Here is a 57,671-nt window from a genome sequence, read left to right on the forward strand (position 1 = left end):
GTATGGTTAAATGCGTGTCCTCAAGATTAAAGCCACGTCCTTTAAAACAAGAAAACAGCGTTTCAATCTGCCAACGCTTGGCATAAGTTGCCATCGCATCATCATCGTCAAAATCATTGGTCGCCACAATCACATAATCGTTGTCGCTATCAAGCTTGGCGGATACCTTAACAGAGCAGTCATCAACCATTAAAGTTCGGTCATGATGATACGTTTGCTGTTGGCTTAGGTTGTGAAACAGGGTGTGTATTTGTACGCTTTCACCGTTGCTGTTAAAAACTTTGCTGTCTTTTTTAATGCGTATAGCAAATTTTAAATGCTCTGTGGTAAACCAGTTAAACCACGCTTTGCCGACAAACTCTCTATCAGCGAGTATTTTTACGATTTTGTCTTTGCCAAAGTTGTGAATGAATTTTTCAATCAATTCGGTTCGCTCTAAGGTACTTGAGTTGCCCCGTTTATCTAGCATTGTCCAGTATAGGGGAATGGCAATGCCGTGATGTACGGCGGCTAGCATAAAGATGTTGATGTTGCTTTTGCCCAATTTCCAGTTTGTTCTATCAATGGTAAGGGTAACTTTATCTAGCCCAAATAGGTTGTAAATAAGGCTGGCTATTTGGTGTTCGTCAAGTTCGGTGTCTGCTAAAAACCGTTGTATGCGTCGGTAGTTGCTGTCGGTTTGTGTTGTATTGGGAAAGTGCCTTGCTATCTTTTTTAGGTTGCTACTTTGGGCGGTTATCAAACCTATTATCATTTGGCTGATGCAGTTGATTTTTGCCTTGTGTAGCTTTAGGTTTTGGGCTAATATAGTTTCTAGTCTGATAAGATTTGGCATGGTTTAATTCGTCGAAAAAATTACTATTATGCCTTGTTTTATCAGACTTTTTTATTTTTTTGTCGTGTGCAGAGAGTAGATATTCTCAGCATCAATAGGCAACAAATATCCATTTTTAGAATGCAAGCGTTCATGATTGTACCAGTGTACCCAATCAAGGGTAGCTCACTGTAGTGGGCAGTGACAATAAACTGACCTGATACCAAAGCTGCAACGATTTTTGTTTATTGGGCAAACAATTGCTTATCGTTACAGCCCAGTAACACGGTATTGGCTATAATATACCAACATTTTTCAATATACCAACATTTTTCAAAAATCATATCGAACGGTAATAGGATCAAGGTATGAATGCACAACCCCAAACCACACAGCTAGACTTCACCAAACCCATCAAATCACGCGCCGCGGTGGCATTTGCCTCAGGCGAACCATTACAGATCGTTGAGATTGATGTTGAGCCGCCCAAAGCAGGTGAGGTAATGATTAAAATCACCCACACAGGCGTATGCCATACCGATGCCTTCACCCTAAGCGGTGACGACCCCGAGGGCGTATTTCCTGCCGTATTGGGGCATGAAGGCGCGGGCGTGGTTGTGGCAGTCGGTGAGGGCGTAACTTCAGTGGCTGTCGGTGATCACGTGATTCCACTGTATACGGCAGAATGTGGCGAGTGTTTATTTTGTCGCAGCGACAAAACCAACCTATGCGTTGCCGTACGCGCGACCCAAGGCAAAGGCGTAATGCCTGATGGCACCACACGCTTTAGTTACCAAGGCAAGCCAATTTATCACTACATGGGCTGTTCAACATTTAGTGAATACACTGTCGTAGCAGATGTATCAGTTGCCAAAATCAATCCAAAAGCCAATCATGAAGAAGTGTGTCTGCTTGGCTGTGGCGTGACCACAGGCATCGGCGCGGTACACAATACTGCCAAAGTGCAAGCAGGTGACAGTGTGGCGGTGTTTGGGCTGGGTGGTATCGGGCTTGCGGTGGTGCAAGGCGCCAAACAAGCAGGGGCAGGGCGAATTATCGTCATTGATACCAATCCTGAAAAATTTGCCTTAGCAGAGCATTTTGGCGCGACGGATTTTGTAAACCCGAATGACTTTGACAAGCCGATTCAACAAGTCATTATCGACATGACGGGCTGGGGTGTAGACCACAGTTTTGAGTGTATTGGCAACGTCAATGTCATGCGCTCGGCACTTGAGTGTGCGCATCGTGGCTGGGGACAAAGCGTTATCATCGGTGTGGCAGGCGCAGGACAAGAGATCAGCACACGCCCGTTTCAGTTGGTTACGGGGCGTAAATGGATGGGTACAGCGTTTGGTGGGGTTAAAGGACGCTCGCAGCTACCAGGGATGGTTGAGCAAGCGATGGCAGGCGATATCGAGATCGCGCCGTTTATCACCCACACCATGCCGCTTGAGGATATCAATACCGCGTTTGATTTGATGCATAAAGGTGAATCCATCCGCTCAGTGGTGCATTTTTAAGCTCTTAGCAAGGCATAACAAGGTATAAAAATGCAAAAAATCGAACAGCACAAATTACACGGTGGTGAGTTGCAAGTGTGGCAACATGATAGCGCGTGTACGCACACCGCAATGAAGTTTGCCGTGTATCTGCCGCCTGCTGCACTTGCGCAGCAGCCATGCCCCGTGTTGTACTGGCTATCAGGGCTGACCTGCAATGAGCAAAACTTTATCCAAAAATCAGGTTTTGCTCAGTTTGCCAGTCGGCATAATTTGATCGTCGTTGTACCCGATACCAGCCCGCGCGGACACGACAGCGACGGCGACGCGGTTGCTGATGACGCAGCGTATGACTTGGGGCAAGGTGCAGGGTTTTATATCAATGCTACCCAAGCACCGTGGGCAAAGCATTTTGCCATGTATGATTATGTGGTTGATGAGTTGCCCAAATTGGTTGAACACCACTTTGCCACCAATGACAAGCGCAGTATCTTTGGACACAGCATGGGCGGACATGGCGCGTTGATGATCGCGCTACGCAATGCCGAGCGTTATCAAAGCGTATCGGCATTTGCACCGATTGTCGCGCCCAGCCAAGTGCCATGGGGGCAAAAGGCATTTGGCGCGTATCTTGGCGATGATACGGCCACGTGGCAGCAATATGACACACTTACGCTTATGCAACAGCACACAGGCAAGCAGCTGCCCATGCTGATTGATCAAGGCGGTGCCGATGAATTTGTGGCTGAGCAATTAAAGCCGCAATTGCTTGAGCAAACGGCAAAAGCTATTGATTATCCACTCACGTTGCGCCTACAAGATGGCTATGACCACAGTTATTACTTTATTGCAAGTTTTATCGGTGAGCACATCGATTTTCACGCCAAGTTTTTGCGCTAGTGGGGTATAAATTTTTAAGATTTGGGCGCGTCGCGTTCGGCTTGGCGCGCCCAATACGTTGCCAATAGCGGACCTGTGATGTTATGCCAAAAGCTAAAAATCGCACTAGGTACCGCGGCAACGGGATTGGTTTTAAAATGTACCGCCGCCAAGGTCGCGCCTAGACCAGAGTTTTGCATACCTGTCTCTAGTGCAATCGCTTTGCAGTCAAAATGCGACATGCCAAGCAATCGCCCAGCAGCATAACCCAACAAAAAGCCAAATGCGTTGTGCAAAACAACCACGGCAAAGATCAGCAAGCCAGTTTGGGCGATTTTCTCTTGACTCACACCCACCACCGCGCCCACGATGGCGACAATCGCCACCACGGACAATAGCGGCGTGATGGTGACAATTTTTTTGACTTGTCTGCCAAGCATTGCCTGTACAACCACACCCAGCACAATTGGCACCAGCACCACCAATAGCACGGATTGAAACATGCTTGACGCATCGATATGAATCCACTCACTGGCTAATAAATAAAAAATCGCAGGCGTGAGCACAGGTGCCAAAAACGTTGAGGCCAAACTACACGCCACCGACAATGCCGTATTGCCGCGCGCCAAATACGTCATGACATTGGATGCCGTACCACTTGGACAGCAGCCGACCAACAAAACACCAACCGCAATCTCTGGTGGCAGACGCAAGATTTTGCATAGCGCGTATGCCACACCAGGCATAATGATATAATGCGCAATTACGCCAATACCCACCGCAGCAGGACGCTTGGCAACCTCGCGAAAATCATCGACCGATAGCGTAATACCCATGCCAAACATAATGATGCCGAGGAGCCAAGTGATCCACGGCGCAATCCACACAAACGCAGGTGGATAAAAAAACGCCGTCACCGCCGCGGCAAGCACCCAAAACGCAAATGTTTTTTGCAAAAATGTGCTGAGTTTGTTTAACGCGCCCATATGCCCCTAACTTAACTTGTCAAACTTAGCCAACGTGCCATCCAATGCTACGCTGTCCAACGTCACTGCTTAATCCAACGAATCACGCGCTGCTCTTGTTCCCACTCATCGACCTGTGTTTCAGACACACAGCGTCCTGCCACACTGACGTTTGCCGCCTGCATCTGGCGCAGACTTAACGCGCGGTCGCCTGTGATCAGATGGTGCCAATCAGGCAGTGGCAAGCCGCGATACAGCCGCTTATAAGCACACGTGGCAGGCAGCCAATCCATCGTTGGCAAAATGTTTAAATCCAGCGCGATACAATCGGGCACATAACGATGCCGCGTTGGGTAGTGCCGACACGCGCCCGTTTGGCAATCAAGCAACTGACACGCCACATCGGTGTACTCAACCTCACCCGTATCATCATCTTGCAACTTGATCAAACAGCACGCGCCGCAGCCGTCGCACAGTGCTTCCCATTCTGCCGCGTTGAGCTCGGCTAAACTAAAGCGTTGCCAAAACTGTGGGCGCACAGCAGGGCTAGGGTCATTACTGGCAGGCGCGATGGGTGGGACAAGCAAATTGGTCGGCATGGGCAAATGGTTTTTCTTAAAATTTGGCAATCAAGCCTATCAAACGGGTGGGCAAACAAAACACTACACTATTATAGCGGAAAATACGGCAAAATTTTTATCATCCGTTGCCGTAAAACCACCGACTTTAGGCGGTGGATATAAGGCGACTGCGTAGCCATGCTTACACACGCTAGTCATTTGACATACAATTAGACCAACTATAAAATATAAAAAATTCAATTATACTTAAACCTATGAAAACCCTCAAGCTACGCATAAAAGACAAACACACAGACCAACTAAACCGCCTAAGCGGTTTGGTCAATTTTGTGTGGAACTATGTTAATGACTTGAGTTTTAAATACCGACAACGTACTGGCAAATTTTTTAGTGCCTATGACCTAAACGAATACACCAAAGGTAGCGGTCAACTACTTGGCTTGCATTCTCAAACCATACAAGCCATTAATGAAACCCACGCCAAATCGCGACGCCAATTCAAAAAGGCTAAACTTAACTGGCGAACCAACAACCCAAAGGCAAAGCGTAAAAGCCTAGGTTGGATTCCATTTAAGCAATCCGCAATCAAGTTACTGGCTACCCATCAGACGGGTAAAAAAGGCTTAAAATCAACCTTACAGCTTAGTTTAGCCAAAGGGCAAAAGCTCATCATCGACCTATGGGACAGCTATAACCTATCGCTATATAGTATTAATACTTGTGAAATCGTCCAAGACAGCCGTAACCGTTGGTATGCGTGTATCACCGTCAAAGAATACCCAAAACAGCAATGTGGTACAGGTAGTGTCGGTATTGACTTAGGCTTAAAAGACAGTGCCACCGCCTCAAATGGCGATAAACTACAAATTAAACAAACACAGGCATGGGCTAAAAAATTGAGTATCGCCCAACGAGCCAAAAACAAACAACGTGTCAAAGCGATTCATGCCAAAATCAAAAACACACGCCAAGACCTTATCCACAAATTCACCACAGGGCTAGTTAAAAACAATGCCCTAATCGTGATCGGTGATGTAAAAACCACCCAATTCAGCCGTAAAAAAGGCAAACTAGCCAAAAGCGTATATGACGCAGGTTGGTTTGAACTCAAACGCCAACTGACCTACAAATGCAAGCATGCAGGTTGCCGTTTTGAAATCGTCAATGAGAAATACACTACCCAAACTTGCTCGTGTTGCGGTCAAATCGACAGCAACAGTCCGAAAGGTAGAGCAGGTTTGCGAATAAGAGAATGGACTTGTGCTAAGTGTGGCACACGGCATGATAGAGATATTAACGCCAGTAAGAACATTCTTGCGGTCGGGCTTGACCGTCTTGTAGAAGGAATCCCCTCACTTTAGGAAGGGGAGGAAGTCAAAAGGTAGTAACTATTGCTGACGGACTGGGCAGTATGACAAATGCGTGACAAAGCAGTCACCAAACAGCTGACCATCGACAAGCGATTTAACATTGAAAATTTTTAACAACATTGATAAGGTTATATCATGGATATCCAAATTCTACAACTTGAAACCACCTCACCCGACGGTACAGAGCTTAAAAGCTATGTTTGTTTGCCCAAAGATGCCAGCGCAGATAAGCCTGCGCCTGCGATTTTGGTCGCGCCAGAGTGGTGGGGCGTGGTTGAGTTTGTCCAAAAAGTTACCGAGCGTCTAGCACGTGCAGGCTTTGCTGCAGTAGCGATGGACGTTTATGGTGAGGGCAAACTGACCACCGATGCCAGCCAAGCCAACGAATGGATGGAGCAAATGCTAGCCAATCAAGACCAATTAATGGCACGCTGTCAAGCGATCTTAAAAGATTTTTGTGATGTGCAAGGTGTTGATAGCAAACGTCTAGGCGGTATTGGGTTTTGCTTTGGCGGTAAAATCGTGCTTGATATGGCGCGTGAAGGGCTACCACTACAGGCCGTGGCGACTTTCCACGGTAACCTTACGCCCAAACAACCTGCCGAAAAAGGCAAATTTGCTGCCAAAGTATTGGTCGCGCATGGCGAAGCCGATACCATGACAACCATGGATGATGTGGCCAAATTTAAAACCGAAATGGATCAAGCCAATGTAGAATACACGGTTGATGTGTATGAAGGCGCAAAACACGGCTTTAGTAATCCTGCAGCAGACGAGCGTGCCGCTCAAAATGATGTCGATTTAGGCTATGATGAAGCTGCGGCAAACGCCAGCTGGGATGCGATGATTGCCTTTATGCAAAATAACTTGGCAAATGCACAATAATCTGCTTTAAATATTTTAAAATAAAAACCGTATGCTTACTGGCATACGGTTTTTTTTTGGGCTAAAAGGTTTGCATGGCTAAAGGAGAGTAAAACGCGTCGGTAAGGCTTAATGATACACACAAGGCGGCAAAACGATGGAGGATGGGGATAGGCACGCATGGTTGGGTATTAGCAAGCTAAAAGTTGATTTTAAAAAATTTAAACCGTTAAAATAACATTAGTTTAACGGTTATATAAATTTTAGCAAGATTTTGATGACTGAAATTTGCGCCAAATTTGGTCATTGATCGCCAAACACCCATGCTTGAAGTGTGACGGAGTTGCCCTTACTAAAACGGTTTTAGCCAAACATTTTGCCGCTTTATGCCAGATAATCTCAAGTCAAATCATCGTATGCCAAATCAACAACCGCAATCTGCGCATCATGACATGACCCAAGATCATGCCGCGTGTGCAAGCTTTGCACCGCGTGTATTGGCATGGTTTGCCGAGCACGGACGGCATGATTTGCCTTGGCAACAGCACCACAAACAGTCGCCAGATCCGTACCCTGTGTGGCTGTCTGAGGTCATGTTGCAACAAACACAGGTGGCGACCGTCAAGCCGTATTTTGCACGGTTTATGGCAAGCTTTGCCACCGTGCAGGCATTGGCGGCGGCAGATTGGGCAGATGTGGCAGCGCATTGGGCAGGGCTCGGCTATTATGCGCGCGCGCGTAATTTACACAAAGGTGCGCAGCAGCTTGCAGCGATCATTGCTGAAACGGGCGATTTTCCCCAAACGGTCGATGAGTGGCAGCAAATCGCAGGCGTGGGACAATCGACGGCAGGCGCGGTGGTGGCAATGGGCGTACGCGGCTATGGCGTGATTTGTGATGGCAATGTCAAACGCGTGCTGACACGCTGGGCAGGCATTGATGGCGATATCACCAAGTCTGCCACCAACCGCATTTTGTGGCAGCTTGCCGAGCGTCTGACCCCAAGCACGGATAGCGGATTGTACGCGCAAGCAATGATGGACTTGGGCGCGACCTTGTGCACCAAAGCCAAGCCTGCGTGTCTGCTGTGTCCTGTAAATGCCGATTGTGTGGCACGCGCCGAGGGCAACCCAACCGCGTACCCTGTCAAAGCAAAAGCCGCCGCGCGTCCACGTCAGTTATCGCTTGCTTTGTTATTAACCGATGCAAATGGGCGTGTGTTGTGGCTAACGCGCCCTGATAGCGGTATTTGGGGCGGGCTGGTTTGCTTGCCGTTGCTGTTTTACCAAAAACTGTTTAATCAAAAACCGCTTGAGCAAACACCAGCCGCCACGCCAAACACCACACAATCTGCCCAAAGCTGGCAAGATAATAGCTTGTTCGCCCATCAATACAACGCAGCCGAACAAATCATCGTTGATGTGCTGGCACACATGGGCAAACCACTGGCAGACATCATGACCGCCAGCCAAATTGCCGACCTAACCGAACAAATCAAAGCCCCACAAGGCAGTGTCAGTCATGGTTTGACGCATATGGAGTGGTGGTTTAAACCGTATCAAATCATGCTTGATGATGACCAAGTCAATGCGCTGAATCACGCTTTGGGCGGGCAGGGCGTGACTTTTGGTTGGCACACGCTTGCTGAGGCGCAGACGTTGGCATTGCCCAAAGCCATGCACAAAGTATTGGCACAAATGCCAACTGATGGGGGCAATTAAGCCTGCAACGCCTGCCAAATCGTGGTGGGTTGTAAATCATCCACCACGTGCACACAAGCATCGCTGTGGGTACGTATGTGCTCACCAATCCGCGCTTGTAGGACTACATAACTAAAAACGTTTGGCGACACAGTGGGGGCAATTTTTTGCAGCAGCTCAAGCCAATTTTGCCACGCAGCAAGGCTAGATATCAGCACCCAAATCGGCGTTGGTGGGCGTTGCAGCAAAAATTTGGCATAAAACTGGCTAAAATAGGCAAAAGTGGCAGCAGGTAACTGGCGTTGGTAGCTGTTAATCAATGACACGGCGACGCCACGCGCGCGCAACGCATCAATCAATACCTCGCGCCCACCAGCACCGCGCCAGACTTGCACGCGGTCACCCGACTTGAATCCTTGCACCAATGACAGCTGGAGCATACCGATATTGTTTTGTTGCTCGGGTAATGGGGGGTAGTAGGTATTGGGTGTGGTGCCAAATTGCGCTTGCCAACGTTGGGTGAGATAATCGGCGGTTTTTTGTCCCACGCAAACAAACGGCGGTAGGGCATGTGGTGTGGTTTGTTTGGGCGATAAAGCCTGCACCGCCTGCAAGGTAAAATTCACCGCTGCCTCACTGACCACCACCACCGCTTGGTAGGCTGGCAGGGATTGGGGCGCGAAAAGCTCAACCAGTGCCTGCTGTTCGGTGATGCTCAACGGCGTTGCCACCAAGGCTAGCAACGGCAGTTCGACCACTGTTGCGCCGTGTCCACGCAAAAACTGGGTTAGTTTGGCAGCGCGTTCGGCAGGGCGGGTATTGATGACAATCACGCCGACACCTTGTGCTTAGGTTGAATAAATCTCGGCTAAAATCTTGTCCGCACCCTGGTCAAGCAGCTGACGGGCAACATCCACACCAACGGCTTCGGCAAGGCGTTCGGCATTCGGGTTTTCCGGCGTTAAAGCCAACGTCTCGTGGCGTTCGGCTTTGAGCAGTACGCGTCCATCAACGCTGCCCACGCGCCCTTGTAGCCATAGCCGCCCGATATCAACTTGTGCAAACCCTGCAATCGGCACTTGGCAGCCGCCTTGCAACTCGCGATTCATCGCGCGTTCTGCCAACACGCAGATTTTACTGGCAAGATGGTTTAAAGGTGCTAACGCAGCTAAGATCGCGTGATCATCGCTGCGGCATTCAATCGCCAATGCGCCTTGCCCGACGGCAGGCAGGCAAACATCCGTAGGCAGCTCATGGCGCACGCGCTCACCAAGTCCTAATCGGATCAAGCCACTGGTTGCCAAAATAATCGCATCGTATTCATCGGCATCGAGTTTACCAAGGCGTGTGCCGACGTTGCCGCGTAGGCTGATGATATCCAAATCGGGGCGGTGCTGCTGAATCTGGCATTGTCGACGCAGGCTAGAGGTGCCTAAGCGCGCACCCCGTGGCAAGTCATCTAGGCTGGCAAAATGATTGGACACAAACGCATCGGTTGGGCGTTCACGCTCACAAAACGCGCCAAGCATTAAACCTTCAGGCAAATCCATCGGTACGTCTTTAAGCGAATGTACGGCGATGTCAGCACGCTTGTCATACAACGCTTGCTCAAGTTCTTTGACAAACAAGCCCTTGCCGCCAATTTTTGCCAAAGGCGTATCAAGGATTTTGTCGCCCTTGGTCACCATGGGAATTAGCTCAATGTGGCAGTTTGGATACAAGGCTTGTAAGCAGGCCTGAATGTGCTTGGCTTGCCACATTGCCAACGGGCTTTGGCGCGTGGCAATGCGGATGTGGTCAATCGGGGCAGTGGTTTGGGTCATTACAGATTCTGGATTTTTTCACGCAAAACGGGCAGATGGCGGCGGCTAACGGCAAGTTTTTCATCAATACCTTTAAACCGTACGCGGTAATGGTCTTGATCGACCACTTCTAGCATTGCTAAATAGTCAAGATTGATCAGTGCGTTACGATGAATGCGGAAAAACATATCGCCGAATTCTTTTTCTAAGTCTTTGAGCGTTTCATCGATGAGCACGGTGCCAGTTTTATGGCGTACTTGCACATATTTTTGTTCGGCATAAAAATAGTAAATATCGCTTAATGCAATCAGCTCAATGCCGCGATGGGTGCGCGCGGCAATGTGCTGGCGGCTTGGCTGCGCCACGCGATCCTCAAGGCGGCGCATTTCGCTAAGCTGCGCGGTATTGAGAACGGCAGCGCGTGCCATGGCTTCGCTAAGCTCTTCGCGGTTGGCAGGTTTGAGTAAGTAGCCAATGGCATGGGCTTTAAACGCGGCAATCGCGTAGTGGTCATACGCGGTGACAAAGATGATCGCGGGCGGATTGTCAAGCTCGCTAAGCTCTTTGGCACAGCGAATACCGTCCATTTTTGGCATACGGATATCAAGCAAAATCACATCGGGGTGGGTAGCTTTGACCTGCTCGATACCTTCAAGCCCCGTCACGCCTTCACCGACGACCTCATGTCCTTCTGCTTGTATGATACGTTTGAGGCGTTCGCGCGCCAACGGTTCATCGTCACAAATAACCACTCGCATGGTTCTCTCCCGCCTTATTGTTTAGGTTGCTTGACTGCCATATAAACAATGAAATTCAATCAATAATTTACTTGTTATTGTCAGTTAATAAAACTTATTTTGCAAATATAAATGATGATAGCGACAATTTGACGACGATATGCCGCTCAATGCATGGATTGTGCCACATTGCCCGTCATGTCGCAAGTGGTAGGCACATTCTACCTTGAGGCACTGATTCACATCAACGTGTCAATTCACATCAACGTGCCAACGTCTTTAAGTGGATAGTGCAAATCGATCAGCATTTGTGTACTATCAAGCTGATAGTCAATCGACGCTTGTTCACCAAAATAACGCTGCAAGGTGCGCGTTTGCTCGCTGAAGTTTAAATACCGCTGGGCATGGTTTTGGATAGTATCATAATTTATTGGCTGAATCACACAGCTTAGCTCAATATCCACCCAGTCATTTTGCCATTTGATCGCCACCCAAATTGTCACTGTGTCATCCAGCATTTCCACGACAAAATTGATCATCTTTTCAAGTAACATCTGCAATATCAACGACGGAATCACCATGTCGTACAAGGTGTCTTCATCAGGCATTAGCCAATGCACGATTAATTTTTCACCAAAACGGTATTGCTCGATGTTCAGATAATGCTGACAAATCTCAATTTCATCAATCAACGCCACCTCGCGCACCTCATCAAAACTCATGCGATACAGCGATGAGATACTACGGATCAACGCCTCAGCGGCTGTGCGGTCAGTTTCGATCAAATACTGCATGGTATTGAGCATATTAAAGAAAAAATGCGGCGAAATACGCGCTTTGAGCTGCTCATTTTGCTCAATCAAACGCTGCTCAAGCTGCTGCTGATGGCGACAGTTTTTGGTGTACTGGTAGTTAAAATGGTAAAAAAACAGCATCGCCACGGCCGGGGCAATCAATAAATCGATAAACGTTCGGCTCAGCCATACGACAACATCGGTATCGGTGCCCAAAATCAACCATTGCAAACCCGCCGCGACCAAATCCGCCAACGGTACTGCCACCATCACAGTAACCATGACACACCAAAACATCTGTGGGCGCGTTTTTTGTGCCAGTCGTGGCGCAATAGAGCTTAAATAGCCAACGCTAAACAGCACAATCAGCCCCGTGGTTGAGATCGCACGAAATAGCTGCACACCCAGTTGCTGCCAATCATCGATAAAATGCAGCAATGTCGCGGTTTCATAAAAGCTAAAGAAGATGACCACGCCCAGCCAAAAAAATCGCCCACTGTGACTATTTAGGGTTGGAAAAAACAAGCGATTGTCGGCACGAATATCCGATAGTGGTAGAGTGTGGTCAGGCTTTGCTATACTAGCCCGTGGCTTGCTCAAATATTGTCGCCAGTTGGCTGCTTTGGTGGCTGACCCCATCGTGACGTATCCTTTATAAGCGCATAGGCGTATAAACTATAAGCGTGTAAACGCGGCGCAAGATGATTAGCGGCTTATTTTTATTTTTGGTTTGGCTGATCTTGATTAACTGAGTCTTAATGGATCTGTTTTGATTGATTTAGGTTTTGGCTAAACCCTTGACAATTTAGGATTGTAGCAATGATGCACCCATCACACCCTCAACATTCTACCACAACGTCTGACACTCATACCACCCAGCCCGATCAAGCAGACGCACAAACTGCCAGCATGTGGGGCGGACGTTTTAGCGAAGCCACCGACCAATTTGTCGCTGAGTTCACCGCTTCGGTGAATTTTGATAAACGCTTGGCACAGCATGATATCGACGGTTCAATTGCCCATGCCACCATGCTTGGGCATTGTGGAATTTTGAGTGAGCAGGACGTTCGCCAAATTGTCGATGGGCTCAACCAAATTCGCCAAGAAATTGCCGATGGCAATTTTATGTGGCAGGTCGCGCTAGAAGACGTACACATGAACGTTGAGTCACGCCTCACTGCGCTGATTGGCGATGTTGGTAAAAAACTGCACACAGGGCGCAGCCGCAATGACCAAGTGGCGACCGATATTCGCCTGTATTTGCGCGCGCAAACAGATGTGATTTTGGGTTTACTCAAACGCTTGCAAACTGGTTTGCTGGATTTGGCAGCGGCACACACCGACACCATCATGCCGGGTTTTACCCACCTGCAAACCGCGCAGCCTGTCAGCTTTGGGCATCATGTCATGGCATGGTTTGAAATGCTGATGCGTGATAGCGAGCGTTTGATCGATGGGCGCAAACGCATCAACCAGCTACCGCTTGGCAGTGCGGCATTGGCAGGTACAACCTACCCGATTGACCGCGCGTATACCGCTAAGCTGCTGGGCTTTGACGGGGTATGTCAAAACTCACTAGACGCGGTATCTGACCGTGATTTTGCCATTGAATTTGCCAATACAGCAAGCCTTTTGATGATGCATTTATCACGCATGAGTGAAGAAATCATCCTGTGGATGTCGGCGCAATTTGGCTTTGTGCAAGTGCCTGACCGTTTTTGCACAGGTTCATCCATCATGCCGCAAAAGAAAAACCCCGACGTGCCCGAACTGGTACGCGGTAAGGCGGCGCGCGTGTTTGGCGATATGGTCACGCTTTTGACCTTGATGAAAAATCAACCGCTGGCGTACAACAAAGACAACCAAGAGGACAAAGAACCACTGTTTGACATCGTCGATACGCTGACAGGTTCGTTACTGGCATTTGCCGATATGCTGCCAAACTTGGTGCCCAATGCCGACGCGATGCGGCATGCTACCATGAAAGGCTATGCCACCGCGACAGATTTGGCGGATTATTTGGTGCGTAAAGGCTTGCCATTTCGTGATGCCCATGAAGTCGTTGGCAAAGCCGTTGCTCTAGGCGTGGCGCGTGGCGTGGATTTGAGCGAATTGTCGTTGGCAGATTTGCAAGGCTTTAGTGACTTAATCGGTGATGATGTCTTTGACTACTTAACGCTTGAAGGCTCGCTCAATGCACGCGACCATATCGGCGGCACCGCGCCCAAGCAAGTGCAAGCCGCGATTGCGCGTGGACGTGAGCGCGTGGCGGCGTTGCCCGTCTAGCTTTTCATTCAGCGCGAATGCTTAGCAAGCCTTAAGCCAAACCGATGTGTTTTTAGACATACTTCAGCGGACAATTTTTGTAACACAATCGGCAAGTGGTTGCACTGTAAGCGCCCATGGATGTCATCAAACTGTCATCCATGGGTTTTAGGATAACAAATAAAAACCATATAAAAAGTACCATCAGAACACCAAAGCCAGTGACTGTGGCTTAAATTAACGAATTTTGGTAGTATAAGTGGCGATTTTTCATACATTTTTACCGTCGTAAAGGTCATACATGCAAACGTACAATCCTGCTGACCACATGGTCATGTGTCGCAAATACAAGCAAAACTTACCTAAGTTGCCTAATCCACCATTTCCCAACGCGCTTGGGCAAGAAATTCAAAACACCGTCTCTGCTAAGGCGTGGAATGAGTGGCTTGAGCACCAAACCATGTTGATCAATGAAAATCACTTAAGCCTTATCGATCCTGCGGCAAAGCAGTTTTTGCATGAGCAGCGTGAGAAGTTTTTGGACAATGCCGACTACGAACGTCCAAAAGGCTGGACAGCCAAATAATGTAGCTGCCTTGACTTCCTCCCCTGCCTAAAGTGAGGGGATTCCTTCTACAAGACGGTCAAGCCCGACCGCAAACCTAGGATAGTGGCAACCGCCCGTACGACACACCGTACATCTTAGGTTCTTATTTTAAGCTAATCTTACCGTTAGGATTGTCATAGACACAAATTAACTTAAGCGTGTGTTTGGAGACGTCTTACCAGTTAAGTTACTGCGTACTCGCAATTTAGTCTTAACTTAACTGCGGACTGTAAGACATTAAATATAATGAGATGAGTGTAGCAAAACTTATCGCATTTAACAATTGCCTTATATCTACCGCCCTAAGTCGGTGGTTTTACGGCAACGGAGGATAAAAAAATCCCGATGATATAAATCGGGATTTTTTTTACAACAGTATAAAGTACGCTGATTAGGCTTGGTTATCGCCGTTGTCTTGCACTGATTGGTCTTGCGCTTGCTCATTGTGGATTTGCGCCTCTTGTGTGGCTGCAGTTTCCACCATAGCATCAAGCAAAGTATCACCAGCAACCGTACCTTGCGCTTGCAACTGATCTTGTGACGCTGCATCAAGCGCGACCAACTCGTCACGGCGTAGCGACAATTTTTCGCGGATACGGGCAGATTTACCAGAACGCTCACGTAGGTAGTACAGTTTGGCGCGGCGCACATCACCACGGCGTTTCACTTCGATGCTGGCAATCAATGGTGAATGGGTTTGAAACACACGCTCAACACCCACACCGCTTGAGATTTTGCGCACAGTGAACGCTGAGTTTAGGCCACGGTTGCGCTTGGCGATTACCACGCCTTCAAATGCCTGCAAACGCTCACGGTCACCTTCACGTACTTTAACCTGTACGACGACCGTGTCACCAGGACCAAAGCTTGGTACGTCAGTTTTTAGTTGGCTTTGCTCAACGGCTTGCACCAAAGGATGTTTGTTGCTCACGAGATGGTCTCCCTCAATGTGGGCTAGAGGCTTTATTCATACATGTATATGAACGTGCGCATATGCCCTGTTTGTTGTTGGTTTTCATCCAGTCATATCTTAAACAACTTAGATGAAAATTTACTCAAAATGCTATCCACACCTGCAACAAGTTTTTGTGTTGATAGCGCATTAAACTGGTTAAATATTGCCCTGATCAAATACGCGGTTTGATAAAAGCATGGTTATGTCAATTTGCGTCATCGGCAGAATGCTCGATAGCAAGATTTGCCGCCTTAAGCCAACGCGCTTGTTGTTTGGTTGGGCGAAAATCACGCCACAAATCAGGTCGCCGCGCTTGGGTACGCCGCGCTTGCTCAACAAAACGCCATTCGGCAATCTTGGCATGATGCCCTGACAGCAGCACCTCAGGCACACCTTGCCCAGCAAATTTTAATGGCTTGGTGTATTGCGGATAATCCAATAAGCCATCAACGAACGAATCTTGTACGGCAGATTGATCATCACCCATCACCGCAGGCAAACGCCGAATCAAGCTATCCATCAATACCATTGCAGGCAGCTCACCGCCTGTTAGTACATAATCACCAATCGAGCATTCGATATCAACGTACGTATCCATCAAGCGTTCATCAATACCTTCATAACGCCCACACAGCAAGATAAAGCCATCACGTTGGCTAAGATCTTGCACAAGTGGTTCATCAAGCGTTTTGCCTTGCGGTGTTAGATACACCACAGGGCAGTTTAGCCCACGTGCTGCTGCTTGTTGTTTGGCATGGTCAAGCGCACGTGACAACGGCTCTGCCATCATCACCATGCCAGGACCACCACCAAATGGACGCTCATCGATACGCCGATAATTGTCATGGGCAAAATCACGCGGATTGATCAGCGTAACCTCAGCTTGTCCACGTTTGATAGCGCGCGCGGTGATGCCAAACTCAGTCAAAGCACAAAACATGTCAGGCAAAATCGTGATAACGGCAAACCACATCGTTAGCCCCTTATATTTTGCCCTTATGGTCGTGCAATTTTTAACCCAAGCCTAGCAAGACAAATCAATAGTCTTGCGCCCAGTCCACTGTCACCGTCTTAGCCGCCAAATCCACCGTCAATACGGTTTGTTTGTGCCACGGTATCAGGCGTTCTTCACTATCCACGCTATCGGGCGTGGGTTTGACGACCATGACATCATGCGCGCCTGTTTCAAACAAATCTTTGATTTGTCCGAGTTTTACGCCGTCAGGTTGGCTGATGACAGTAAGCCCGATTAAATCCGCCCAGTAGTGTTCATCTTCACCCAACGGCGCAAGGTCAGTTCTTGCCGCCCACAGTGTTACACCGTAGTACGTTTCTGCCATATTGCGATCGGGGATTTCATGAAGCTGCACCACATAGCCTTTGCCTTGCGCGTGCCAGTTTTTGACGGTTAGGGTACGTTGCCCAAGGGCAGTACGAATCACCCAAGGCTGCATGGCAAAAATTGCCTCGCGGTCTTCGGTATCGCTAAAAACCCACAACCAACCTTGCACCCCATACGGCTTTTTTAGCGTGCCAATTTTGATCAATCCTTGCTCAGCAAAGGACTCGTCGAATGACTTGGCGACGTCAGCGTGATGGCTGGTGGTTGGCATAGTAATGCACCTTGCACACAGGCAACTTGGCGAATAACCAATTAAGCGGTGGTGGCTTCAGTTTGTGCGGCTTGTTCTTTGGTGTAGCGTTTGAACAGGCTAGCAACGCGGTCAGAAGGCTGTGCACCTTTGTTTACCCAAGCTTGATAAGCTTCGGTATTGATACGTACAGGTACTTCTTTACCTTGTGCGATAGGGTTGAAAAAACCGATGTTTTCGATATAGCGACCGTCGCGTGGGTTGCGTGAATCGGTGACAACGATTTGATAAAATGGGCGTTTTTTAGCACCGCCCCGTGCCAAACGGATAACTACCATAGGATTCTCACAGGTTAGTAATTAGAGCCTAAAAGCGTTTGCGCTTGCCATTGGATACTTTAGGTAAGCTTGTTTACCAAGTTGTGTTGCCATCAATTTGTTTTTACACAAATTTTTGGGCAATAAAAATAGCAGGCACATGAAAAGGGCAGTATTTTAGCACGGTTTTTGGGTTTGTGCTAGATAGGTGAGCGCATTGTGGCTAAATATTTTTGTAGATTTTAGCTATCAATGCATCAAATCCATAACAGTCATACAAGTGCCACCAATCGCGCGGTATTTTTCCATCGTTGGCATACAACACCCCGCCAAATTTATGCTACACTAAACGATAATTTTTAGTACGCTACGGATAAACCCACAGGTAGCACCGCGTTTATGGGTAAGCGCGACTTGCACAAATCCGCTTGCCACACGCAAAGGTTATATTATGGTACAAGATACACATTCTGCGCCAACCGCGCGCAGTGCGATCCAAGAGGCCTTACAAGGCTCAATGGTCGCGCTGGTCACCCCCATGCATCCCGATGGTGAAATCGATTGGCAAGCCTTATCCAATCTCATTGACTGGCAAATTGAGGCTGGCACACGCGTGTTGGTTGCCGTTGGCACCACAGGTGAATCTGCCACATTGTCGATGCAAGAACACGCCGATGTCATTGAGTTTGTTGTCAAGCAAGCGGCAGGGCGGATTCATGTCATGGCAGGCACAGGCGCAAATAACACGCTTGAGGCAATTGAGCTGACCCAACACGCCAAAAAAGCAGGCGCAGGCTCAGCGTTGTTGGTTGCACCTTACTATAACAAACCAACCCAGGAAGGCTTGTATCAGCATTACAAAAAAATTGCTGAAACCGTGGACATACCGCAAGTATTGTATAATGTGCCAGGGCGCACAGTGGTTGATATCAGTAACGACACCGTATTGCGTTTGGCTGATGTGGATAACATCGTGGCGATCAAAGACGCAACAGGCGACATTGCACGCGGTGCGCAGCTGATTGGTGCGCTACAAGGGCGGCTTAACGTGCTATCGGGTGATGATAACACCGCTATTGAATTGATGCGTCAAGGTGCGGTAGGTAATATTTCGGTGACGGCAAATGTGGCACCGCAAACCATGGCACAGATTTTTGCAGCGGCATTGGCAGGTGACTTTGAGCAAGCGCAAAGTTTGAATGACAAAATCGCGCATTTGCACCAAGATTTGTTTGTGGAGTCAAGCCCAATTCCTGTCAAATATGCTTTGCACAAAATGGGTAGAATCGAAAAAGGTATTCGCTTGCCTTTGACATGGTTGGCTGCCACTTACCAAGCGCAGATTGATGCGACATTAGCCAAAGCAGGGATTGTATGATGGCACTAAATCACATGAGTTATGCGCGTGCCGTTTTGGCAAGCGCGTTGATGATAGGCGTAAGTTTGGGCGTAACGGGGTGTAATACCTTTAAGCAACGTGTTGGCGATCACTCGCTTGACTACACACAAACCCGCCGTTTGGCACCCATTGAGCTGCCTGCAGACGCGCAAACCCTACCATTTACGCCGCTGTATCAAGTCCCCGAGGTAGGCACCAACACGCTTAAGCTTGCCAACGCCACAGGTACGCGTTTTGATCTGCCTGCGCCCATTAGCAGTGTACGGCCACAGGCGACCAGCACACAAACTGCCAATAGCCGCTAATACGTGAATCAATCACCTAACAACTTGAGAACCACTATGCAAAAACAACAGCAACTGTATAAAGGTAAAGCCAAAACCGTGTATGCCACCGATGATGCCGACTATGTCATCATGCATTTTCGTGATGATGCGTCGGCGTTTAACGGGCAGCGCATTGAACAGCTTGAGCGCAAAGGACGCGTCAATAACCGCTTTAACGCATTTATCATGCAAAAACTTGCTGAAGCAGGCGTTGAGACGCATTTTGAGCGCGAATTGGCACACGATGAAGTGCTGGTCAAACGCCTTGACATGATTCCTGTTGAGTGCGTGATTCGCAACTATGCCGCAGGCGGTATTGTCAAACGCTTGGGGCTAGAGGAAGGACAAACGCTGACTCCACCGACCTTTGAGCTGTTCTATAAAGACGATGGTTTGGGTGATCCATTGGTTAATGAATCATTGGCAATTAGCCTAGGTTGGGCGACGCAGGCGCAGCTTGATGAAATGAAAGCCTTGACTTACCGCGTCAATGATATACTCAGCAAACTGTTTGATGATGCAGGCTTGATGTTGGTGGATTTTAAACTTGAATTTGGTGAATTTCATGGGCGTATGGTGTTGGGTGATGAGTTTTCACCCGATGGCTGCCGTATTTGGGATAAGCAAACCAAGAAAAAACTTGACAAAGACCGCTTCCGCCAAAGCTTGGGCGATGTGGTTGAAGGCTATGAAGAAGTCGCCAAGCGTTTGGGTATTGCGTTGGATTAGGTAATGACGTGTAGCCTGAGGTAAGGCAGATAAAAAGCAGGGTAATGCCTGCTTTTTTACCATCAGTGCTTCTTTACCATCAATGTTCGGCGGCTTTTTTAGAAAAGCTGTTAGGACAAACTATATAGACAAGCAATATAGACAAGCAATTTTTAAGACAAGTGATTTTTACGACAAGCCGATGAATCCCAAACTTGCCACCCTCCAGCCATATCCGTTTACCAAAATGGCGACCTTGTTACAGGACATTACGCCAAACCCTAATTACAAGCCGATCAAATTAGGCATTGGCGAGCCACAACACGCGCCGCCTGAATTTGTTTTGCAGGTGCTGGCGGACAACTTGGGCAAGGTGCAAAACTATCCCAGCACGCTTGGGCTTGCCGAATTGCGCGCGGCAATCGCCGATTGGGTGCAGCGGCGATTTGGCGCGGTGGTGGATAGCGATCATGAGGTGCTGCCCGTCATGGGTACGCGCGAGGCGTTGTTTAGCTTTGTCCAAGCCACGTTTGACCCTGACGACCGCGCGCGTCCGTATGTCGTCATGCCCAATCCGTTTTATCAAATCTATGAAGGCGCGGCAAAATTGGCAGGTGCAACACCGTATTTTGTCAATTGTACAGCGGATAACAGCTTTGTCGGTGACTATGACGCGGTGCCGCCCGAGGTGTGGCAACAAACCCAACTGGTGTTTGTCTGTAGCCCCAACAACCCAACAGGCGCGGTGATGTCTGCCGAGCAATGGCAGCGGCTGTTGGCATTGTCTGAGCAGTACGGCTTTATCCTCGCCAGTGATGAATGCTATAGCGAACTGTATTTTGACACACCACCTGTTGGACTGTTGCAGGTGTGTGCTGCGACGGGACGCACGGATTTTGCGCGCTGTGTGGTGTTTCATTCGCTATCTAAGCGCTCAAATCTACCAGGGCTGCGCTCAGGGTTTGTGGCAGGTGATGCGCGTTTACTTGCGCCATACACGCAATATCGCACTTATCAAGGTTGCGCCATGCCGCTACACCACCAAATCGCATCGATTGCGGCATGGCAAGATGAGACCCATGTTGAGGCAAACCGCGCGCTGTATCGACAAAAGTTTGCTTTATGGTTGGATATATTGGGCGATAAATTACCACTGCGCCGCCCCGATGCAGGGTTTTACTTTTGGTTGCCTGTGCGTGATGATGAGCAGTTTGTCAAGGTGTTGTATGAACAGCTGAATATTCACGCATTGGCAGGGCGTTATTTGTCGCGCGATACGCCAAACGGCAATGCAGGTATGAACCATGTGCGCATGGCATTGGTTGCCGATGTTGCGCAAAGTGAGCAGGCAATTGCGCGGCTTTTAACGTTGGATTTGGCGGCGTTGGTATAGGTTTTAACGAAAGATCAATGATCGTTGGCTAAAAAATGCACAAATCAACATTGCAAGTAATTAGCCTTATGATTTATCATGCTGGATTTCAAGCGCCAACGGGCGATTGACTTCCAACGTGGTAATCGGAAACGGAATCGAAATTTTTGCGTCATCGAGGGCGCGTTTGACCAGTATCATCACCTCGTTAATCGAAGCCACCCGATTGGCCTGTGTACCATCTTCAATAAACCACAGTACCGTGAGCACCACGCTACTATCCGCTAGGGCTTTGGTGATAACCAACGGCTTGGCAAGATGCGACACGGTCGAGGCGTTTTGTACTGCCTTTAATATCACTTGCTGGGCATGTTCGATATCATTTTCATAGCCAATGCCCACATCAAAATCTAAGCGCCGCTGCGAATAAGCGGTATTCACCATCATCGGTGTGGTATAAAGCTGAGAATTGGGAATTACCACCCGTCTGCCATCATAAGTGCGGATGGTGGTTGCGCGGATTTGAATGTCTTCGACGGTGCCTTCAAAATTGCCAGAAATAATTTGATCGCCGATACGAAACGGCTCAGACAACAGCAGCAAGATCCCCGATAACAGGTTTTGGAAAATATCTTTAAACGCAAAACCAATTGCTACCGAGCCAATGCCTAAGCCGCCAATCAATTTGGCAGGGGTAAAGCTTGGTACGGCAATAATCATTGCCACCATAAAGCCCAAAAACAAAATTAAGGCACTGCCGATACGACGAAACACGGTTACAAGATTTTGGTGGCGTTTACGTCTGCCCAAAATCTTGGTAACGGCTTTTTTAAAGATGATAGAAAATAGCCAAAACAGCACAAACATCACAAACGCAACCACCAAATAAGGAACACGGGCGGTTAGGTCTTTGACCATCTGCTGCGCTGAGGCAGTCATGATCTGGTATTCGCTGACCTTTTGTGTGACCTTGTCGCTGACGTTGTTGTTAATCGTATCAACGACGCTTGCGGCATCAACCGATTGCGCGATGCCATACAGCGTGGGGGGATGGGCGGTGATCAGTTCATAAAAAAATAAAGTCATCATGGTGATTTACCGTTGGTGGTTTTGATAACTGGCTTTAAGGGCGCATCGTACGCACTGTCACTTAGCCTTAAGGATTACCACTGGCACTGTCAGGTGCGTCGCGATTGCGCTCGATGGTTTTTTGGTGCAAAGGAAACTTGCCCAACGTCGCGCCCGCTTGTCGATCGGCAAAATAAAATCGCAGCGTTTCGATGACATTTTGAAACGCCAAATCATCCCAAGGAATGTCCTGCTCAGCAAACAACGCGCATTCTAAGCTTTCTTCTCCCACGCCAAACTGCCCGTTTTTTAGCGTCCCCAAAAACATGACGTGAATTTGCCCGATGCTTGGGATGTCATACAAGCAATATAGCTGCAGGTTTTCGCCTTGTGCTTCGGCTTCTTCCATACATTCACGGTTGCCGCCGTCGCGCATGGTTTCGCCTAATTCCATAAAGCCTGCAGGCAATGTCCAAAAGCCGCGCCGTGGCTCAATGGCACGGCGGCATAGCAATATTTTGTTATCATGCACCAATACACAGCCGTTGATCACTTTGGGGTTGTCGTAATGGATGTAGCCGCACGCAGGGCAAACCAGTCGTGGGCGTGTATCACCAGCAGGGATGACACGATCAGCGGCGTGACCGCATTGCATACAATAAGCCATTGGGTATTCCTTAATAGGCATGAATGGACATCAGTGGCAGGCGATGGCAGGCATGTGATATGCGTGAACCGAGGCGTGCATGGGTTTTTGGCTGTGCGATGTGTGTTGCACGGGTAAAATATGGTAGCATTGATTGCATATTTTACAAAATATCCTATGCAGCATTTTGCATCACTACTTTTTGTATCATCACTGTTTGTATCATCACTGTATTTTGTTGAAACTTGGTTGAATCACTGCCTTGCCAAACGTTTACCAAAAGCCCTTGTCGGCGTCATTTCAAAGCGCCTTACTCAATCAGCTTGCCAATCGTTTGGCTGCGTTGCCGCATGACCCCACACCGCAGCCATATGCCGTGCTGATCGTGCTGACTGACGCGCCACGTCCGCAGATACTCTACAGCGTGCGCGCGGCGCATTTGCGTGAGCATGCAGGCGAGGTCGCGTTTGCAGGTGGGCGGCGTGAAGACGAGGATGTCAGCAATGCCGCCACTGCGCTGCGTGAGGCGCATGAAGAAGTCGGAATCTTGCCTACTGCGGTGCAGGTACTCGGTGAGTTGCCGCTGGCATTTGGCAAAAGTGGGCGTGCCGTTAAGCCGATTGTTGGCGTTATTGCACCCAATACGGTTTTGACGCTGCAAGCCGATGAAATCGCGCGGATATTTTGGGCGGATTTACTGACGCTGATCAGCCAGCCTACGGTGCCGTATGCCTACCCATACGGCAAGCAAGTGTACATATCGCCAAGTTTTAGCATCGCGGGCGAGACGGTATGGGGCTTGACCGCGCGTATCACAGCAAGTTTGCTTAAAGTCGGCTTTGACCGCGATGTCAGATGGTACCAGCGTTTAGAACCACGCCGCTAGGCGATAGACACAATCTTTGCCAAATCAAGCGCTTAATTTAGCAATATGTGAACGCTATAGGCAAAAATTTTTGTCAGCAGCCGTTGGTTTTTGGCGTGACTTTTGCTAGTCTAAATACAGTTTGCACATCGATCACGCACCCAAGCGCGCTGCCAAACGGAAGCGGTCAGTGTCGCCTTAGGCAGGTTATCTTGCTATGCGCTGCCAAGTTAAAAAAGACGCTGTTGCAAAAACACGGTTAAGGAAAAATCTGTTAAGGAAAAACGCTATGTCCACTACCATGCTACACAATCCATCTGCCAGCACAACGCTAGAAAACCAAAATACCAATACCTACCCAAACCTGTTTGAGCCGCTAGATTTGGGCTTTACCACGCTTAAAAATCGTGTCGTCATGGGCTCGATGCATACAGGGCTTGAAGACCGCTTTTTTAATTATGGCAAGCTTGCTGTATACTTTGCCGAACGCGCCAAGGGCGGCGTTGCCATGATGGTGACGGGCGGTATCGCGCCCAACCGTGAGGGCTGGCTAACCCCACTGGGCGGTACGCTCAATAATCACGCCGATGTTGTCAATCACCGCCGTGTGACATACGCCGTGCACAAACACGACAGTAAGATTTTGCTGCAAATTTTGCACAGTGGGCGTTACGGCTATCAGCCGTTGGTGGTGTCATCGAGCGCGATTCAATCGCCGATTTCACCATTTAAACCACGGGCAATGAGCGACAAGCGCATTTTAGACACCATCACCGACTACGCGCGCTGCGCCAAACTTGCCAAACTGGCAGGCTATGATGGTGTGGAAATTATGGGCTCTGAGGGCTATTTAATTAACCAGTTTTTAAGCCGTCATGTCAATCAGCGCACCGATCGCTGGGGGGGTAGCCTAGAAAACCGCATGCGTTTTGCGGTGGAAATTGTGCGCGCGGTGCGGTTGATTTGTGGCGAAGACTTTATCATCAGTTTTCGTTTATCCATGCTAGATTTGGTGCCCGACGGCAACACGATGGCAGAGGTCATCACCATTGCCAAAGCCTTGCAAGACGCAGGCGTGACCATCATCAACACGGGTATCGGCTGGCATGAAGCGCGCGTGCCGACCATCGTAACTTCTGTGCCGCGGGCGGCGTTTGCCAATGTTGTTGCTGAGGTCAAAGCGGCACTTGACATTCCTGTGATGGTGTCCAACCGTATCAACATGCCCGACACCGCTGAGACATTGTTGGCAGATGGCGTGGCGGATTTGGTGCAAATGGCGCGTCCGTTTTTGGCAGATCCCAATTGGGTGACAAAGGCTCAACATGGCGAGACGCATTTGATTAATACCTGTATCGCGTGCAACCAAGCCTGTCTTGATCACACCTTTGCCAACAAACGCTCGACGTGTCTGGTCAATCCGCGCGCGTGCTATGAAACCGAACTTGTCTATCGCCCAACCAAATCGCCCAAGCGCATCGCTGTGGTGGGTGCAGGTATGGCAGGGCTGTCGGCGGCAACGGTGGCAGCGCAGCGCGGTCACCACGTCACGCTGTTTGAAGCCAGCGATAGGATTGGCGGACAGTTTAATTACGCCAAAGTCATTCCAGGTAAAGAAGAATTTTTTGAAACCATCCGCTATTTTGGCAACTTGGTGCAAGCGTTGGGGGTGGATTTGCGCCTCAATCACACCGTGACCAAAGAAGAACTGGCGGCAGGGGATTATCATGATATCGTCATTGCCACAGGGGTCGTACCGCGTAAACTGACCCTTGAAGGCGCAGAATTGCCGCATGTCATCAGCTATGCTGAGCTGCTATCAGGCAAAAAACAGGCAGGTGCAAGGGTTGCAGTGATTGGCGCAGGTGGAATTGGCTTTGATGTCAGCGAATACTTGACCTCAACCCATGTCAAGCCGTTTCACCGCAATGCCGATGGGCAACTGATCGCCGAGCCGCATCCACAAAGCATTGAATCTTGGAAAAACGAATGGGGTGTAGACACAGCAGCGGACTACACCAGTGCAGGCGGCTTGGTTGAGCCAGTCAAAATCCAACCTGCGCGCCACGTATATCTCATGCAGCGCAAAACGGGTCGGCTAGGCGCAGGGCTGAACAAAACCACAGGCTGGGTACACCGTGCGCATATCGGCAAACACGGCGTGCAGCAGCTAGCTGGTGTGCGCTACGATGAAATCACCACCGAAGGCATTTGGATTACCGATGCAGAAGGCAACAGCCAGTTGCTTGAAGTCGATAGCATCGTGGTGTGTGCAGGGCAAGAATCGGTCAATGACCTCATGCCAACAGTCGGCGAAACGCCAAGTGCACAGTATCATCTGATTGGTGGGGCAAAACTGGCAGGCGAACTTGATGCCAAACGTGCCATTCGTGAAGGGGCAGAGCTGGCGAGCATGCTATAAAATGCCATAAATATTTTATTGGCGGCTGTCACTGGCTAAATAAAACGTCGTTGCTTGCTCTAGATATAACATCTGCTCAAACGCATCGCTTAGCGTGGCGGCAGGTGTGTCTAGCTGCGTCAATTGTTCCAACGTGTCATACAAACGGCTGGTCATGGCAAAGTTACTGTTGAGTAAATAGCCAATCACGCCATCATCTAATCCTGTCACCTCGATATCCAGTGAGGTTTTAAAACGCAGCTCGCCATCGCTCAAATCCAATTCCAAATTACCAATCACCAAGTCATAATTGAGTTGCGTTAGGCTGACCACAAGACTTGCACGGTGGCTATCAGGCACCCGAAATGGCAAAATGCTATAAACCACCAGCAGTTGCTGGGTCTCAAAATAACGCACCATGCAGCCCCACGTATGCGTTTCATCCGAAATTTGCATGGTAAAATGGTGCACGGGTGCAGGCGGCTCATCATCGGGCATGTTGGCTGCTGTTGTGGGCGCGTGATACGTAAATTTGTAGTCTAGCTGCTCAAGTGCATGCTCGATATCACGCGCAGTAATCGGCGCGCCTTTGGGGCGAACGCTGTAGCGGATATAAGTAGCAGACGAGCGACTGTCTGGTTCACGGTGTGCATCGTCCGCTGGTGTATGACCGGCCGACGTGTCCTCGGTGGCGGTATGATCGCTCAAGGCATTGGCTTGATCATCGGATGCTAAGCGGTCAGGCTGCTCACTGCTTTTGCTACTCAAGGCTTGTTTGAGGCGTTGAAACAGGCTAAGGGATTTTTTTTGCGACATACCACACAACGTTTGGTTAAAAAATTGCTTAAGAATTGGTGCTAAGACTGACTATTTTAGCAAGCTTCGGTATAATGCGGACAAGTTTTTTTTAGCAAAAACGTGTATGCCCAGCTTTCGCCCTGCCTTTTTGCCTTTGACTGGAATTGAGCCTGTCTTTGACGGGCATTTTTGTGACATGCCGATGAATTTGTCCCCCTTTGATGCTACTTTGCCACACGACGCGCAGCTTACCTGCCGTGGGCTTGATGTCATACGCGGTGAGGTGGTACTGTGTTCCGATGTCGATCTGACGCTAAACGCAGGTGATATTTGCCATCTAACGGGTGAAAATGGTACAGGCAAAACCACGTTGCTGCACCAGTTGGCAGGGCTGTTGCCCATTGAGCAGGGCGAAGTGTTGTGGCAAGGACAACCGATGTTGCCGCCGCAGCCTGTGTATATCGGGCATCAAGTCGGTATCGACAGCCAGCTGACAGTGGCGCAAAATTTGCGGTTTTTGTTGGCGTTGTATGACGTGACACCTAAGGCGGATGCCTTGGCAGAGGCGTTGGCATGGGCTGGTTTAGCAGGGTTTGATGACGTGGCGTGTTATCAGCTATCGGCAGGGCAGACGCGGCGCGTGGGACTGGCGCGGTTGTGGTTTGCCCACGTGTGTCCGCTGTGGCTGCTTGATGAGCCACTGACAGCACTAGACGGCGCGATGATACAACGGCTTGAGGCGCGAATGACGCAATACGCGGCGCATGGTGGCACGGTGTTGGTCACCAGTCATCAGACATTACAGGTTGCTAACAAGCGATTGGATTTAACCGCATTTATGGTTTAGGTGTTAAGCGGTCTGATTTTGGGTAAAAAGGCAAATCAATGAGCGTGGGCTTTGGCACGTTGTGGCGACGTGAATGGCAGTTAAAACAACAACATACGGTGCAATGGCTGTATCCGTTGGTACTGTTTTTGCTGATTGTGACGCTATTTCCGCTGGCATTGGGCACAGAGGTCAATCTACTGCGCCAGCTTGCTGTGCCTGCGGTGTGGATTGCCGCGCTGTTGGCATTGCTATTGGGTACTGATGGGCTGTTTCGTGCTGAGCGTGATAACGGCGTGTTGGCGCAGTTGATGGTAGCGCGCACGCCGTTGCCCTTGTGGGTGTTGGCGCGACTTGCCGTGCATTGGCTGACCAGCGCAGGGCTGGTGACGGTGCTGGCGATGTTGGCGATGCCGCTGTTTGGTCTGCCTGCCAAGAGTACATGGGCGTTGATGGCGTCGATTGTTGCAGGCAGTCCGCTGTTGCTGTGCCTGTCGGCGATTGCCAGCAGCTTGACGTTATCGCTAAAAAGTGGGGCGGTGCTTGTGCCGCTGATCGCGTTGCCAATGCAGTTGCCTGTATTGATTTTTGCCACAGGCGCGGTGGAGCGTGTCGGCATGGGCATGGATGGTTTACCAATTTTGGCATTGTTGTTGGCAGGTAGCATCGTGGCGGTACTGGTCACGCCGTGGGTAATTGGCTATACTTTAAAATTGTCGTGGTTGAGCTGATAAGACAGATGAAAACCTTGCCAAAATCGCCTAAAATAAGCCGCTGATTTAACACATATTTACGCGCCCAAAAATCGTTGGGTCGGCTGATATGATACCCACTGATGTTGCACGCTTAGGCACCTAAATGGCAGACCACACCCCAAACGCCGCCCAAACTTCCGCGCCCAACGCCTCGCTATGGGCGCGCGCTTGGCAAGGCTTTTTAAAAACCGTTGGCACCAAAGAATTCTATCGCATTTTTGCGCCGTGGGTACGCTACCTTGCCGCACTGGCAGCCCTGCTTTTGACGGTGGGCAGCGTGTGGGGATTGGCGTTTGCGCCGCCCGACTACCTACAGGGCAACAGTTACCGTATTATTTTTATCCACGTGCCAGCCGCCAGCCTTGCGCTGTCGATTTATATGGCGATGGCGGTGTTGGGTGTGATTTTTTTGGTGTGGAAAATTAAAACCGCCAATTTGGTCGCGCAAGCGCTCGCACCTGTGGGATTTGTGCTGTGTGTGCTTAGCTTGATAACAGGTTCGATTTGGGCAAAGCCGACGTGGGGCACGTTTTGGGTGTGGGACGCGCGGCTGACCAGTATGCTGATTTTGGCATTTTTGTACGCAGGCGTGATGGCACTGTTTGCCGCGTTTGAGCATTCCGCCAGCCGTGGCAAAGCCGCTGCCGTGTTGTCAGTCGTCGGTGCGGTCAATCTACCCATCATCAAATATTCGGTAAACTGGTGGAACACGCTGCACCAAGGCGCAACCTTCACTTTAACCGCGCGCCCAAAAATGCCGCCCGAGATGTATCTACCACTGCTGCTGATGCTATTGGGCAGCTATTGTTTGGTGGCGGCGTTGGCGATTTATCGCACCAACAGCCTGATTTTGCAGCGCGAACGCGGCAAAGCGTGGGTGGTGGCGGCGTGTCAATCGCAAGCAAAATCGCGCTAGTATGCAGTATCAACCATAATGGCACAAGGTGCACCATGAGCCCATATTTTGACAACCTCAATGATTTTATCGCCATGGGCGGCCACGGGCGTTATGTCTGGGCAAGCTATGGCTTGACGCTGCTTGCCATCATCGGCTTGATGGTACAAAGCCGCGCCCAACGCCGTCGCATCCAGCGCGACATCCTAAACCAACATGCGCGCCAGACCTCACGTCGGCAAAAACGCCATGCCACACAGCCAACCGCCAATTCACCACAAGACCCTTCCCAAAAGTAGCGCAAACATGATCCGTTGTGCCGCTTTTTTGTCTTTTTTTTTGCCGTTACTTTGTTGATTGACGTGCATCAATTTGCTGCTAAAAACATGGTATAATCAACACATTAGCCGCACTTACGCGTTCCTACAAGCGGCTACAAGTGGTTTAAAGTTTGTAAGGCTCAAGTGAGATAGCTATGGCAACAGCAAGTGCAAATCCCCTTAGCATGAATCCCGTGCGGCAAAAAAAATTGCTATGGGTGTTGGCGACGTTGGCAGGGGCGGTGATCGCTGTGGTGTTGGTGCTGTATGCCATCGGACAGCAGACCGACTACTACTATGATCCAACCGCCATCAGCGCAGGTAAAGCACCGCAAGATACGCGTATTCGCGCAGGTGGCATGGTGGTGCGTGGTAGCGTGCAGCGCGACACTACCGACCCTTTGCAGGTCAATTTTAAAATCACCGATTTTAAATCCACCGTGCCCGTGACATATCACGGCATTTTGCCCGATCTATTTGCCGAAGGCTCGGGCGTGGTCGCCACAGGTGAGCTCAATGGCAACACCTTTCAGGCCAAAGAAGTATTAGCCAAGCATGACGAAAACTATATGCCGCCTGAAGTTGCCAAGTCATTAAAAACCGAACACCAAGCACGTGGTGTGGACACGCAGCGTGCCGAGTTTGATCCTCAAACCATGAAGCAATAGCACAACTTATGCAATGCTGCACGATGGGTGTGCAGCGTTTACCAACCTAACAACTAAAACTTACATAAAAAAAAGGAGCCGTCTATCAACGTCTCCTTTTTTGTTTGTTGTGCTTATGGGTTTAGACCATAAGCCAGATGCTGCTAAGCAGCTTTTACGTGATCAACGTAAAAAAACTGGCTTATTATTGTTGGCTGGCATCAGGAATTGTGTTAGCGTTTGATGCATCTGGAATAGCAGTTGCATTGCTGTCTGCAGGCGCTGCCGTGGTATCAACTGGCGCAGCATTGGCATCAGCAGGTTCTACCGCATTGTCAGCTGGCATAGCAGTGGTATCAACAGGCGCAGTAGCAGTTGCGGTGTTGTCCATTGGCATTGCGCCAGCGTCCGCAGTTGCAGAGGCGTCAGCAGTTTCTACCACAACAGTAGAAGCAACGATGTTTGCGTCAGCAACATTTGAAGCAGGTACTTCAACAACTGCTGGTTCAGCAGTGGTGGTAGAAGCAGCGTCAGTAGCAGGTGCTTCTGGTTGTTTGTTACACGCGGTTAGGGCTAAAGCAGCGGCAACCACGCTAGATACAGCGATAAGTTTGGTATTCATGAGGTATACTCCATAGGAAAATAACCCCGTGCGTTAAACCATCTAACCGCTGGGCGATAGGACACACGGGCGTACAACGTTCCACATTTTAGCCGAAAATAATAGCAAACAAAATAGCTTTTTATCCAAAATTGTAACAATTTGACAAACTGTAGCAAATTGCATTTACACTTGCACCTAGATAGGTGAGTTTTGACAAAATTGGTAATGAAAACGACCAAATCGCTTAAATTTTAAAAAAAGATATCTTATTTGCGCTCGCTAAAAAATGACCTATTTTAACCCAATATGCAAGGTTTGAATAGGATTTTTACAAAAAAGTTTGGGCTATGTTAAATTTTTAGCGTTTTTTTAGTGTTGGCGTTGATAGTGAATGAAACGAAATGCCAAACCGCTTTGGTCATCGTGTTGCCATTCACTGGTTGTTTGGGCGACAAAATCCGCAGGAATGGTAGGGTAAAATGCCGTACCGTCGGGTATGTCAGTGTCCACTTCGGTGATCTCTAGGCGATCGGTGATTGGCATAGTTTCGCCAAATACGCGCTCACCGCCAATCAGCCACAGTGTCGTTACCTCACGTGCGCGCGCGTGCTCGGCGGCTTGTGTGAGTGCGTCATCTAGATTGTGACAAACAATGACATCCGCGTCCGTCATACGCGCTGCCCAATCTGTGTCACGGGTGATGACGATGTTGGCGCGGTTAGGTAGCGGTCTGCCCATGGATTCAAAGGTTTTGCGCCCCATGATGACCACACCGCGTTGGGTCAGGCGTTTAAAGTGTTGTAAATCCGCTGAAATGTACCACGGGAGCTGATTGTCTTTGCCAATCACGTGATTACGGCTAATGGCAGCGATTTGGGCGACTTCAAAGTGATGATAGCTCATGTTTGACCTGTGTGTTTTGCATTATTTTGACGAAACGGTGCTGTTATACCGCGACATCGGCTTTGATTGTTGGATGGCATCGGTAGTTTTCGATGGTGATATCGGCAAAATCAAACGCAAAAATGTCATCAACGGCAGGATTGAGGCGCAGTGTTGGCAGTGAGTAAGGGGTACGCGATAACTGCTCATGCACCTGTGCCAAATGATTTTGATAAATATGGCAGTCGCCGCCTGTCCAAATAAATTCGCCAACCTGTAACCCACAAACTTGTGCGACCATATGAGTCAAAAGCGCGTAACTGGCAATGTTAAATGGCACGCCCAAAAACAAATCCGCCGAGCGTTGGTATAACTGACACGACAGCCGCCCATCGGCAACAAAAAACTGGAACAAGGTGTGGCACGGTGGCAAGGCAACCTCGCCTGCTTCTTTGGGGTTCCAGCCCGATACAATCAAACGCCGAGAGTTGGGGTTGGTTTTGATTTCATCGATCAGCCAGCGAATTTGGTCAAAACCGTCTTGGTTGTAGCTGCCATCGTCGTTTTGACTTGCGCCAAAGTTGCGCCACTGGTGCCCATAAACCGCGCCCAGTTCGCCCTCAGGCTTACCAAAACGTGCGGTTTGCTCGGCGGTTGCCCATTCGTTCCAGATGCGCACGCCATGGTCTTGCAAATATTTAACATGCGTATCACCACGCAAAAACCACAACAGCTCATAAATCACGCTTTTGGTATGGATTTTTTTGGTGGTTAAAAGTGGAAAACCATCGGTCAAATCAAAACGCATGTGCGCGCCAAAATAGCTTAGCGTACCCGTGCCCGTGCGGTCACCCTTAGGTGTACCGTGCGCCAAAACCCAACGCAACAGATCTAAATACGCGGCTTCATTTTTACTGGTAATCATGTGCGTGTCTCTTGTGTGTGTGCCCCATGTGTATGTGCTAACGGATGGCTGGTAGGCAGCCCGTCATAAATCGGGCGGCGGTACGCTTGCCACAGTAGCAACACGCCAAAAATCACCATCGGTAGGCTGTACAACTGCCCCTTGCTCATCCAACCAAAAAATAACGCATAACCGACATCAGGCTGGCGGAAAAACTCGGTACAAAACCGTGCCACGCCATAGCCCAGCAAAAATACCCCCGACACCGCCATACGTGGGCGCGGTTTGGCAGCAAACCACCACAGCAAAATAAATAACAGCACGCCCTCGGTAAACGCTTGATACAACTGTGACGGATGGCGCGGTAGCAGCCAATAGCCATTGACGTTTTCGGCAATGCGTTGCCACGCAGGGTGCAGCGACAACTGCTCATAGTCAGCATTTGCCGCCTGCGGAAACAACATCAGCCAACTATAGCCACCTTCTGAGACGCGCCCCCACAGCTCACCGTTGATAAAATTGCCAATGCGTCCAAATAATAGTCCCGTTGGCACACACGGCGCGATAAAATCCAACACATTAAAAATCGGCTTTTTGTACTTGCGCGCAAACAATAACATCGCCAGCAACACACCGACAAAACCGCCGTGAAACGACATACCACCTTGCTGAATTTTGAACAAATACAACGGGTTAGCTAAAAATTCGCTAAACTGATATAGCAGCACATAGCCAATGCGTCCGCCCAAAATTACACCCATCGCCCCATAAAATACCAAATCTGCCACCATATCAGGTGTCCAGTCTGCGCGCCGCTTGGTGCGATACCACGCCAGACCATAGGCAAACGCAAACGCTAACAGGTACATTAGCCCATACCAGTGCGCCTGCACAAAACCTAAGTCCAGCGCGACGGGGTTGGGTTGGGGGTGAATTAAGGTCAGCACAATCATGGCACGTCCAGCAACAAGGCAGTTAAGCGGATAAAAAACGGCGGATGCTACGGCAAAAAATTTGCCAAAAATGGCGTTATCATAGCATTTTTGCCAGCGTTTTTAGCATCATGGCGGCAAAAATTTCGCACAGCCGACCTACAGGCGCACCGCCACGCCTTGCTGCGCCAAAAATTGCTTGGCTTGACCAATTGTGTATTCGCCAAAGTGAAAAATGCTTGCTGCCAGCACCGCATCCGCGCCGCCTTCGGTGATACCATCCGCCAAATGCTGCAAATTGCCCACACCGCCTGAGGCAATCACAGGCACACTGACCGTCTCGGTAATACGCCGCATCAAGGCCAAATCATAGCCGCGTTTAGTGCCGTCTGCGTCCATGGAGGTGATCAACAATTCGCCTGCGCCCAAATCTGCCATGCGCACTGCCCAATCCACCGCGTCAATACCTGTCGGCTTACGCCCCCCATGGGTAAAAATCTCCCAACGCCCATCAGCGACTTGTTTGGCATCAATCGCCACCACGATGCATTGGTTGCCAAACCGTGCTGCCGCCTCCCCGACAAATTCGGGATGAAAAATCGCCGCTGAGTTGATTGCCACCTTATCCGCGCCTGCATTGAGCAGTTGGCGGATATCCTCAATTTTACGCACCCCACCGCCCACCGTCAGCGGTACAAACACCGTTGACGCCATGCGCTCAACCATGTGATACGTCGTATCGCGCCCATGATGGGTAGCGGTGATATCCAAAAAGGTGATCTCATCTGCGCCTTGTTCATTGTAACGCTGTGCCACCTCGACAGGATCACCTGCGTCTTTAATATCGACAAATTGCACGCCCTTGACCACGCGACCGTTATCGACATCAAGGCAGGGGATAATACGTTTGGCAAGCATGCTAAGTCCTTTTTTAAATGAGTGAATTTAAGTGCGTTAATCAAGTGCGACACGGGCAAGGGTTGTGCTATGATGGCAATCTACACCACTTACCCAAAAATTTGGCGATTAAGTTGGTTATCATAGCTTGACTATGGCTAAATTACTAGGGCGTGTCCCGATTTGGATAATGTGGCTAAAAATTGACGCAATCGCCAGCAAAATAAAGCAAATTGTGCAGACAATATGGCAATATTAGCAAACTATTTAGCGCAATTTTGCCAGATTGAGGCATTTTTCGACCCTTAAAATACTTTGTCCTAAATTATTGTTCTAAATTAAAGGCACGCCCTAGACAACGACCAGCTGCTATCTAAGTGAATTTGGAAAACCCATGTCCGTTTACACCCAACTTACCGAACAACAATTCAATGATTTTTGCCAAGCGTTTGGCGTGGCGTTTGCCCGTGCTATACCAATTACCCAAGGTATTAAAAACAGCAACTGGTTTATTGAAACACAAACCGACGCGACAGGCACGCCATCGTGGGTATTGACGTTGTTTGAAGAGCGAAAACCACACGAAATCCAAAAAATGGCGATTATCCTAGACCGCCTAAAAACCGATTTGCCCGTCGCTGCGCCCAAACGTGCCACCAACGGCGAATTTTTGCTGTATTTTGACAACAAAGCCATCACGCTTGCCCCTAAATTAGCAGGCAGCCATCCTACGACGATTGACCGCGATATGTGTCGGCAGATGGGCGAGGCGTTGGCGGTGCTGCACGCGCGGCTGCAAGACTTGACCCCTGCAGCAAATTATGGCGTGGAGCTGTACCCGTGGCATCTGGTGCGTGACCGCGAAACCCAGTTTATGCCCAAAGATGAAGCCACCCTCATGCACGATATTTGGCAAGCGTATGACAATTTACCACATGATGCGTTGCCAACAGGGCTGTGTCATCTAGATATGTTTGCCGATAACACGCTATGGCAGGCAAAAGACGGCAAGCAAGTCTTAAGCGGTTTGCTAGATTTTACCGAAGTGAGCGTGGAGGCGTTTGTCATGGATATCGCCATCACCATCAATGACTTTTGCACGGCATGGGGCAATGCCGAAACAGGCGAGCGCGTGGCATTTGACCGCGACAAAATGCAGGCGTTTTTGGCGGGCTACCAAGCCGTGCGCCCATTGAATAATGCTGAGCAACACGCCTTGCCTGTGATGTTGGCAAAAGCGGCGGTGATTTTTTGGCTATTGCGCTTGAATGTGATTTATTACAATCGCCAACAGGGGCGCACAGGTGAGCATATCATGGTCAAAAATCCTGATTTGATGAAGCGGTTGGCAGCGTATCATTGGGCGAATGTTTGACTTCCTCCCCTCCCTAAAGTGAGGGGATTCCTTCTGCAAGACGGTGAAGCCCCACCGCAAACCTAAGACAATGGCAACCGCCCGTACGACACACCGTACATCTTAGGTTCTTATTTTAAGCTAATCCTACCGTTAGGATTGTCATAGACACGAATTAGCTTAAGTGTGTGTTTGGAAACGTCTTACCAGTTAAGTTACTGCGTACTCGCAATTTAGTCTTAACTTAACTGTGGAATGTAAGACATTGAATATAGTGAGATGAGTATAGCAAAACTCATCGCATTTAACAATTGCCTTATATCCACCGCCTGAAGTCGGTGGTTTTACGGCAACGAATGATAAATAGTTGTTTATAACGTATTGTAAAGTAACGTGATTAGGTATTCCCATGTGTCAGCTACTCGGCATGAATTGTAATACCCCCACCGACATTGGCTTTAGCTTTGCAGGCTTTCGGCGGCGCGGTGGGCTGACCGATCACCACGCGGATGGCTTTGGCATCGCATTTTTTGAGCCCAGTTCTGTGGAGGGGGCTGCGGCTGGCAGCCATATGGGTAAGGCAGGCTTGCGGTTATTTTATGACGACAAACCGAGCCACTGCTCACCGATTGCCGACTTGATCAACCATCACCCCATCAAGGCGATGAACGTCATCGCGCATATTCGCAAAGCCACCCAAGGCAAACTGTGTCTTGCCAATACCCATCCGTTTGTGCGTGAAGTGTGGGGCGAGCAATGGGCGTTTGCCCACAATGGACAATTACAAAGCGAATTTATCGCCCGATTGCCAAACGTGAGCACACAATATCAGCCCGTGGGCAGCACCGATTCGGAGCAAGCGTTTTGCTATTTGCTCAATCGCCTCAAACAAGCCTTTGATGCCCCGCCCAATGACGCGACGTTGTTTGCGTTTTTGACCCAAATTTGTCGTGAATTGGCAGGACAAGGCTTGTTTAATTGCTTATTGTCTAACGGTCGCTGGCAGTTGGCATACGCTGGCAGTTTGTTGTTTTACTTGACCCGTCAAGCACCATTTGGGCAGGCAACGCTTGCTGATGATGACTTGTCGATTGACTTTAGCGAGGTCACCACCGACAACGACAAAGTCACCGTATTGGTCACCATTCCTTTGACCAGTAACGAAATCTGGCAACAGCTGGCAGTCGATGAATGCGTGGTTTTTGAGCAAGGCAGCAAGGTATTTGCCGACCGTCCCGACGCACCGCGCTATTTGAGCATTGATGAAGGCATTGCTATCGCTCGCCGCGTTGGCGCAAGTGTGTAAGGTTAATTTTTTAGGATAAAAAAGTTAGGTTAAACCATGCTCAAAGTCGCCTTTTCGCCGATTTTTGTCTATCATGTGCCCGAACGCCACCGCTTTCCTATGCAAAAATATCCACTGATGGTTGAACGACTGTTGGCAGAAGGTACGCTCAGTGAAGCCAATTTATTTGCCCCAACGCCTGCAACTGATGATGAGATTTTGACCACCCACACCGCCGCATACTGGCACGCGCTGCAAACACAAACCCTTGATCGCAAAGCGGCACGCGCGATTGGTTTTGAGATGACCCCGCAACTGGTCGAGCGCGCGCGTTATATTAGCCATGCCAGTTACGAGTGCGCGCTGTACGCCCAGCAATACGGCGTGGCGATGAACGTGGCAGGTGGCACACACCATGCGTTTGCTGATCATGGTGAAGGCTTTTGTGTGCTCAATGATTTTGCGATCACCAGTAACTTGCTACTCAAGCGTGGGCAGGCGCGGCAGATTTTAATTGTGGATTTGGATGTCCATCAAGGCAACGGCACGGCGAGCATTTTTGCTAATGAGCCGCGCGTGTTTACCTTTAGTATGCACGGGGCAAAAAACTACCCGTTTCGCAAGCAGGTATCGGATTTGGATATCGAGCTTGCCAACGACACAGGCGATGATGAATATTTGACGATTTTGGGCGACACCCTACCCAGACTAATCAACGAGGTTAAACCCGATATGCTGTTGTATCAAGCCGCTGTTGATGTGTTGGCGACTGACAAACTGGGCAAATTGGCATTGACGCAAACAGGCTGTTTGGCGCGTGATGAAATCGTGTTCAACCATGCCAAGCAGCACGGCATCCCCGTGGCGGTGAGTATGGGCGGTGGCTATTCGGCAGACGTGGATGACGTGGTCGAGGCGCACTGCAACACATTTCGCTTAGCGCAGCGCTTGTATTTTTCTTAAGCCAACTATTTTTGCAATTGACTTCCTCCCCTCCCTAAAGTGAGGGGATTCCTTCTGCAAGACGGTGAAGCCCCACCGCAAACCTAAGACAATGGCAACCGCCCGTACGACACACCGTACATCTTAGGTTCTTATTTCAAGCTAATCCTACCGTTAGGATTGTCTTAGACACGAATTAGCTTAAGTGTGTGTTTGGAAACGTCTTACCAGTTAAGTTACTGCGTACTCGCAATTTAGTCTTAACTTAACTGTGGAATGTAAGACATTGAATATAGTGAGATGAGTATAGCAAATCTTATAGAGTTAAGCAATTGCCTTATATCCACCGCCTAAAGGCGGTGGTTTTACGGCAACGAATGATAAAAATTGGGTAGTGGTTTGGGCTATATTATTTCCCAAGCATTAGACCAAAGGACTAGCGTTTTTTGGACTGATGCTAAGCTTGGTTTTCATCAGACTATCCTTTTTAACGAAAATTCAACCGCTTAGCGATTTGCCCACCAGTCATAACACGCTAAGCCCAACGCCGTGCAAATCAGCGAACCGCCCACATGCACGGCAATGCCCGTCAGAGCCGCCATAAGCCGCGTACGCTGCAACAAATCTAACATCTCAAGCGAAAACGTGGAAAATGTCGTCAATGCGCCACAAAATCCTGTCACCAATAGCAATTTGATATTCGGGCTAAGTGTGCTGTTGGCAAGCCATGCGGTGGCTAAGCCGATGATAAACGCGCCTAATAAGTTTGCTGTCAGCGTACCAAGTGGCAGGCTGACGAACAGCGGATTGAGCCATTGACCAATGCCCCAACGCAGCCACGCGCCAAGCACTGCACCAACAGCAATAGCAAGTAGCGAATACGGCAATTAGCCCTCTGCCAAAACGTTTTGTAAGCCTTGTTGAAAGTGTTGCACCGTGCGATCGATATCGGTCAGCTTATCAAGCCCAAACAACCCAACGCGGAAGGTCTTAAAGCTGTCAGGTTCACCGATTTTTAGCGGTACACCACTGGCGATTTGTAGCCCATGTTTGGCAAATGCCGCGCCGCTTTTGATGTCGTCACGGTCGGTATACACCACCACCACACCCGGTGCTTGGTAGCCTTCTGCCGCCACACTAGCAAAGCCGTGACGGCTGAGCAAATTGCGGATCTTTTGCCCCAGTTGCCATTGTGCGTCGTTGAGCGTAGCAAGTCCCACAGTTTTGGCTTCGGCGATGGTATCGCGGAACTGGCGTAGCCCATCGGTCGGCATGGTGGCAAAGTAGGCATGTCCGCCGTTTTCATAGGCGCGCATGATATTTAGCCATTGTTTTAAATCCAACCCAAAACTGGTTGATTCACTGGCATCCACGCGTGCTACCGCCGTTTGGTTCATCATCACAAGCCCCGCGCATGGCGTGCTTGCCCAGCCCTTTTGCGGGGCAGAAATCAGCACATCAATGCCAAGCGTCTGCATATCAAGCCACACGCAACCTGAGGCAATACAATCAATCACCAACAAGCCACCAACGCTGTGTACCGCGTCACTCAACGCTTTGATGTAGTCATCGGGCAAGATAATGCCTGCCGCCGTCTCGACATGCGGCGCAAAGACCACCGCAGGTTTGTGTTCATAAATCGCCGCCACCGCCGTGTCAATATCAACAGGCGCGTAGGCTTGATTGGGTGTGTGGTCATCGGCGGCATGGGCAGTCAAGACACGCGCATGGGGCGTGATGCGTGCTTTATCGATGATTTGCGTCCAGCGATAGCTAAACCAACCGTTGCGGATAATCAACACGTCTTTGTCGGTCGCCAACTGCCGCGCCACCGCTTCCATCGCGTATGTGCCTGTCCCTGGGATGATTGCCACTGCATCAGCGTGATACACGGCTTTAAGATCGGCAGACAAATCACGCATGACTTGTTGAAACTGCTGTGACATGTGGTTCAATGCGCGGTCGGTATACACCACCGAAAACTCAAGCAAGCCATCAGGGTCAATGTGGGGGTTTAAGTCGGGGCGTAGGGCAGGCATGGTAAGTCCTTTTTTTGTGTTATTAAAAAAATTTTGTGTCATTAAAACACGTTCAAAAATTGCGTATGGTTACAACCAATCAAATGCTCAGCCAGTTTAGCAAAAATCGTATTTTGATGGCAAAACGTTTTTTAGCCGCCAAAGTTCAGTCTTTAAACCCATCATCAACCTAAAAAGCTGGCAGCAAATTTGCCTGTAAAATCCGCCAACTCATCGGGTCAGTCACCGTTTGCCAAAACAGCGCAAACGGCGGCGCAAACACCACCAGCACCGCCAATAGCGCGTACAGTCCAACATACCAACGCGCGCGCTTGCGCTCAAACACCTTAAATGCCGTGCCAAACGATTTTTTTAAGCGTAGCCCAAACACATTCACACTATACAGCTCATCAAGCAGCAGATGAATCAACGCGCCACACCACAAAAACGCGCCCAAAAACCAACTCACCACCACGCCGTTTTTTAAGCCAAAAAAACTAACATACACCAGCCCCAACGCCAGCACCGCCATATACGGCAGTGAATGCACCATCCCGCGGTGCATCGTCAAGCGTGAAAACGTCGCCAACACGCCATAGCGCATGATGGCATACACCAACAGCCCCAGCGCGCACAGCGATAACAAAGACAGCCTTGGCGACCAATAAATCACCAACCCAAACGCCACCAAAATTGACAGCAGGCTAAACCCGACCCGCGCAGGCAGCGAATGGTCAAGGTCAATATCAGGCAGCAGTCCGCCCACCGTACCCGTGACCGCGCACAACACAAACTCCGTGCCGCTGACCATGCCTGCTTTATAAATCACCAAGCTTGCCGCCGCGCTTGCCACACATGCCACCGTGAAATGGGTATGAAAATTTGCCATCGTCTGATCCTTATATTTGCTTGGCATTATAAAGGTTATCGGCAAATCACCGCAAAGCGATTGGCGCGATATATAGCCAAAGACGGTGCAAAATTTTTTGCCCAAACGCACCTGACGGCTTGCTTTTGTCACGTTACGGTAACATGGTTACGCTAATCTTACGCCGCGTGGCTGGTGTTTGGCGCAATGGTGGAGCAAAAACCATGCCATTTACCAATAAGCCAACTTTTGTTTATAAAAAATATTTGCCAAAACAGGAAAAACCATGAACCTAAACGTAACAATCAATCGTCCGAACACCTTGCGACGTGCCGTACGCCATGCCTTGCACATCGGTATGCCAAGCCTACTACTTGCCGTCGGGCTGACCGCGTGTAACGATGACGACAACGAAACCAAAATCGTTGCCGTGCAACCTGCCGACAACGCCAACGCAGGCAACAATAACACCAACACGGGTAACAACAACGGCAATACCAACACCACACCTGCCAACACCAGCCTAAACTTAGCCCTACTAGAAACCACCGACCTACACACCAACATCTTAAGCTACGACTACTACAAACTGGCAGAAGACAAATCACTGGGGCTTGAGCGCACTGCCACCTTAATCAAACAAGCGCGCCAAGACTACCCCAACAACGTGCTGCTTGACGATGGCGACACCATTCAAGGCACCGCACTTGCGGACTATCAAGCCGTCATCAACCCCGTCAAATGCGACGAAACGCTGGCGATTTATAAAGTCATGAATGACTTAAAATTTGACGCAGGCACGATTGGCAACCATGAATTTAACTACGGCTTAAACTTTCTTAACCAAGTCACAGGCAGCCAATTTAACGTCGATGGCGTGACCAACCGCGCCCAGCCTTGCCAAGGCCCTAACTTCCCATTGGTGCTGTCAAACGTATGGAGCGTCAAGAGCGGACAGCCGCTATTTAAGCCCTACCAAATCATCACCAAAACCTTCACCGCGACCAAACCTGACGGCAGCCAAGTGCAAGTGCCCATCAAAATCGGCGTGATTGGCTTTACCACCCCTGGCATCATGACATGGGACAAAAATTGGCTAGAAGGCAAAGTCACCACCCAAGGTGCCAAAGAAATGGCAGAAAAATACGTGCCACAAATGCGCAAAGAAGGTGCAGATATCGTCGTTGCCCTGTCACACGGCGGGCTTGATACCTCAAGCTACAGCCCAACCATGGAAAATGCCAGCTACTACATTGCACAAGTACCAGGTATTGACGCGCTGTTCATGGGGCATTCACACCAATCATTCCCCGATAAAAACAGCACCAACCCAAACTGGAACGCAGCAGGCGTGGATAAAGAAAAAGGCACCATCCATGGCGTGCCTGCGACCATGGCAAACCAATGGGGCAGAAGCCTAGGCGTAATCAAACTCAACTTGGTTTATGATGGGCAAAAATGGAACGTCAAAAAAGACGCGACCGAAGTTGAGCTACGCAACATTCAAAACGCTGACAAAACTTACGTCGCCGCTGATCCACAAGTCAGCAAACTGGTTGCCGATGCTCACCAAGCCACCATTAACTACGTCAAAACCCCGATTGGCACCACCAACTTCCCGATGACCAGCTACTTTGCTGACGTGGGCGACGTATCAGCCATTCAAATCGTCAATCAGGCGCAAGCCAGCTACGTTGCCGACTACATCAACGCCAACTTGCCGCAGTACAAAGGCGTACCTGTACTGTCAGTGAGCGCACCATTTAAGAGCGGCTACGCTGGCGCGAATGACTTCACCGATGTTGCCCAAGGCAACGTTGCCATCAATAACGCCGCCGACTTGTACCTATACCCCAACACCGTATCAGCGGTCATGGTCACAGGCAGCGACATCAAAAAATGGCTAGAAAACGCCGCCAAACGCTTCAACAAAATCGACCCAAACAAAAAAGATACTCAATATCTGACCAGCACCTTCCCAGGTTACAACTTCGATATCTTTACCACCCCTGACGTGCATTATGAAATTGATGTCACCCAACCTGTGGGCAGTCGTATCAAAAACCTGACCTACCAAGGTCAGCCCATGGCAGATACCGCCCAATTCATCATCGCAACCAACAACTACCGCGCTTCTGGCTTAAGCAAATACGCAGGCATTGCCGATGGCAAAACCATTTATTCTGCGCCAGATGCCAACCGCGACGTATTGATTGACTACATCAAAGCTGTCAAAAACCTCACCCGTGCCCAAAACGGCAGCGCGCGTAGCTGGCAGTTCACCAAAGTGATGACCCAAGGCCCTGTGTTGTTCAAATCTGCACCGAACAAAATCGAGCTTGCCAAAGCTGCTGGCATCAACAACGTCATACAGCTCAACAATGACGACGGACAAGGCAAGGGGTTAGCCGATTATCAAATCGACTTGAGCAAATAAATTTTAGCTACACATCAAAAAATCCCTCACGCCAGCGTGGGGGATTTTTGTTGAAACCGTACTTTGGTTGATGACAAAAAAAATCGCCCATCTCAACAGACGGGCGATTTTGGAATAAGTGGCGTCCCCACGGGGATTCGAACCCCGGTTACCGCCGTGAAAGGGCGATGTCCTAGGCCTCTAGACGATGGGGACGCAATGCAAGTAGTCAATTTTTAAGCGTATAAGTATCGCTGAGCGAGATTACAGCTTAAAAACTACTTTGAGAGGATCTAAGATTTGGTGGAGCTAAGCGGAGTCGAACCGCTGACCCCTACAATGCCATTGTAGTGCTCTACCAACTGAGCTATAGCCCCAAAATTTGGGAGTGTTTGGGATCATGCGGTATGCTACCCAACACCATCTTAAATCCATTGCCTAAGAGTGCGCGTATTTTATGGAATCGTGCTTGGCTTGTCAAGCATAAATCGAAAAAAATTATCGATTATAATTATGCGGCGGTTTTAGCAAGTTTTTTAGCGTGTTGTGGGCGCTTAAAATAGTTTTGCTATGTCTGCAGCCTGCTATAATAGCGTAATTTTAATAGCGTAATTTTGGCGTATAGTGTTTTTGTATATTTGGCGCGTTTTTACACGCTATTTTAATCAAAATAGACGCGGTTTTGGCAGTGACCGATTTGAGCAGGGATGAGCAGGGTAATGATGGCATTGATTGATTTTATTTTGCATATCGGTGCGCACCTTGAGGCACTGGTGGCGCAATATGGCACATGGATTTATGCTATTTTGTTTGTCATTGTGTTTTGTGAGACGGGACTGGTGGTGTTGCCATTTTTGCCAGGGGATTCGATGTTGTTTGCCGCAGGTGCGATTGCGGCGGTGGGTGGAATGAATATTTTTGCCCTAATTGGCACGTTGATTGGCGCGGCGATTCTTGGTGATTGGTTGAATTTTGAAATCGGTAAGCACTATGGGCGCAGGCTGTTTGCTAATCCTAATTCGCGTATTTTTCGCCAAAGTTATTTGCACAAAACCGAGCAGTATTTTGCCAAATATGGCGGACGCACGGTGATGATTGCGCGGTTTATTCCGATTGTGCGTACATTTGCGCCGTTTGTGGCAGGTATGGGGCAGATGTCGTACGGGTATTTTTTGCGTTATAACGTTGTCGGGGCGGTGGTGTGGGTGACGCTGTTTAGCCTGCTGGGTTATTTTTTTGGGCAGTTGCCGTTTGTCAAAACGCATTTTTCATGGATTTTGTTGGCAATTATTGTCATTTCAATTTTGCCTATGGTGATTGAGATGGCGCGCGCGTGGTCTAAGTCTAGGGCATAGTTGATTTTTTGGGACAAAAATTGGCTGAAAAAATAGCTTGTTATGATACCAAGACTTTTTACCAAAAATCGCGCTTGCATTCCGCCTAGGCTTGCGGTATGGTTGAAAAATCTTTTGCCATAAGAGGTCGTACGTCGTATGTCAGACGACAACGCAAGCCCATCGGGCAGTAGCTGGTCACGGGGACTCAAACGCTGGTTGTCCACCGCGCCTGAAACCCGTGACGAACTGGTCAAATTGGTGCATGATTCGCGCAAGTTTTTGGAGCCCGACACCGTCGATATGCTTGAGGGTGTGCTTGATTTGCCTGCCACCTTGGTGCATGAAATCATGACCCCCATCAGCCATGTGGTCAGCTTTACCGAAGACCAACATCTTGCCGATATCATGGCGGTGTTTGTTGAGACCACGCATTCGCGTTACCCTGTGTTTGGGCAAGACCCGAACAATCAGCAAGAAACCGTCAAAGGTATTTTGGTGACCAAAGATGTCATTCCGTATTTGGTGCAGGCTGCCAAAGGTGAGGCTACAGGTGACTTTAACGTCATGAATTGGGTGCGTCAGCCGATTTATGTTAGCGAAAATGCGCGTTCAGACAACCTGCTGCGCCTGTTTCAAAAACACCAAATGCACATGGCGATTGTGATTGATGAGTTTGGCAATACCGCAGGCGTGGTGACGATGGAGGATTTGCTTGAGGAGATCGTCGGTGATATTGTCGATGAGCACGATGACTTGGGCGAAGACAGTTCGATGTATCACATTGTGCCTGCAGCGGCAGGTGGCGCGGCACTGGGCAAAGACTGCTGGATTATCCAGTCTTTAACACCGATTACGGAGTGCAACGAGCAGCTGGGCACGACGTTTGATACCGAGGATGTCACCACGATGGGTGGACTGGTCATGCAGCACTTGGGCGATGTCCATGAGGTGCTCGGGCAGACGGTGTATGTGGATAATTGCCGCTTGACGGTGCTGACAGCACAAGACCGCTTTATTCAAACCATTGAATTGGTCAAAGATTTTGCGCCACCTGATGCCGAGACGCTGTGACGCTTATTGGGTCACGCTAAAAATATAATACGTTGTAACATGGCACATGCAAACGCAAGTTTGCCAGTAATTGTGATAAAAAATCTATGCGTATAACCACGCAAACTTTACGTCAGCGGCGTTTGGTCAGTACCCAGGAGCAAGCGTCTGAGTATGTACCGCGCGGCAGATTTGTCGCGCATTTGTTGTTGGCATGGCTGGCAGGTGCGGTATTCGTGTTTGCCCTTGCGCCCTATGGGGTGTGGGGTGTGGCATTGCTATCGCCTGCGGTGCTGTACGCGCTGTTGTTGCCAAACCTTACCAATGCGCGCGCGTTTTGGCTTGGTGAAGCGTATGGCATGGGGCTGTGGTGCGTCGGTGCGTTTTGGCTGTATACCTCGATTCACACCTATGGCGATACGCCAATGTGGCTTGCGCTGCTGTTGATTGCAGGCATGGGCGCGATCATGGGGTTGTTTCATGCGGTGCTGGCGTTGGTGTTCAACCGCTTGGGCAAGCAGCCGTTTGCCTTTGCTGCGCTGTGGATGATACAAGAATGGCTCAAAACGTGGCTATTCACGGGTTTTCCGTGGCTGTTTGTGGGTTATGCTTACACCGAACAACCATGGCTGACCAGCCTTGCACCTGTGTTTGGCGTGTTTGCGCTATCGTTTGTTTCGGTGCTTGCGTCGGCAAGTGCGGTTGAGGCATTGCGCCGCCGTTATCGGTTTTTGCTGCCTGTGGCACTGTGTTTGTTGGCAAGCGTGGCGCTGTATTGGCGTGCCCCATCATGGACCACGCCAACAAACGCGCGTCCGCTGTCGGTGTCGCTGATTCAAGGCAATATTCCCCAAGATTTAAAATGGCTGCAAGAATACCAAATCCAAACGTTGGCGATTTATGCAGGTTTGAGCAAAACCGAGTGGGGGCGTGACATCGTGCTATGGCCAGAATCCTCCATTCCGATGTTTCAAATTGATGCCATGCCGTTTATCAGCCAAGTCGCCAACATCGCCAAACAACATAACACCGCGTGGCTGACGGGTATACCGTATGTGGATGTCGCCGAATACAATCCCAAAATCGATGCCTATGAGCCGTTTTATAACAGTGTGATTGCGCTGGGCGCGGACGCCAAAGGCTTGTATAAAAAACAAAATTTGGTACCTGTGGGCGAATACATCCCGCTTGAGGGCGCGCTGAACTGGCTATTGCCAGATTTGATGGGCGGTGAGATGAGCTTTCGTGCAGGCAAGCCCAACCAAGCACCGCTGGCGGTCAAAAACCAGCATATTGGCGTGGCGGTATGCTATGAAGTTGCCTATCCTGATACTACCCGTCACAATGCGCACGGCAGTAACTTTTTACTTACCGTATCCAATGACGCGTGGTTTGGCACATCGGCAGGCCCGTTGCAGCATTTGCAAATGGTACAAATGCGAGCAATCGAAACGGGGCGTTGGTTTATGCGCGCGACCAACACAGGGGTAACTGCCATTATCAATGACAAAGGGCAGATTGTGGCACGCGCGCCGCAATTTACGCGCACCGTACTGCGTGGTGAGGTGCAGCCGCGGCAAGGCGATACGCCGTTTATGCGTTGGGGTAGCTATCCTGTGCTGTTACTCAGCGCGTTATTAACCATCATGAGCGCGTTAGGACAACGTCATGCCCGTACGCGCGCACGCTAACCATTTCCCCAATTCGGTTAAGGTTTTATGTGTCGTCCTGTCGCACTTGAGCAAAAATTGCTATATAATAGCAACAAACTTGCGTATAATAGTTGCAGCGCACGCTGGCGGCTTTTTTGCAAGCGACCTTATTATCGTTATAACCCTTGGCAGCGTGACGGCGCATAGGTTGGGAGAAAGCAATGGCGCATCAACATCATGACGTGGTAGAAAAGAACACCAAAAACGAACTCATCATGACGTTGGTTGGGGTGTTGGCGTTTGCATCCATCGTTTTATTAATCAGCGTATCAAGCTACTTACGCCCAGCAGGGCAGCACATTGATGTAGCAAAACTCAACGCTGAAGCGGCAAGCTCAGGTGTTGCTAGCACACCAATGAGCGTGGCACAGGCGGTTGATGCATCTGCCGTTAGCACCACCGATGCAGTTACCGTACCAACCGACAGCACCACAGTATCGGCACCAAACACCAGTGTAGATAGCCCTGATAACGCAGTAATGACACCTGCTAGCGAACCTACCGCGGTAGCAAAACAATCCACAATCAATGAGCGCAACGCATCAACCGCTGAAGCCAAAGGCGAAATCAAAGAAAACACAGGCGCACTACCTGATGTTGCGCCACCTGTTGCCTCAGCCGTTGATACACCAAAATAAACGCCTTGGTTGATTGCGGCAGTTTTTACACGCCATCAGCAGGCAAATGTGCCTCATGCATTTTAAAAAAACCTCAGCTTGACTGGGGTTTTTTTTAATTGGTTTGTATCGTGTCAGTTGCAGCCGCTAGCAAATTGAGCTTGATTATTTTAAACTGGCAAAAAATTTTGAGGTTAGGCTTGGCAAAGTGAATGACAAACGCGCAGTAGCCAGCCAACGACAGTAAAGGCAAACGCTATGAAATGGGAAGACAGACAGGGCAGTTCTAACATTGGTATCGGTGGCGCAGCAGCAGGCGGTGGGATCGGTACATTGATTTTGGGCGGCATTTTATGGTTGGTGTTTGGCATGGATCCAATGACTGCTATGCAAACCAGCCGCGCAGTCACAGGCGCAGGCAGCCAACAAACGCGCCCACTGGACAACGAAAACGCCACACGCGACCAACGCTTTGCCTCGGTAGTACTGGCGGATACCGAAGCGGTGTGGCAGCAAGTATTTGCCGAAAATGGCGCGCAATACCGCGAACCTAAGATGATTTTATTTAGTGGTAGCGTGCGCTCAGGTTGTGGTAGCGCGACCTCTGCCACAGGGCCGTTTTATTGCCCTGCTGACCAACGCGTGTATTTAGACACGTCGTTTTTCCAAGAGATGCGCCAACAGCTTGGTATCACAGGTGACATTCAAGGCTCAGGCGATGCGCAGAACCGCAACAGCGCAGGTGACTTTGCCGAAGCATATGTGATTGCACACGAAGTTGGGCACCATGTGCAAAACTTGATGGGAATTAGTGAAAAAGTCAGCGAAGCAAGCCGCACGGTGTCAAAGGCGCAAGCCAACAACCTGTCGGTGCGCCAAGAGCTGCAAGCCGACTGTTTTGCAGGGGTATGGGCAAACCGCAACGAACAGCGCGTGCACTTTTTGGAAGAAGGCGACATCCAAGAAGCAATCCAAGCTGCCCACCAAATCGGCGATGATCGCCTAGCACAGGCGGCAGGGCGTGCTGTTGTGCCCGACAGCTTCACCCATGGCACCAGCGAGCAGCGCATGACGTGGTTCTCACGCGGGTTAAAAAACGGCAATATTGCCGATTGCGATACCTTTAGTGGTGGGATTTAAGCCAATTTAGCCATAACAAAACACAAAAAGATAAAACACAAAAAAGGGCAATATTATTGGCCCTTTTTTAATATTTAGTCATAACTTAGCTTTTATCTTTGCGCGTCATTTGCTCAAAGAATTCATCGTTGGTTTTTGAGTCTTTGAGTTTTTCAAGCAAAAATTCGGTCGCCTGAATTTCGTCCATCGGGTGCAATAATTTACGCAAAATCCATACTTTACGCAGCATAGCCTCGTCCATCAAACGTTCTTCACGCCGCGTACCCGATTTTTTGATATTAATGGCAGGGAATACACGTTTTTCGGCGATTTCACGCTCAAGGGTGATTTCTTGGTTGCCCGTACCTTTAAATTCCTCAAAAATCACGTTATCCATGCGGCTGCCCGTGTCAATCAAAGCCGTTGAGATAATCGTTAAGCTGCCGCCTTCCTCGATATTGCGCGCCGCGCCAAAAAAGCGTTTGGGTCGCTCAAGTGCATTGGCATCCACACCACCTGTCAGCACCTTGCCCGATGATGGGATCACCGTGTTATAAGCACGCGCCAAACGGGTGATGGAGTCAAGCAAAATCACCACGTCTTGTTTGTGCTCAACCAAGCGTTTGGCTTTTTCAATCACCATCTCAGCAACTTGCACGTGACGCGCAGGCGGCTCATCAAACGTTGAGGCAACCACCTCGCCGCGCACGGTGCGCTGCATCTCGGTGACTTCCTCGGGGCGTTCATCAATCAACAACACAATCAAATACACTTCAGGATTATTGCGGGTAATTGATTGCGCGATGGATTGTAGCAGTACGGTTTTACCTGCCTTAGGTGGCGCGACGATGATCGAACGCTGTCCTTTACCAATCGGCGCGATTAAATCAATGATCCGCCCTGTCAAATCCTCAGTGGTGCCATTGCCAAGCTCAAGTTTTAATTGCTCGGTGGGAAATAAAGGCGTTAGGTTTTCAAAAATCAGCTTGTGGCGTGAGCGGTCAGGCGTGTCAAAGTTGATTTCATTGACCTTGAGCAAGGCAAAATAACGCTCAGAATCCTTTGGTGGGCGAATCGTACCTGCGATTGAGTCACCTGTTTGTAGATTAAAACGGCGAATCTGGCTTGGGCTGACATAAATATCATCAGGGCCTGCCAAATATGAGCCTTCAGATGAGCGCAAAAAGCCAAATCCATCGGGCAAAATCTCTAGCACGCCGTCGCCATAAATGGCCTCACCGTTACGCGCATGGGTTTTTAAAATCGCAAAAATAATATCTTGCTTGCGGCTACGCGCCATGTTATCTAAGCCCATTTGTTGGGCAATAGCAAGCAACTCGGCAACGGATTTTCGTTTAAGTTCGGTAAGATTCATATACTAACTACATGATGATGCAAGGATTTTTATAAAAAATCGTGGATAATGCCCACCAGTTTTGACACGCTCAATGCGTCTGCCAAGCCTATCCAACCAAATCCAAGACAACCGCCGACATCACAACACGCACTTTGGCAAGGTACAAACACTACCCAGTTGCCAAAACAATTGCGCCATCAACGGCGTAAACGTAGAATAATTAAGAAAAGAATGCCAGATTTGACAACAGCGCGTCACGACTGCCCAAAAAAATACAGTTCAGCGTCGGCGATGGTATCAAACTAAAAATACACAGACAAGACAAATGATTGCCTTGAGCGACAGGGCACAAATACCCTTGTAGATACCGCATTCTTACAGCCACTCAGCTTTTTATCATCATGCGTTATCATCATGTGCTGATCGCGGCATTTTACCGCACGGTATCGTGGGCTACACTATACGATAAGCCAAACAATATTGTCAAGTGTTGGCAAATCATCTTGCAAAAAAATAACCCAAAATTAAATAAAAAAAGCAAACGGTAGGTGATACCGTTTGCTTGGTAATGTTATAGCTTGTTTTAACCGAATGCTTATAGGTGCTTATCTAGCAGCGCGGCAAGTTGCGGCTTTTGCTGCAAGCCAACGATGTTATCGACTTTTTCACCATTTTTGAACACAAACAGCGTTGGAATGCTGCGAATACCATATCGTGCTGCTAAGTTTGGATTGGCATCGACATCAATTTTGACGATACGCACTTTGTCACCATAGTCAGCAGCAAGCTCATCTAAAATCGGTGCGATGGCTTTACAAGGGCCGCACCATTGCGCCCAAAAATCGACCAGCACGGGTGCGTCAGATTGTAGCACCGCTTTTTCAAAGGTATCTTCACCTGCATGAATAACGCCAGACATCGTTTTTTCCTTTTTAAAATTAAAAAATTGAACGTAAAAATCTTGCTGGGTTTGATATGGGGTGCGTACAACAAAAAACAAGCCGAGTTGTGTTTTTGAGATGGTTTGACTTCCTCCCCTCCCTATCGTTCGGGGATTCCTTCTGCAAGACGGTCAAGCCCGACCGCAAACCTAAGACAATGGCAACCGCCCGTACGACACACCGTACATCTTAGGTTCTTATTTTAAGCTAATCCTACCGTTAGGATTGTCATAGACACGAATTAGCTTAAGTGTGTGTTTGGAAACGTCTTACCAGTTAAGTTACTGCGTACTCGCAATTTAGTCTTAACTTAACTGTGGAATGTAAGACATTGAATATAGTGAGATGAGTATAGCAAAACTCATCGCATTTAACAATTGCCTTATATCCACCGCCTGAAGTCGCAGGTTTACGGCAACGAATGATAAAACCAATTGTGAGGTTTGAAAAAATCAATGATACTATCAAAGACCGTGTGCAAAGACCGTGTGATGGGCAAAACCGCTTGTCACCACTGGGCGAAAATGCGTAAAATAAAGCGATTTTGGCGGCAAAGCCGTGTTTTGATTTGACAAGCGACTGGAATAAGCAACCATATGCCCGATTTACTTGCTGATAATGAGCTGATGGCCGCCATTGATATTGGTTCAAACAGTTTTCATCTTGCCATTGCGCGGCTTGATCATCGTGAGGTGCGTAAGCTTGCCTCGATGTCTGAAAAAGTCCAGCTGGCAGCAGGGCTCGATGATAACAATTATTTGTCCGAAGAGGCGCAGCAGCGTGGGCTAGATTGTCTGGCGCGGTTTGTTGGGCGGCTTGATGCGGTGTCGCCGCAGCGGCTGCGAATTGTGGCAACCAACGCCTTGCGCCAAGCCAAAAATGCCGATGAGTTTATCGCGCGTGCCAATCAGATTTTACCCAAACCGCTTGAGGTCATCGCAGGGCGTGAAGAGGCGCGGCTGATTTATTTGGGTGTGTCGCACACCAATGCCAGTACGGACAAGCGGTTGGTGATTGATATTGGCGGCGGCTCGACGGAATTTATTATCGGCAAGGGTTTTGATCCGATTTTGACCGAAAGCCTGCAAATGGGCTGCGTGGCGTTTACCAAGGCGTTTTTTGCAGATGGGCATATCACCGACAAAGGCTTTGACAAGGCGATGGCGGCGGCACGTAAAGAGGTCTTGAGCATCAGCCGTCTGTACCAAAAAACAGGCTGGGACAGCGTGACAGGCTCAAGCGGTACGATTAAGGCGGTTAATCAGATTTTGTTGCAACTTGGGCTTGCGGACGAACAAGAGCGCATCACCCTGCACGGGGTCAAAGAGCTGCAACGCTTGTTGGTTAAAGCCAAACACGTCAATGACATCGATTTTGCCGATATTAAAGATACGCGCAAGGCGGTGTTGCCTGCAGGCGTGGCAGTGCTGCTTGCCGCCATGAGCGTGCTGGGCATTGAGACAATTCGGTATTCTGACGGCGCATTGCGCGAGGGCGTGATGTATGACATGCTTGGACGTTTTGCCAGTGAAGATGTGCGCGACCGCAGTGTGCAGGCATTGATTGTGCGTTATTCGGTGGATAAAAAACAAGCCAAACGCGTGGTCAAAACCGCGCAGCTCTTATTTGATCAAGTTAAAAATCGGCTTGGGCTAGACGATGAGGACGCGGATTTGCTGCGCCGCGCCGCGTATTTGCACGAGATTGGGCTGGCGATTAGCCACAGCAGCTACCACCGTCACAGCGCGTATTTGCTGCAAAACTCAGATATCGACGGTTTTTCACAGGTTGATAAAACCCGTATGGCACAGCTGGTGCTGCACCATCGGCGCAAGCTAAAAATCGAAGGCTATGACGAAGTTAAAATGGTCGGCGGTGACAGCTTGGTGTATTTGACGTTGCTTCTTAGGCTAGCAGTGATTTTGCACCACAACCGCAGCAAGCAAGACGAGTTTGATTTGCGCCTAAGCGTGCAAGACGAAACGCATTGGACGCTGGCATTACACGATGACAGCGATAGCGGTGGGGTGTTGATAAGTGATTTACATGATGAAGCCGAAGCATGGCAAAAATGGCACATGCATTTAACCATTGAGTTGTTGAGCACATCGCAGACTGCCGCAGAGCAACTGCAACCATCGGCTGAGGCAAAGTGATGACCGCCACATCAACTGACCAACAAACCCAAGCCGTCGAACGCGTCTGGCAAAAGGTACAATTGGCGCGTCATGCCAAACGTCCGTTGTTCTTGGATTATGCCGCTGCGTTGTTTGGTGAGTTTGATATCTTGCAAGGCGATCGCGTGTTTGGTGATGACAAGGCGATTTTGGGCGGGCTGGCAACGTTTGATGGGCAGGCGGTGATGTTGATTGGGCAACACCGTGGACGCAGCACGCGTGAGCGCATCGAGCACAATTTTGGTATGGCGCATCCTGAGGGCTACCGCAAGGTGGTGCGGCTTGTCAAACTTGCCGAACGTTTTGGCATTCCTGTGCTGACGTTTATTGACACCCAAGGCGCGTACCCCGGTGTGGGTGCAGAGGAGCGCGGACAGGCGCAGGCGATTGCTGAGTGTTTGGCGGTGTTTTCGGCATTGAATGTGCCAACGATCGCGACCATCATCGGTGAGGGCGGTTCGGGTGGTGCGTTGGCATTGGGCGTGGCTGACCGCGTCAATATGCTAGAAAATAGCATTTATTCGGTGATATCGCCTGAGGGCTGCGCATCGATTTTGTGGAAAACCGCTGAGCAAGCGCCCAAAGCCAGTGCTGCGCTCAAGCTTACCGCCGAGGATCTGGCAGGGTTTGGGTTGATTGATCATGTCATCCGTGAGGGGGCAGGGGCGCATATCGACAGCGCGGCGACCATCAGCGCGTTACACGAAGCATTACGCGCCCAACTTGATCATTTGCAAGCCATGCCAAACGCCGAACGTCTCAACCAGCGGTACGCCAAACTCATGATGTACAATTCAACCATCGAGCAAACACCAGCGTTGGCGTAAACGATTCTCAACCACTTGCCGTTTTTAAAAAAAATTTGTCTGCGCCTACTCTACCGACCACCGAGCTTTGCCACACCGTTGCCGATAGCTACCACCATCAGCTGTTGCCGTTTTATGCCCAGTTTGACCAAGCGCTGCCGCCGTGTATTTATGTCGCTTGTAGCGGTGGGCGCGATTCGTTGGTATTGCTAGATAGTCTTTGCCAATTAAGCCGTCAGCTTAATGTGCCGCTGCAAGTGTTGCACGTCAATCATCGCTTGCAAGTGATAAGTGATGACTGGCAACAGCAGGTTGAAGCGTTTTGTATGGCGCGAGGGCTAGCGTGCGTTAGTTTGACGCTAGATTGGCAAGCCGACCGCGTTGGGCAAGTCGTTGGGCAAGTCAATGAGCAAACCGCCCGTCAAGCGCGTTATCAGGCATTGGCAAATTGGCTAGATACTCATCATACCGCTGCTGCGCCGCCTGTGTTGGTATTGGCGCACCATGCCGATGATCATGCCGAAACTTTTTTGCTCAATTTGTGCCAAGGTACGGGCTTACGCGGACTGGTGGGGATGCGCGCGGTGCGTGTGCAGCATGAATTTGGTCTGCCGCTGCTGTTGTGGCGACCGTTGCTTACCATCAGCCGTGCGACGATTAGTGCGTATGCTGATGCCAAGGCTCTGCCATACGTTGATGACCCGACCAATGTCGGTACGCACAACCGCCGCGCGTGGCTACGGGCGCAAGTATTGCCGCTGCTTAAAGCCGAATTTGGCGGATTGTTAGACAATATCACGCGCACCAGTGCCAACCTTGCCGACGCTGAATATATCGTCAATGCACAAGCTGAACAGGATTTGGCGGCGTGTTTGCTGACGGGTGATGCTGCGGATTGGACGCCGACCCAATCGCGGCTTGATATCGCGCAAGTTACGGTCTTGCCGTTACCACGGGTGCGCGCGCTGTTGCGCCTATGGCTTGCGTACGGTCAGCCATACGCACCGCCGCAGCAGGTCATTACGCAAATCATCGCACTACTTGGGCTCGCCGAGCAATCACCGTTATCCGTACAAAGCCAAATTCATTGGCAAGGCGTGACTGTGCGGCGTTATCAGATGACCTTATATCGGCTTGATGCTCATTACGCCAGTGAGCACGCGCATTGGGCAGATAGCACACGGGTGCAAGCAGCGGTGGCGGCAATGTTGGCGACGCTTACCCCCAAGCCCGATTTTTATCCCATGTTTAGCTTACGCCGTCCACACGCAGGCGAGCGTTTTCGCCGTCAAGGCAAAAGCTTTCATGAACCTTTAAAAAAACTTTGCCAACGCCTTGCTATTGCCAGTTGGCAGCGTGATTTGCTGTGGGTGATAGAACATGATGGGCAGGCGCGCGCATTGTGGCTGCCGCAGCGTCTGATCTGGCTAGCGGCTTGATTTTTAGCCAGATTTGCTGCTTGAAAAACGGTATTTTTTGCCCAAATTGTGCTACACTTGCCCGATGTTGTGGGGCACGCGTAGGCAGATAATGGCTGATGCGGTTGCCCAGTTTTTGATGATGTGACACGTTTTAAGAGGTGCACCCACCGATGGCACAACCGATTTTGCCCGCAGCGATTGCGTTTTTGGGCGGAGGTAATATGGCGCAGGCGTTGATCAGCGGACTGCTTGCCCAAGGTCACCCTGCTGACCGTTTGCACGTTGCCGATACGGACACCGCGAAGCTTGCTGATTTGGCAGCGCAAGGCGTGCGGATCTATGATGCCAGCGTAGGGCAAACGCCTGAGGCAATTCGTGCTGCCGAGGTTGTAGTACTGGCGGTCAAGCCGCAAGTGCTGCAAGCCGTGCTGACACCGCTGCAAGGCGTGTGGGATAGGCAGTTGGTGATTTCGATTGTCGCAGGTATTGCACTTGCCACGCTCAAAGACTGGCTAGCCGCTTCTTTGGCGGTGGTGCGCGCGATGCCTAACACGCCTGCGATGATTCAGCAAGGCGCGACCGCCCTGTACGCCGATGTCGAGGTGAGCACCGATCAACGCACTCTTGCCGAACAGCTGTTGTCAGCCGTTGGGTTGGTGCGCTGGTTGGATGATGAAACGCTGCTAGATGCTGCCACGGCAATTTCAGGTTCTGCGCCTGCGTATGTGTTTTATTTGCTTGAGCATATGATTGCCACAGGCGAGACAATGGGGCTAAATACCGCCGATGCTACCGCGCTTGCCTTACAAACTGCGGTGGGTGCGGCGCAAATGGCAGCCCAAAGCCACCGCCAAGGTACTGATACACCAACGACCTTACGCCAAAAAGTCACCTCACCCAATGGCACCACCCAAGCGGCGATTGCAGCATTGGATGCGGCAGACGTTGGGCAAGCCATTGCACAAGCCATGCACGCCTGTGCCACGCGTTCGCGACAAATCAGCCAAGAATTTGGTGCAACACCACCCACCGCCGTGCAAACCACGGGTAAACCAACAGGCAAGCCACAATGACCAGTATCATCGCAGGGTTATTTGACATCGTTGTAGGCAGCGTCATGCTGCTTTTGTTCGTGCGCTTTATGCTGCAATTTGCCGAAGTTGAGACCAAACAGCCGTTCGCCCGTGTGATTTATCGGATTACACACGTAGTGGACGTGTTTGGGCGGATTTTTCCGACGTGGTTGGATGGCAAAATCAATA

At 49.7% G+C, this 57,671-nt stretch carries 55 protein-coding genes, 2 tRNA genes and 1 pseudogene (1 of these 58 running past the window's edge); 32 read left to right on the forward strand and 26 right to left on the reverse strand.

Translation table 11 applies throughout. From position 1 onward, the window contains the following. Positions 1 to 835, reverse strand: an 835-nt coding sequence (locus tag MA2_RS06080; RefSeq protein ID WP_082781982.1) for an IS4 family transposase, incomplete at its 3' end; no start/stop codon positions are given. Between the two features lie 392 nt (positions 836 to 1,227). Between MA2_RS06080 and MA2_RS06085 the strand changes: the two genes are divergently transcribed. Both MA2_RS06085 and fghA read left to right on the forward strand, forming a co-directional pair. Further along, on the forward strand, positions 1,228 to 2,337 hold the full coding sequence (locus MA2_RS06085; RefSeq protein ID WP_067058127.1) for an S-(hydroxymethyl)glutathione dehydrogenase/class III alcohol dehydrogenase: 1,110 nt from the start codon (positions 1,228 to 1,230) through the stop codon (positions 2,335 to 2,337). Between the two features lie 30 nt (positions 2,338 to 2,367). Beyond that, positions 2,368 to 3,216, forward strand: a complete 849-nt coding sequence (gene fghA / locus MA2_RS06090; RefSeq protein WP_067057982.1) for an S-formylglutathione hydrolase — start codon at positions 2,368 to 2,370, stop codon at positions 3,214 to 3,216. Between the two features lie 14 nt (positions 3,217 to 3,230). Here the strand turns inward: fghA and MA2_RS06095 are convergent, their stop codons facing one another. Both MA2_RS06095 and MA2_RS06100 read right to left on the reverse strand, forming a co-directional pair. After that, positions 3,231 to 4,181: a bile acid:sodium symporter family protein gene (locus MA2_RS06095; protein WP_067057984.1), complete on the reverse strand. Its 951-nt coding sequence runs from the start codon at positions 4,179 to 4,181 to the stop codon at positions 3,231 to 3,233. A gap of 62 nt (positions 4,182 to 4,243) precedes the next feature. Next, complete coding sequence (locus MA2_RS06100; RefSeq protein WP_067057986.1) at positions 4,244 to 4,759, reverse strand: YcgN family cysteine cluster protein; 516 nt, start codon at positions 4,757 to 4,759, stop codon at positions 4,244 to 4,246. A gap of 236 nt (positions 4,760 to 4,995) precedes the next feature. On the opposite strand from MA2_RS06100, the gene MA2_RS06105 reads away from it, so the two are divergent. The 3 genes from MA2_RS06105 (at position 4,996) to mutY (ending at position 8,696) form a co-directional block, all read left to right on the forward strand. After that, a complete protein-coding gene (locus MA2_RS06105; protein WP_067057988.1) occupies positions 4,996 to 6,102 on the forward strand; it encodes an RNA-guided endonuclease InsQ/TnpB family protein in 1,107 nt (368 codons plus the stop codon). A gap of 144 nt (positions 6,103 to 6,246) precedes the next feature. Further along, complete coding sequence (locus MA2_RS06110; RefSeq protein ID WP_067057990.1) at positions 6,247 to 6,996, forward strand: dienelactone hydrolase family protein; 750 nt, start codon at positions 6,247 to 6,249, stop codon at positions 6,994 to 6,996. 431 nt (positions 6,997 to 7,427) lie between these two features. After that, positions 7,428 to 8,696: an A/G-specific adenine glycosylase gene (gene mutY / locus MA2_RS06115; RefSeq protein WP_067058129.1), complete on the forward strand. Its 1,269-nt coding sequence runs from the start codon at positions 7,428 to 7,430 to the stop codon at positions 8,694 to 8,696. On the opposite strand, the gene MA2_RS06120 is transcribed toward mutY, so the two are convergent. From MA2_RS06120 to MA2_RS06135, 4 genes are all read right to left on the reverse strand, one after another. Next, the gene (locus MA2_RS06120) at positions 8,693 to 9,508 is read right to left on the reverse strand and encodes a uroporphyrinogen-III synthase (RefSeq protein WP_067057991.1); all 816 of its coding nucleotides are present in this window, start codon (positions 9,506 to 9,508) and stop codon (positions 8,693 to 8,695) included. The genes mutY and MA2_RS06120 overlap by 4 nt on opposite strands. A 15-nt stretch (positions 9,509 to 9,523) precedes the next feature. After that, positions 9,524 to 10,498 (reverse strand): hydroxymethylbilane synthase, encoded by a 975-nt coding sequence (gene hemC, locus MA2_RS06125; protein WP_067057993.1) that lies wholly within the window; start codon positions 10,496 to 10,498, stop codon positions 9,524 to 9,526. Continuing rightward, on the reverse strand, positions 10,498 to 11,235 hold the full coding sequence (locus MA2_RS06130) for a LytR/AlgR family response regulator transcription factor (RefSeq protein ID WP_067057995.1): 738 nt from the start codon (positions 11,233 to 11,235) through the stop codon (positions 10,498 to 10,500). Before MA2_RS06130 ends, hemC begins: the two co-directional genes overlap by 1 nt. Positions 11,236 to 11,471: 236 nt before the next feature. After that, positions 11,472 to 12,647 (reverse strand): sensor histidine kinase, encoded by a 1,176-nt coding sequence (locus MA2_RS06135; RefSeq protein WP_067057997.1) that lies wholly within the window; start codon positions 12,645 to 12,647, stop codon positions 11,472 to 11,474. Positions 12,648 to 12,917: 270 nt separating this feature from the next. Between MA2_RS06135 and argH the strand changes: the two genes are divergently transcribed. Then, complete coding sequence (gene argH / locus MA2_RS06140) at positions 12,918 to 14,294, forward strand: argininosuccinate lyase (protein WP_067058131.1); 1,377 nt, start codon at positions 12,918 to 12,920, stop codon at positions 14,292 to 14,294. A gap of 280 nt (positions 14,295 to 14,574) precedes the next feature. Beyond that, positions 14,575 to 14,859, forward strand: a complete 285-nt coding sequence (locus MA2_RS06145; protein ID WP_067057999.1) for an oxidative damage protection protein — start codon at positions 14,575 to 14,577, stop codon at positions 14,857 to 14,859. A gap of 589 nt (positions 14,860 to 15,448) precedes the next feature. Here the strand turns inward: MA2_RS06145 and rplS are convergent. The 4 genes and pseudogenes from rplS to rpsP all read right to left on the reverse strand — a co-directional run. After that, positions 15,449 to 15,811: pseudogene (gene rplS, locus MA2_RS06150) on the reverse strand (50S ribosomal protein L19); the annotation flags it as partial. 229 nt (positions 15,812 to 16,040) lie between these two features. Further along, positions 16,041 to 16,808, reverse strand: a complete 768-nt coding sequence (trmD, locus tag MA2_RS06155; RefSeq protein WP_067058001.1) for a tRNA (guanosine(37)-N1)-methyltransferase TrmD — start codon at positions 16,806 to 16,808, stop codon at positions 16,041 to 16,043. A gap of 64 nt (positions 16,809 to 16,872) precedes the next feature. Continuing rightward, positions 16,873 to 17,448: a ribosome maturation factor RimM gene (gene rimM, locus MA2_RS06160; RefSeq protein WP_079352044.1), complete on the reverse strand. Its 576-nt coding sequence runs from the start codon at positions 17,446 to 17,448 to the stop codon at positions 16,873 to 16,875. A gap of 41 nt (positions 17,449 to 17,489) precedes the next feature. Beyond that, positions 17,490 to 17,765, reverse strand: coding sequence for a 30S ribosomal protein S16 (gene rpsP, locus MA2_RS06165; protein ID WP_067058003.1), 276 nt, complete (start codon positions 17,763 to 17,765; stop codon positions 17,490 to 17,492). Between the two features lie 430 nt (positions 17,766 to 18,195). Here rpsP and dapA point away from each other — a divergent pair, with 430 nt between their 5' ends. The 4 genes from dapA to dapC all read left to right on the forward strand — a co-directional run bounded on the left by dapA (position 18,196) and on the right by dapC (position 21,570). Continuing rightward, positions 18,196 to 19,122 (forward strand): 4-hydroxy-tetrahydrodipicolinate synthase, encoded by a 927-nt coding sequence (gene dapA, locus MA2_RS06170; protein WP_067058005.1) that lies wholly within the window; start codon positions 18,196 to 18,198, stop codon positions 19,120 to 19,122. Then, the gene (locus MA2_RS06175) at positions 19,119 to 19,448 is read left to right on the forward strand and encodes a hypothetical protein (RefSeq protein WP_249024934.1); all 330 of its coding nucleotides are present in this window, start codon (positions 19,119 to 19,121) and stop codon (positions 19,446 to 19,448) included. The genes dapA and MA2_RS06175 overlap by 4 nt, the downstream gene beginning before the upstream one ends. 36 nt (positions 19,449 to 19,484) lie before the next feature. Then, entirely contained in the window at positions 19,485 to 20,198 is a 714-nt protein-coding gene (gene purC, locus MA2_RS06180) for a phosphoribosylaminoimidazolesuccinocarboxamide synthase (RefSeq protein WP_067058007.1), read from the forward strand. A gap of 181 nt (positions 20,199 to 20,379) precedes the next feature. Then, positions 20,380 to 21,570 carry a succinyldiaminopimelate transaminase gene (dapC, locus tag MA2_RS06185; protein ID WP_067058009.1) on the forward strand — a complete coding sequence of 397 codons (1,191 nt, stop codon included), beginning with the start codon at positions 20,380 to 20,382 and terminating at the stop codon, positions 21,568 to 21,570. Positions 21,571 to 21,636: 66 nt separating this feature from the next. Here dapC and MA2_RS06190 read toward each other — a convergent pair whose 3' ends face one another. Both MA2_RS06190 and MA2_RS06195 read right to left on the reverse strand, forming a co-directional pair. Beyond that, entirely contained in the window at positions 21,637 to 22,638 is a 1,002-nt protein-coding gene (locus tag MA2_RS06190) for a mechanosensitive ion channel family protein (RefSeq protein WP_067058013.1), read from the reverse strand. Positions 22,639 to 22,705: 67 nt separating this feature from the next. Beyond that, positions 22,706 to 23,284, reverse strand: a complete 579-nt coding sequence (locus tag MA2_RS06195) for an NUDIX hydrolase (RefSeq protein WP_067058015.1) — start codon at positions 23,282 to 23,284, stop codon at positions 22,706 to 22,708. Between the two features lie 265 nt (positions 23,285 to 23,549). On the opposite strand from MA2_RS06195, the gene MA2_RS06200 reads away from it, so the two are divergent. Both MA2_RS06200 and MA2_RS06205 read left to right on the forward strand, forming a co-directional pair. Continuing rightward, the gene (locus MA2_RS06200; RefSeq protein WP_067058137.1) at positions 23,550 to 24,149 is read left to right on the forward strand and encodes an NUDIX hydrolase; all 600 of its coding nucleotides are present in this window, start codon (positions 23,550 to 23,552) and stop codon (positions 24,147 to 24,149) included. 280 nt (positions 24,150 to 24,429) lie between these two features. Further along, positions 24,430 to 26,550: an NADPH-dependent 2,4-dienoyl-CoA reductase gene (locus tag MA2_RS06205; protein WP_067058017.1), complete on the forward strand. Its 2,121-nt coding sequence runs from the start codon at positions 24,430 to 24,432 to the stop codon at positions 26,548 to 26,550. A 15-nt stretch (positions 26,551 to 26,565) separates the two neighbouring features. Here the strand turns inward: MA2_RS06205 and MA2_RS06210 are convergent, their stop codons facing one another. Then, positions 26,566 to 27,345, reverse strand: coding sequence for a YbjN domain-containing protein (locus tag MA2_RS06210; protein ID WP_067058018.1), 780 nt, complete (start codon positions 27,343 to 27,345; stop codon positions 26,566 to 26,568). Between the two features lie 106 nt (positions 27,346 to 27,451). Between MA2_RS06210 and ccmA the strand changes: the two genes are divergently transcribed. From ccmA to ccmE, 5 genes are all read left to right on the forward strand, one after another. Next, positions 27,452 to 28,174 carry a cytochrome c biogenesis heme-transporting ATPase CcmA gene (gene ccmA / locus MA2_RS06215; RefSeq protein ID WP_245945268.1) on the forward strand — a complete coding sequence of 241 codons (723 nt, stop codon included), beginning with the start codon at positions 27,452 to 27,454 and terminating at the stop codon, positions 28,172 to 28,174. 38 nt (positions 28,175 to 28,212) lie between these two features. Beyond that, positions 28,213 to 28,884 (forward strand): heme exporter protein CcmB, encoded by a 672-nt coding sequence (locus MA2_RS06220; protein WP_067058020.1) that lies wholly within the window; start codon positions 28,213 to 28,215, stop codon positions 28,882 to 28,884. Between the two features lie 127 nt (positions 28,885 to 29,011). Then, the gene (ccmC, locus tag MA2_RS06225) at positions 29,012 to 29,824 is read left to right on the forward strand and encodes a heme ABC transporter permease CcmC (RefSeq protein ID WP_067058022.1); all 813 of its coding nucleotides are present in this window, start codon (positions 29,012 to 29,014) and stop codon (positions 29,822 to 29,824) included. A 35-nt stretch (positions 29,825 to 29,859) separates the two neighbouring features. Beyond that, positions 29,860 to 30,102 (forward strand): heme exporter protein CcmD, encoded by a 243-nt coding sequence (gene ccmD, locus MA2_RS06230; RefSeq protein WP_067058024.1) that lies wholly within the window; start codon positions 29,860 to 29,862, stop codon positions 30,100 to 30,102. Positions 30,103 to 30,308: 206 nt separating this feature from the next. After that, on the forward strand, positions 30,309 to 30,791 hold the full coding sequence (ccmE, locus tag MA2_RS06235; protein WP_067058140.1) for a cytochrome c maturation protein CcmE: 483 nt from the start codon (positions 30,309 to 30,311) through the stop codon (positions 30,789 to 30,791). A 184-nt stretch (positions 30,792 to 30,975) separates the two neighbouring features. Here ccmE and MA2_RS06240 read toward each other — a convergent pair whose 3' ends face one another. From MA2_RS06240 to hisF, 5 genes are all read right to left on the reverse strand, one after another. Further along, complete coding sequence (locus MA2_RS06240) at positions 30,976 to 31,392, reverse strand: hypothetical protein (RefSeq protein WP_067058025.1); 417 nt, start codon at positions 31,390 to 31,392, stop codon at positions 30,976 to 30,978. Positions 31,393 to 31,743: 351 nt separating this feature from the next. Continuing rightward, on the reverse strand, positions 31,744 to 32,277 hold the full coding sequence (locus MA2_RS06245; protein ID WP_067058027.1) for a dihydrofolate reductase: 534 nt from the start codon (positions 32,275 to 32,277) through the stop codon (positions 31,744 to 31,746). A 43-nt stretch (positions 32,278 to 32,320) separates the two neighbouring features. Then, entirely contained in the window at positions 32,321 to 33,181 is an 861-nt protein-coding gene (locus MA2_RS06250) for a thymidylate synthase (RefSeq protein ID WP_067058029.1), read from the reverse strand. Beyond that, on the reverse strand, positions 33,178 to 34,113 hold the full coding sequence (lgt, locus tag MA2_RS06255) for a prolipoprotein diacylglyceryl transferase (RefSeq protein WP_067058031.1): 936 nt from the start codon (positions 34,111 to 34,113) through the stop codon (positions 33,178 to 33,180). The genes MA2_RS06250 and lgt overlap by 4 nt, the downstream gene beginning before the upstream one ends. 138 nt (positions 34,114 to 34,251) lie before the next feature. Next, positions 34,252 to 35,010, reverse strand: coding sequence for an imidazole glycerol phosphate synthase subunit HisF (gene hisF, locus MA2_RS06260; protein WP_067058033.1), 759 nt, complete (start codon positions 35,008 to 35,010; stop codon positions 34,252 to 34,254). A 373-nt stretch (positions 35,011 to 35,383) separates the two neighbouring features. Between hisF and MA2_RS06265 the strand changes: the two genes are divergently transcribed. From MA2_RS06265 to MA2_RS06275, 3 genes are all read left to right on the forward strand, one after another. After that, positions 35,384 to 36,364, forward strand: a complete 981-nt coding sequence (locus tag MA2_RS06265; protein WP_067058035.1) for a homoserine kinase — start codon at positions 35,384 to 35,386, stop codon at positions 36,362 to 36,364. 388 nt (positions 36,365 to 36,752) lie between these two features. Beyond that, positions 36,753 to 37,649, forward strand: coding sequence for a class II glutamine amidotransferase (locus MA2_RS06270; protein ID WP_067058037.1), 897 nt, complete (start codon positions 36,753 to 36,755; stop codon positions 37,647 to 37,649). Positions 37,650 to 37,685: 36 nt separating this feature from the next. Continuing rightward, a complete protein-coding gene (locus MA2_RS06275) occupies positions 37,686 to 38,591 on the forward strand; it encodes a histone deacetylase family protein (RefSeq protein ID WP_067058039.1) in 906 nt (301 codons plus the stop codon). A gap of 485 nt (positions 38,592 to 39,076) precedes the next feature. On the opposite strand, the gene crcB is transcribed toward MA2_RS06275, so the two are convergent. The 3 genes from crcB to MA2_RS06290 all read right to left on the reverse strand — a co-directional run bounded on the left by crcB (position 39,077) and on the right by MA2_RS06290 (position 41,477). Further along, the gene (crcB, locus tag MA2_RS06280) at positions 39,077 to 39,457 is read right to left on the reverse strand and encodes a fluoride efflux transporter CrcB (protein ID WP_067058041.1); all 381 of its coding nucleotides are present in this window, start codon (positions 39,455 to 39,457) and stop codon (positions 39,077 to 39,079) included. Then, positions 39,458 to 40,609 carry an aminotransferase class V-fold PLP-dependent enzyme gene (locus MA2_RS06285; RefSeq protein ID WP_067058142.1) on the reverse strand — a complete coding sequence of 384 codons (1,152 nt, stop codon included), beginning with the start codon at positions 40,607 to 40,609 and terminating at the stop codon, positions 39,458 to 39,460. Between the two features lie 169 nt (positions 40,610 to 40,778). Further along, positions 40,779 to 41,477, reverse strand: a complete 699-nt coding sequence (locus MA2_RS06290) for a metal-dependent hydrolase (protein WP_067058144.1) — start codon at positions 41,475 to 41,477, stop codon at positions 40,779 to 40,781. Positions 41,478 to 41,742: 265 nt separating this feature from the next. Between MA2_RS06290 and MA2_RS06295 the strand changes: the two genes are divergently transcribed. Then, complete coding sequence (locus MA2_RS06295) at positions 41,743 to 43,893, forward strand: bifunctional 2',3'-cyclic-nucleotide 2'-phosphodiesterase/3'-nucleotidase (protein WP_245945269.1); 2,151 nt, start codon at positions 41,743 to 41,745, stop codon at positions 43,891 to 43,893. A gap of 119 nt (positions 43,894 to 44,012) precedes the next feature. On the opposite strand, the gene MA2_RS06300 is transcribed toward MA2_RS06295, so the two are convergent. Then, positions 44,013 to 44,088: transfer RNA gene (locus MA2_RS06300), tRNA-Glu, on the reverse strand. 85 nt (positions 44,089 to 44,173) lie between these two features. Continuing rightward, a tRNA-Ala gene (locus MA2_RS06305) sits at positions 44,174 to 44,249 on the reverse strand. Between the two features lie 345 nt (positions 44,250 to 44,594). On the opposite strand from MA2_RS06305, the gene MA2_RS06310 reads away from it, so the two are divergent. The 5 genes from MA2_RS06310 (at position 44,595) to ypfJ (ending at position 49,728) form a co-directional block, all read left to right on the forward strand. Further along, positions 44,595 to 45,227 carry a DedA family protein gene (locus MA2_RS06310; RefSeq protein ID WP_079352046.1) on the forward strand — a complete coding sequence of 211 codons (633 nt, stop codon included), beginning with the start codon at positions 44,595 to 44,597 and terminating at the stop codon, positions 45,225 to 45,227. A 138-nt stretch (positions 45,228 to 45,365) separates the two neighbouring features. Continuing rightward, the gene (locus tag MA2_RS06315) at positions 45,366 to 46,280 is read left to right on the forward strand and encodes a CBS domain-containing protein (RefSeq protein ID WP_067058045.1); all 915 of its coding nucleotides are present in this window, start codon (positions 45,366 to 45,368) and stop codon (positions 46,278 to 46,280) included. An 86-nt stretch (positions 46,281 to 46,366) separates the two neighbouring features. Next, positions 46,367 to 47,950 carry an apolipoprotein N-acyltransferase gene (gene lnt / locus MA2_RS06320; RefSeq protein WP_067058047.1) on the forward strand — a complete coding sequence of 528 codons (1,584 nt, stop codon included), beginning with the start codon at positions 46,367 to 46,369 and terminating at the stop codon, positions 47,948 to 47,950. Positions 47,951 to 48,132: 182 nt separating this feature from the next. Beyond that, the gene (locus MA2_RS06325) at positions 48,133 to 48,609 is read left to right on the forward strand and encodes a hypothetical protein (RefSeq protein ID WP_067058048.1); all 477 of its coding nucleotides are present in this window, start codon (positions 48,133 to 48,135) and stop codon (positions 48,607 to 48,609) included. A gap of 237 nt (positions 48,610 to 48,846) precedes the next feature. After that, on the forward strand, positions 48,847 to 49,728 hold the full coding sequence (ypfJ, locus tag MA2_RS06330) for a KPN_02809 family neutral zinc metallopeptidase (protein WP_067058050.1): 882 nt from the start codon (positions 48,847 to 48,849) through the stop codon (positions 49,726 to 49,728). An 85-nt stretch (positions 49,729 to 49,813) separates the two neighbouring features. Here ypfJ and rho read toward each other — a convergent pair whose 3' ends face one another. Continuing rightward, complete coding sequence (rho, locus tag MA2_RS06335; protein ID WP_067058052.1) at positions 49,814 to 51,082, reverse strand: transcription termination factor Rho; 1,269 nt, start codon at positions 51,080 to 51,082, stop codon at positions 49,814 to 49,816. 577 nt (positions 51,083 to 51,659) lie between these two features. After that, positions 51,660 to 51,983: a thioredoxin gene (gene trxA, locus MA2_RS06345; protein WP_067058146.1), complete on the reverse strand. Its 324-nt coding sequence runs from the start codon at positions 51,981 to 51,983 to the stop codon at positions 51,660 to 51,662. A 618-nt stretch (positions 51,984 to 52,601) separates the two neighbouring features. Between trxA and ppx the strand changes: the two genes are divergently transcribed. The 5 genes from ppx to MA2_RS06370 all read left to right on the forward strand — a co-directional run. Further along, positions 52,602 to 54,161, forward strand: coding sequence for an exopolyphosphatase (ppx, locus tag MA2_RS06350; RefSeq protein ID WP_067058056.1), 1,560 nt, complete (start codon positions 52,602 to 52,604; stop codon positions 54,159 to 54,161). Further along, a complete protein-coding gene (locus MA2_RS06355) occupies positions 54,161 to 55,009 on the forward strand; it encodes an acetyl-CoA carboxylase carboxyltransferase subunit alpha (protein ID WP_067058059.1) in 849 nt (282 codons plus the stop codon). Before ppx ends, MA2_RS06355 begins: the two co-directional genes overlap by 1 nt. A gap of 35 nt (positions 55,010 to 55,044) precedes the next feature. Further along, the gene (gene tilS / locus MA2_RS06360; protein WP_067058061.1) at positions 55,045 to 56,427 is read left to right on the forward strand and encodes a tRNA lysidine(34) synthetase TilS; all 1,383 of its coding nucleotides are present in this window, start codon (positions 55,045 to 55,047) and stop codon (positions 56,425 to 56,427) included. 152 nt (positions 56,428 to 56,579) lie between these two features. After that, a complete protein-coding gene (proC, locus tag MA2_RS06365; protein WP_067058063.1) occupies positions 56,580 to 57,482 on the forward strand; it encodes a pyrroline-5-carboxylate reductase in 903 nt (300 codons plus the stop codon). Continuing rightward, positions 57,479 to 57,671, forward strand: partial view of a YggT family protein gene (locus MA2_RS06370; protein WP_067058065.1) — the 5' portion only. The gene runs 443 nt beyond the window's last position; only the first 193 of its 636 coding nucleotides appear in the window; it begins with the start codon at positions 57,479 to 57,481; its stop codon lies off the right edge, out of view. The genes proC and MA2_RS06370 overlap by 4 nt, the downstream gene beginning before the upstream one ends.

This window comes from Moraxella atlantae NBRC 14588, from assembly GCF_001591265.1.
GTDB classification, from domain to species: domain Bacteria; phylum Pseudomonadota; class Gammaproteobacteria; order Pseudomonadales; family Moraxellaceae; genus Faucicola; species Faucicola atlantae.

Bases quoted from the DNA above. Each gene is read 5' to 3' on its own strand.
- rimM (WP_079352044.1), bottom strand. From the start codon at position 17,448: ATGCCAACCACCAGCCATCACGCTGACGTCGCCAAGTCATTCGACGAG.
- hemC (WP_067057993.1), bottom strand. From the start codon at position 10,498: ATGACCCAAACCACTGCCCCGATTGACCACATCCGCATTGCCACGCGC.
- ypfJ (WP_067058050.1), top strand. From the start codon at position 48,847: ATGAAATGGGAAGACAGACAGGGCAGTTCTAACATTGGTATCGGTGGC.
- MA2_RS06355 (WP_067058059.1), top strand. From the start codon at position 54,161: ATGACCGCCACATCAACTGACCAACAAACCCAAGCCGTCGAACGCGTC.
- MA2_RS06310 (WP_079352046.1), top strand. From the start codon at position 44,595: ATGGCATTGATTGATTTTATTTTGCATATCGGTGCGCACCTTGAGGCA.
- ppx (WP_067058056.1), top strand. From the start codon at position 52,602: ATGCCCGATTTACTTGCTGATAATGAGCTGATGGCCGCCATTGATATT.
- rho (WP_067058052.1), bottom strand. From the start codon at position 51,082: ATGAATCTTACCGAACTTAAACGAAAATCCGTTGCCGAGTTGCTTGCT.
- fghA (WP_067057982.1), top strand. From the start codon at position 2,368: ATGCAAAAAATCGAACAGCACAAATTACACGGTGGTGAGTTGCAAGTG.
- lgt (WP_067058031.1), bottom strand. From the start codon at position 34,113: ATGATTGTGCTGACCTTAATTCACCCCCAACCCAACCCCGTCGCGCTG.
- MA2_RS06175 (WP_249024934.1), top strand. From the start codon at position 19,119: ATGATGGCACTAAATCACATGAGTTATGCGCGTGCCGTTTTGGCAAGC.
- proC (WP_067058063.1), top strand. From the start codon at position 56,580: ATGGCACAACCGATTTTGCCCGCAGCGATTGCGTTTTTGGGCGGAGGT.
- MA2_RS06110 (WP_067057990.1), top strand. From the start codon at position 6,247: ATGGATATCCAAATTCTACAACTTGAAACCACCTCACCCGACGGTACA.
- MA2_RS06240 (WP_067058025.1), bottom strand. From the start codon at position 31,392: ATGAATACCAAACTTATCGCTGTATCTAGCGTGGTTGCCGCTGCTTTA.
- ccmC (WP_067058022.1), top strand. From the start codon at position 29,012: ATGGCAGACCACACCCCAAACGCCGCCCAAACTTCCGCGCCCAACGCC.
- MA2_RS06275 (WP_067058039.1), top strand. From the start codon at position 37,686: ATGCTCAAAGTCGCCTTTTCGCCGATTTTTGTCTATCATGTGCCCGAA.
- ccmE (WP_067058140.1), top strand. From the start codon at position 30,309: ATGAATCCCGTGCGGCAAAAAAAATTGCTATGGGTGTTGGCGACGTTG.
- MA2_RS06220 (WP_067058020.1), top strand. From the start codon at position 28,213: ATGAGCGTGGGCTTTGGCACGTTGTGGCGACGTGAATGGCAGTTAAAA.
- lnt (WP_067058047.1), top strand. From the start codon at position 46,367: ATGCGTATAACCACGCAAACTTTACGTCAGCGGCGTTTGGTCAGTACC.
- MA2_RS06325 (WP_067058048.1), top strand. From the start codon at position 48,133: ATGGCGCATCAACATCATGACGTGGTAGAAAAGAACACCAAAAACGAA.
- MA2_RS06205 (WP_067058017.1), top strand. From the start codon at position 24,430: ATGCTACACAATCCATCTGCCAGCACAACGCTAGAAAACCAAAATACC.
- trxA (WP_067058146.1), bottom strand. From the start codon at position 51,983: ATGTCTGGCGTTATTCATGCAGGTGAAGATACCTTTGAAAAAGCGGTG.
- trmD (WP_067058001.1), bottom strand. From the start codon at position 16,808: ATGTGGTTTGCCGTTATCACGATTTTGCCTGACATGTTTTGTGCTTTG.
- MA2_RS06095 (WP_067057984.1), bottom strand. From the start codon at position 4,181: ATGGGCGCGTTAAACAAACTCAGCACATTTTTGCAAAAAACATTTGCG.
- MA2_RS06105 (WP_067057988.1), top strand. From the start codon at position 4,996: ATGAAAACCCTCAAGCTACGCATAAAAGACAAACACACAGACCAACTA.
- MA2_RS06245 (WP_067058027.1), bottom strand. From the start codon at position 32,277: ATGAGCTATCATCACTTTGAAGTCGCCCAAATCGCTGCCATTAGCCGT.
- rpsP (WP_067058003.1), bottom strand. From the start codon at position 17,765: ATGGTAGTTATCCGTTTGGCACGGGGCGGTGCTAAAAAACGCCCATTT.
- dapA (WP_067058005.1), top strand. From the start codon at position 18,196: ATGGTACAAGATACACATTCTGCGCCAACCGCGCGCAGTGCGATCCAA.
- argH (WP_067058131.1), top strand. From the start codon at position 12,918: ATGTGGGGCGGACGTTTTAGCGAAGCCACCGACCAATTTGTCGCTGAG.
- ccmA (WP_245945268.1), top strand. From the start codon at position 27,452: ATGCCCAGCTTTCGCCCTGCCTTTTTGCCTTTGACTGGAATTGAGCCT.
- MA2_RS06295 (WP_245945269.1), top strand. From the start codon at position 41,743: ATGAACCTAAACGTAACAATCAATCGTCCGAACACCTTGCGACGTGCC.
- hisF (WP_067058033.1), bottom strand. From the start codon at position 35,010: ATGCTTGCCAAACGTATTATCCCCTGCCTTGATGTCGATAACGGTCGC.
- purC (WP_067058007.1), top strand. From the start codon at position 19,485: ATGCAAAAACAACAGCAACTGTATAAAGGTAAAGCCAAAACCGTGTAT.
- MA2_RS06265 (WP_067058035.1), top strand. From the start codon at position 35,384: ATGTCCGTTTACACCCAACTTACCGAACAACAATTCAATGATTTTTGC.
- ccmD (WP_067058024.1), top strand. From the start codon at position 29,860: ATGAGCCCATATTTTGACAACCTCAATGATTTTATCGCCATGGGCGGC.
- MA2_RS06315 (WP_067058045.1), top strand. From the start codon at position 45,366: ATGTCAGACGACAACGCAAGCCCATCGGGCAGTAGCTGGTCACGGGGA.
- MA2_RS06100 (WP_067057986.1), bottom strand. From the start codon at position 4,759: ATGCCGACCAATTTGCTTGTCCCACCCATCGCGCCTGCCAGTAATGAC.
- MA2_RS06190 (WP_067058013.1), bottom strand. From the start codon at position 22,638: ATGATGACTTTATTTTTTTATGAACTGATCACCGCCCATCCCCCCACG.
- dapC (WP_067058009.1), top strand. From the start codon at position 20,380: ATGAATCCCAAACTTGCCACCCTCCAGCCATATCCGTTTACCAAAATG.
- MA2_RS06135 (WP_067057997.1), bottom strand. From the start codon at position 12,647: ATGGGGTCAGCCACCAAAGCAGCCAACTGGCGACAATATTTGAGCAAG.
- MA2_RS06290 (WP_067058144.1), bottom strand. From the start codon at position 41,477: ATGGCAAATTTTCATACCCATTTCACGGTGGCATGTGTGGCAAGCGCG.
- MA2_RS06195 (WP_067058015.1), bottom strand. From the start codon at position 23,284: ATGGCTTATTGTATGCAATGCGGTCACGCCGCTGATCGTGTCATCCCT.
- MA2_RS06270 (WP_067058037.1), top strand. From the start codon at position 36,753: ATGTGTCAGCTACTCGGCATGAATTGTAATACCCCCACCGACATTGGC.
- MA2_RS06210 (WP_067058018.1), bottom strand. From the start codon at position 27,345: ATGTCGCAAAAAAAATCCCTTAGCCTGTTTCAACGCCTCAAACAAGCC.
- MA2_RS06130 (WP_067057995.1), bottom strand. From the start codon at position 11,235: ATGCGAGTGGTTATTTGTGACGATGAACCGTTGGCGCGCGAACGCCTC.
- mutY (WP_067058129.1), top strand. From the start codon at position 7,428: ATGACCCAAGATCATGCCGCGTGTGCAAGCTTTGCACCGCGTGTATTG.
- MA2_RS06285 (WP_067058142.1), bottom strand. From the start codon at position 40,609: ATGCCTGCCCTACGCCCCGACTTAAACCCCCACATTGACCCTGATGGC.
- MA2_RS06145 (WP_067057999.1), top strand. From the start codon at position 14,575: ATGCAAACGTACAATCCTGCTGACCACATGGTCATGTGTCGCAAATAC.
- MA2_RS06250 (WP_067058029.1), bottom strand. From the start codon at position 33,181: ATGATTACCAGTAAAAATGAAGCCGCGTATTTAGATCTGTTGCGTTGG.